At 34.2% G+C, this 57,671-nt stretch carries 52 protein-coding genes, 3 tRNA genes and 3 pseudogenes (1 of these 58 running past the window's edge); 31 read left to right on the forward strand and 27 right to left on the reverse strand.

From position 1 onward, the window contains the following. Window positions 1-464 precede the first annotated feature (464 nt). The 12 genes and pseudogenes from rplQ to ychF form a co-directional block, all read right to left on the reverse strand. A pseudogene (gene rplQ, locus HMPREF1514_RS09270) lies at window positions 465-632 on the reverse strand (50S ribosomal protein L17); the annotation flags it as partial. Beyond that, window positions 629-796, reverse strand: a pseudogene (locus HMPREF1514_RS09495) (IS200/IS605 family transposase); the annotation flags it as partial. The pseudogenes HMPREF1514_RS09495 and rplQ, both read right to left, overlap by 4 nt. A 224-nt stretch (window positions 797-1,020) precedes the next feature. After that, window positions 1,021-2,991 carry an ATP-dependent zinc metalloprotease FtsH gene (ftsH, locus tag HMPREF1514_RS06760; RefSeq protein ID WP_003071681.1) on the reverse strand — a complete coding sequence of 657 codons (1,971 nt, stop codon included), beginning with the start codon at window positions 2,989-2,991 and terminating at the stop codon, window positions 1,021-1,023. Between the two features lie 20 nt (window positions 2,992-3,011). Then, window positions 3,012-3,554: a hypoxanthine phosphoribosyltransferase gene (hpt, locus tag HMPREF1514_RS06765; protein WP_020997510.1), complete on the reverse strand. Its 543-nt coding sequence runs from the start codon at window positions 3,552-3,554 to the stop codon at window positions 3,012-3,014. A 5-nt stretch (window positions 3,555-3,559) separates the two neighbouring features. After that, on the reverse strand, window positions 3,560-4,837 hold the full coding sequence (gene tilS, locus HMPREF1514_RS06770; RefSeq protein ID WP_037598226.1) for a tRNA lysidine(34) synthetase TilS: 1,278 nt from the start codon (window positions 4,835-4,837) through the stop codon (window positions 3,560-3,562). Further along, window positions 4,834-6,114: a serine hydrolase gene (locus HMPREF1514_RS06775; RefSeq protein WP_037598228.1), complete on the reverse strand. Its 1,281-nt coding sequence runs from the start codon at window positions 6,112-6,114 to the stop codon at window positions 4,834-4,836. Before HMPREF1514_RS06775 ends, tilS begins: the two co-directional genes overlap by 4 nt. Beyond that, window positions 6,107-6,235, reverse strand: coding sequence for an SP_0009 family protein (locus HMPREF1514_RS09770; protein WP_006268873.1), 129 nt, complete (start codon window positions 6,233-6,235; stop codon window positions 6,107-6,109). Before HMPREF1514_RS09770 ends, HMPREF1514_RS06775 begins: the two co-directional genes overlap by 8 nt. Window positions 6,236-6,237: 2 nt before the next feature. Beyond that, window positions 6,238-6,606 carry a septum formation initiator family protein gene (locus HMPREF1514_RS06780; protein WP_003071674.1) on the reverse strand — a complete coding sequence of 123 codons (369 nt, stop codon included), beginning with the start codon at window positions 6,604-6,606 and terminating at the stop codon, window positions 6,238-6,240. Continuing rightward, on the reverse strand, window positions 6,599-6,865 hold the full coding sequence (locus HMPREF1514_RS06785) for an RNA-binding S4 domain-containing protein (protein WP_020997508.1): 267 nt from the start codon (window positions 6,863-6,865) through the stop codon (window positions 6,599-6,601). Before HMPREF1514_RS06785 ends, HMPREF1514_RS06780 begins: the two co-directional genes overlap by 8 nt. 79 nt (window positions 6,866-6,944) lie before the next feature. Continuing rightward, window positions 6,945-10,439, reverse strand: coding sequence for a transcription-repair coupling factor (gene mfd, locus HMPREF1514_RS06790; protein WP_037598229.1), 3,495 nt, complete (start codon window positions 10,437-10,439; stop codon window positions 6,945-6,947). Between the two features lie 3 nt (window positions 10,440-10,442). Continuing rightward, complete coding sequence (gene pth / locus HMPREF1514_RS06795; RefSeq protein ID WP_037598233.1) at window positions 10,443-11,012, reverse strand: aminoacyl-tRNA hydrolase; 570 nt, start codon at window positions 11,010-11,012, stop codon at window positions 10,443-10,445. Window positions 11,013-11,084: 72 nt separating this feature from the next. Next, the gene (gene ychF, locus HMPREF1514_RS06800) at window positions 11,085-12,200 is read right to left on the reverse strand and encodes a redox-regulated ATPase YchF (RefSeq protein WP_006270350.1); all 1,116 of its coding nucleotides are present in this window, start codon (window positions 12,198-12,200) and stop codon (window positions 11,085-11,087) included. A gap of 146 nt (window positions 12,201-12,346) precedes the next feature. Between ychF and HMPREF1514_RS06805 the strand changes: the two genes are divergently transcribed. Next, complete coding sequence (locus HMPREF1514_RS06805; RefSeq protein ID WP_006268820.1) at window positions 12,347-12,847, forward strand: YehR family lipoprotein; 501 nt, start codon at window positions 12,347-12,349, stop codon at window positions 12,845-12,847. A gap of 86 nt (window positions 12,848-12,933) precedes the next feature. Here the strand turns inward: HMPREF1514_RS06805 and HMPREF1514_RS06810 are convergent, their stop codons facing one another. The 5 genes from HMPREF1514_RS06810 to HMPREF1514_RS06830 all read right to left on the reverse strand — a co-directional run bounded on the left by HMPREF1514_RS06810 (window position 12,934) and on the right by HMPREF1514_RS06830 (window position 18,008). Then, on the reverse strand, window positions 12,934-13,131 hold the full coding sequence (locus HMPREF1514_RS06810; protein WP_003071662.1) for a DUF951 domain-containing protein: 198 nt from the start codon (window positions 13,129-13,131) through the stop codon (window positions 12,934-12,936). Then, window positions 13,131-14,267: a DNA polymerase III subunit beta gene (gene dnaN, locus HMPREF1514_RS06815; protein WP_037598235.1), complete on the reverse strand. Its 1,137-nt coding sequence runs from the start codon at window positions 14,265-14,267 to the stop codon at window positions 13,131-13,133. The genes HMPREF1514_RS06810 and dnaN overlap by 1 nt, the downstream gene beginning before the upstream one ends. A gap of 156 nt (window positions 14,268-14,423) precedes the next feature. After that, window positions 14,424-15,767 (reverse strand): chromosomal replication initiator protein DnaA, encoded by a 1,344-nt coding sequence (gene dnaA, locus HMPREF1514_RS06820; RefSeq protein ID WP_037598237.1) that lies wholly within the window; start codon window positions 15,765-15,767, stop codon window positions 14,424-14,426. A gap of 228 nt (window positions 15,768-15,995) precedes the next feature. Beyond that, window positions 15,996-16,763 (reverse strand): ParB/RepB/Spo0J family partition protein, encoded by a 768-nt coding sequence (locus HMPREF1514_RS06825; protein WP_037598239.1) that lies wholly within the window; start codon window positions 16,761-16,763, stop codon window positions 15,996-15,998. 54 nt (window positions 16,764-16,817) lie between these two features. Beyond that, window positions 16,818-18,008 carry a S1C family serine protease gene (locus tag HMPREF1514_RS06830; protein WP_006270334.1) on the reverse strand — a complete coding sequence of 397 codons (1,191 nt, stop codon included), beginning with the start codon at window positions 18,006-18,008 and terminating at the stop codon, window positions 16,818-16,820. Window positions 18,009-18,212: 204 nt separating this feature from the next. Here HMPREF1514_RS06830 and rlmH point away from each other — a divergent pair, with 204 nt between their 5' ends. From rlmH to HMPREF1514_RS06865, 7 genes are all read left to right on the forward strand, one after another. Beyond that, a complete protein-coding gene (gene rlmH, locus HMPREF1514_RS06835) occupies window positions 18,213-18,692 on the forward strand; it encodes a 23S rRNA (pseudouridine(1915)-N(3))-methyltransferase RlmH (RefSeq protein ID WP_037598240.1) in 480 nt (159 codons plus the stop codon). Between the two features lie 42 nt (window positions 18,693-18,734). After that, a tRNA-Arg gene (locus tag HMPREF1514_RS06840) sits at window positions 18,735-18,808 on the forward strand. A 166-nt stretch (window positions 18,809-18,974) separates the two neighbouring features. After that, window positions 18,975-19,121: a ComC/BlpC family leader-containing pheromone/bacteriocin gene (locus HMPREF1514_RS09275; RefSeq protein WP_037598243.1), complete on the forward strand. Its 147-nt coding sequence runs from the start codon at window positions 18,975-18,977 to the stop codon at window positions 19,119-19,121. A 19-nt stretch (window positions 19,122-19,140) separates the two neighbouring features. Then, entirely contained in the window at window positions 19,141-20,463 is a 1,323-nt protein-coding gene (locus HMPREF1514_RS06850) for a GHKL domain-containing protein (protein ID WP_232216484.1), read from the forward strand. Continuing rightward, the gene (comE, locus tag HMPREF1514_RS06855) at window positions 20,463-21,212 is read left to right on the forward strand and encodes a competence system response regulator transcription factor ComE (protein WP_003071650.1); all 750 of its coding nucleotides are present in this window, start codon (window positions 20,463-20,465) and stop codon (window positions 21,210-21,212) included. The genes HMPREF1514_RS06850 and comE overlap by 1 nt, the downstream gene beginning before the upstream one ends. 85 nt (window positions 21,213-21,297) lie before the next feature. Next, window positions 21,298-21,369 (forward strand) — tRNA-Glu (locus HMPREF1514_RS06860). Between the two features lie 5 nt (window positions 21,370-21,374). Then, window positions 21,375-21,448 (forward strand) — tRNA-Asn (locus HMPREF1514_RS06865). Window positions 21,449-21,531: 83 nt separating this feature from the next. Here HMPREF1514_RS06865 and HMPREF1514_RS06870 read toward each other — a convergent pair. Both HMPREF1514_RS06870 and HMPREF1514_RS06875 read right to left on the reverse strand, forming a co-directional pair. After that, the gene (locus HMPREF1514_RS06870; RefSeq protein WP_037598246.1) at window positions 21,532-24,111 is read right to left on the reverse strand and encodes a YfhO family protein; all 2,580 of its coding nucleotides are present in this window, start codon (window positions 24,109-24,111) and stop codon (window positions 21,532-21,534) included. A gap of 73 nt (window positions 24,112-24,184) precedes the next feature. After that, the gene (locus tag HMPREF1514_RS06875) at window positions 24,185-25,807 is read right to left on the reverse strand and encodes an ATP-binding cassette domain-containing protein (RefSeq protein WP_003071648.1); all 1,623 of its coding nucleotides are present in this window, start codon (window positions 25,805-25,807) and stop codon (window positions 24,185-24,187) included. 154 nt (window positions 25,808-25,961) lie between these two features. Here HMPREF1514_RS06875 and HMPREF1514_RS06880 point away from each other — a divergent pair. The 5 genes and pseudogenes from HMPREF1514_RS06880 (at window position 25,962) to guaB (ending at window position 30,956) form a co-directional block, all read left to right on the forward strand. Beyond that, window positions 25,962-26,500, forward strand: a pseudogene (locus HMPREF1514_RS06880) (NAD(P)H-dependent oxidoreductase). 23 nt (window positions 26,501-26,523) lie between these two features. Next, on the forward strand, window positions 26,524-27,213 hold the full coding sequence (locus HMPREF1514_RS06885) for a triose-phosphate isomerase (RefSeq protein WP_037598249.1): 690 nt from the start codon (window positions 26,524-26,526) through the stop codon (window positions 27,211-27,213). Window positions 27,214-27,233: 20 nt separating this feature from the next. Further along, the gene (gene galE / locus HMPREF1514_RS06890) at window positions 27,234-28,229 is read left to right on the forward strand and encodes a UDP-glucose 4-epimerase GalE (protein WP_037598251.1); all 996 of its coding nucleotides are present in this window, start codon (window positions 27,234-27,236) and stop codon (window positions 28,227-28,229) included. An 81-nt stretch (window positions 28,230-28,310) separates the two neighbouring features. Continuing rightward, a complete protein-coding gene (gene trpS / locus HMPREF1514_RS06895; protein ID WP_037598254.1) occupies window positions 28,311-29,336 on the forward strand; it encodes a tryptophan--tRNA ligase in 1,026 nt (341 codons plus the stop codon). A 138-nt stretch (window positions 29,337-29,474) separates the two neighbouring features. After that, window positions 29,475-30,956, forward strand: a complete 1,482-nt coding sequence (guaB, locus tag HMPREF1514_RS06900) for an IMP dehydrogenase (RefSeq protein WP_037598256.1) — start codon at window positions 29,475-29,477, stop codon at window positions 30,954-30,956. Between the two features lie 84 nt (window positions 30,957-31,040). Here the strand turns inward: guaB and recF are convergent, their stop codons facing one another. Next, on the reverse strand, window positions 31,041-32,138 hold the full coding sequence (gene recF, locus HMPREF1514_RS06905; RefSeq protein WP_037598258.1) for a DNA replication/repair protein RecF: 1,098 nt from the start codon (window positions 32,136-32,138) through the stop codon (window positions 31,041-31,043). Between the two features lie 2 nt (window positions 32,139-32,140). Then, window positions 32,141-32,521, reverse strand: a complete 381-nt coding sequence (gene yaaA / locus HMPREF1514_RS06910) for a S4 domain-containing protein YaaA (RefSeq protein WP_037598259.1) — start codon at window positions 32,519-32,521, stop codon at window positions 32,141-32,143. 175 nt (window positions 32,522-32,696) lie between these two features. On the opposite strand from yaaA, the gene yfmF reads away from it, so the two are divergent. The 8 genes from yfmF to HMPREF1514_RS06950 all read left to right on the forward strand — a co-directional run bounded on the left by yfmF (window position 32,697) and on the right by HMPREF1514_RS06950 (window position 39,880). Then, window positions 32,697-33,944 carry an EF-P 5-aminopentanol modification-associated protein YfmF gene (yfmF, locus tag HMPREF1514_RS06915; RefSeq protein WP_037598261.1) on the forward strand — a complete coding sequence of 416 codons (1,248 nt, stop codon included), beginning with the start codon at window positions 32,697-32,699 and terminating at the stop codon, window positions 33,942-33,944. Then, window positions 33,944-35,239, forward strand: coding sequence for an EF-P 5-aminopentanol modification-associated protein YfmH (yfmH, locus tag HMPREF1514_RS06920; RefSeq protein ID WP_037598262.1), 1,296 nt, complete (start codon window positions 33,944-33,946; stop codon window positions 35,237-35,239). The genes yfmF and yfmH overlap by 1 nt, the downstream gene beginning before the upstream one ends. Before the next feature lie 58 nt (window positions 35,240-35,297). After that, window positions 35,298-36,119, forward strand: a complete 822-nt coding sequence (rodZ, locus tag HMPREF1514_RS06925; protein ID WP_037598264.1) for a cytoskeleton protein RodZ — start codon at window positions 35,298-35,300, stop codon at window positions 36,117-36,119. Between the two features lie 10 nt (window positions 36,120-36,129). Next, window positions 36,130-36,669 carry a CDP-diacylglycerol--glycerol-3-phosphate 3-phosphatidyltransferase gene (pgsA, locus tag HMPREF1514_RS06930; RefSeq protein ID WP_037598265.1) on the forward strand — a complete coding sequence of 180 codons (540 nt, stop codon included), beginning with the start codon at window positions 36,130-36,132 and terminating at the stop codon, window positions 36,667-36,669. A gap of 1 nt (window position 36,670) precedes the next feature. Further along, window positions 36,671-37,498 (forward strand): energy-coupling factor ABC transporter ATP-binding protein, encoded by an 828-nt coding sequence (locus HMPREF1514_RS06935; protein WP_037598268.1) that lies wholly within the window; start codon window positions 36,671-36,673, stop codon window positions 37,496-37,498. Further along, entirely contained in the window at window positions 37,483-38,322 is an 840-nt protein-coding gene (locus HMPREF1514_RS06940; protein ID WP_037598270.1) for an energy-coupling factor ABC transporter ATP-binding protein, read from the forward strand. The genes HMPREF1514_RS06935 and HMPREF1514_RS06940 overlap by 16 nt, the downstream gene beginning before the upstream one ends. Further along, complete coding sequence (locus HMPREF1514_RS06945; RefSeq protein ID WP_037598273.1) at window positions 38,315-39,109, forward strand: energy-coupling factor transporter transmembrane component T family protein; 795 nt, start codon at window positions 38,315-38,317, stop codon at window positions 39,107-39,109. The genes HMPREF1514_RS06940 and HMPREF1514_RS06945 overlap by 8 nt, the downstream gene beginning before the upstream one ends. 150 nt (window positions 39,110-39,259) lie before the next feature. Next, the gene (locus tag HMPREF1514_RS06950) at window positions 39,260-39,880 is read left to right on the forward strand and encodes a LysM peptidoglycan-binding domain-containing protein (protein ID WP_162837492.1); all 621 of its coding nucleotides are present in this window, start codon (window positions 39,260-39,262) and stop codon (window positions 39,878-39,880) included. A gap of 84 nt (window positions 39,881-39,964) precedes the next feature. On the opposite strand, the gene HMPREF1514_RS06955 is transcribed toward HMPREF1514_RS06950, so the two are convergent. From HMPREF1514_RS06955 to sdaAB, 3 genes are all read right to left on the reverse strand, one after another. After that, entirely contained in the window at window positions 39,965-40,621 is a 657-nt protein-coding gene (locus HMPREF1514_RS06955; protein ID WP_006268882.1) for an HAD hydrolase-like protein, read from the reverse strand. 240 nt (window positions 40,622-40,861) lie between these two features. Further along, window positions 40,862-41,734: an L-serine ammonia-lyase, iron-sulfur-dependent, subunit alpha gene (sdaAA, locus tag HMPREF1514_RS06960; RefSeq protein WP_037598276.1), complete on the reverse strand. Its 873-nt coding sequence runs from the start codon at window positions 41,732-41,734 to the stop codon at window positions 40,862-40,864. Window positions 41,735-41,742: 8 nt separating this feature from the next. Beyond that, window positions 41,743-42,414, reverse strand: coding sequence for an L-serine ammonia-lyase, iron-sulfur-dependent subunit beta (gene sdaAB / locus HMPREF1514_RS06965; RefSeq protein ID WP_037598277.1), 672 nt, complete (start codon window positions 42,412-42,414; stop codon window positions 41,743-41,745). 258 nt (window positions 42,415-42,672) lie between these two features. On the opposite strand from sdaAB, the gene HMPREF1514_RS06970 reads away from it, so the two are divergent. The 9 genes from HMPREF1514_RS06970 to rpsD all read left to right on the forward strand — a co-directional run bounded on the left by HMPREF1514_RS06970 (window position 42,673) and on the right by rpsD (window position 52,496). Continuing rightward, complete coding sequence (locus HMPREF1514_RS06970) at window positions 42,673-43,194, forward strand: LysM peptidoglycan-binding domain-containing protein (protein ID WP_037598280.1); 522 nt, start codon at window positions 42,673-42,675, stop codon at window positions 43,192-43,194. Between the two features lie 309 nt (window positions 43,195-43,503). Continuing rightward, window positions 43,504-44,625 (forward strand): tRNA 2-thiouridine(34) synthase MnmA, encoded by a 1,122-nt coding sequence (mnmA, locus tag HMPREF1514_RS06975; RefSeq protein ID WP_037598282.1) that lies wholly within the window; start codon window positions 43,504-43,506, stop codon window positions 44,623-44,625. A gap of 135 nt (window positions 44,626-44,760) precedes the next feature. Further along, complete coding sequence (gene mnmG / locus HMPREF1514_RS06980) at window positions 44,761-46,677, forward strand: tRNA uridine-5-carboxymethylaminomethyl(34) synthesis enzyme MnmG (RefSeq protein ID WP_037598285.1); 1,917 nt, start codon at window positions 44,761-44,763, stop codon at window positions 46,675-46,677. Between the two features lie 241 nt (window positions 46,678-46,918). Continuing rightward, a complete protein-coding gene (locus tag HMPREF1514_RS06985) occupies window positions 46,919-48,895 on the forward strand; it encodes a DHH family phosphoesterase (protein WP_037598287.1) in 1,977 nt (658 codons plus the stop codon). Beyond that, the gene (gene rplI, locus HMPREF1514_RS06990; protein ID WP_037598290.1) at window positions 48,892-49,344 is read left to right on the forward strand and encodes a 50S ribosomal protein L9; all 453 of its coding nucleotides are present in this window, start codon (window positions 48,892-48,894) and stop codon (window positions 49,342-49,344) included. Before HMPREF1514_RS06985 ends, rplI begins: the two co-directional genes overlap by 4 nt. Window positions 49,345-49,377: 33 nt before the next feature. Further along, window positions 49,378-50,730 (forward strand): replicative DNA helicase, encoded by a 1,353-nt coding sequence (dnaB, locus tag HMPREF1514_RS06995; RefSeq protein ID WP_003071605.1) that lies wholly within the window; start codon window positions 49,378-49,380, stop codon window positions 50,728-50,730. Window positions 50,731-50,733: 3 nt separating this feature from the next. Then, the gene (locus HMPREF1514_RS07000; RefSeq protein ID WP_003071603.1) at window positions 50,734-51,006 is read left to right on the forward strand and encodes a Veg family protein; all 273 of its coding nucleotides are present in this window, start codon (window positions 50,734-50,736) and stop codon (window positions 51,004-51,006) included. A gap of 40 nt (window positions 51,007-51,046) precedes the next feature. After that, the gene (locus tag HMPREF1514_RS07005; protein WP_037598292.1) at window positions 51,047-51,679 is read left to right on the forward strand and encodes an HAD family hydrolase; all 633 of its coding nucleotides are present in this window, start codon (window positions 51,047-51,049) and stop codon (window positions 51,677-51,679) included. 205 nt (window positions 51,680-51,884) lie between these two features. Further along, on the forward strand, window positions 51,885-52,496 hold the full coding sequence (gene rpsD / locus HMPREF1514_RS07010; protein ID WP_003071599.1) for a 30S ribosomal protein S4: 612 nt from the start codon (window positions 51,885-51,887) through the stop codon (window positions 52,494-52,496). 257 nt (window positions 52,497-52,753) lie between these two features. Here the strand turns inward: rpsD and HMPREF1514_RS07015 are convergent, their stop codons facing one another. Next, a complete protein-coding gene (locus HMPREF1514_RS07015; protein WP_006270363.1) occupies window positions 52,754-53,287 on the reverse strand; it encodes a TetR/AcrR family transcriptional regulator in 534 nt (177 codons plus the stop codon). A 173-nt stretch (window positions 53,288-53,460) separates the two neighbouring features. Between HMPREF1514_RS07015 and HMPREF1514_RS07020 the strand changes: the two genes are divergently transcribed. Then, entirely contained in the window at window positions 53,461-56,133 is a 2,673-nt protein-coding gene (locus tag HMPREF1514_RS07020; protein ID WP_037598294.1) for a YhgE/Pip domain-containing protein, read from the forward strand. A 38-nt stretch (window positions 56,134-56,171) separates the two neighbouring features. On the opposite strand, the gene HMPREF1514_RS07025 is transcribed toward HMPREF1514_RS07020, so the two are convergent. Further along, window positions 56,172-56,945 carry a Cof-type HAD-IIB family hydrolase gene (locus HMPREF1514_RS07025; RefSeq protein WP_037598298.1) on the reverse strand — a complete coding sequence of 258 codons (774 nt, stop codon included), beginning with the start codon at window positions 56,943-56,945 and terminating at the stop codon, window positions 56,172-56,174. A 17-nt stretch (window positions 56,946-56,962) separates the two neighbouring features. Further along, window positions 56,963-57,671 carry the 3' portion of a helix-turn-helix domain-containing protein gene (locus HMPREF1514_RS07030; protein ID WP_037598301.1) on the reverse strand. Its footprint extends 176 nt past the window's final position, so 709 of the gene's 885 nt are visible here — the last part of the coding sequence; the start codon falls outside the window, past its right edge — the gene reads right to left on this strand; the stop codon is at window positions 56,963-56,965.

Here is a 57,671-nt window from a genome sequence, read left to right on the forward strand (position 1 = left end):
TCTCACTTTGTCATACAACTCCTTGAAGTCCATTTCATAACCCTCCTTTTTTCTTTAGTATAACAAGGAGAGGAACATTTGACTTCCTTCTTTTCTCTTCCGACTTCTATTTGTTCCTTTCTGACAACCTTAGCCCAAGCAATTACACTTCTGGGATAAATTGTGAACGTTGAGAGAGAAGAGGTTATCTCTATATCGAAAAATTGTATTCATTCTCTCCATTTAAATTTATACAGTCCTCTATACGAATTTGTTTCTGCCGAAGAAACCTCACAGAGATTACGAAATTTAAATAACGCCTGCTTACGAAATTGCTTTTATAGGAAAAGCAATTTCGTAAACAAGCGTCTACGGTGATTATCATAAGATGAGTGTTCCCGCTAGGAAAATCCTAGCGGTAGACCAGAGCTAGACTAAGAGTAACTTGACTCCATCATCATAACACTCAACAAAATTGATAAAAATTATACTAATTCAATGATAGCCATTGGCGCTGCATCACCACGACGTGGTTCAGTTTTAAGGATACGAGTATATCCTCCTTTACGTTCTGCATAACGAGGTGCTAAATCAGAGAATAGTTTTTGAAGGGCAGTAGTTGAAGTATATTTTGCTGTTTCTTCATCGTGGCTTCATAGATGGTCACGCTTTTTCGCTCACATAAGTCCCGTATGATTCTTCCGATACTTGCTTTGTATCTACCGTAAATGAGCTGACGACGATACTTGGAGGACGAAAACAATATGATATTACAATTCCACTTGGTATGTGATAAGTTTTCATTAGCCTCTCTCATGGACTACCTCTTTTGTGATAGTTAGTAGTGGCAGGGAAACCACTTCTATCTTAGCATTTTAGGAGGTTCTTTTCTTACCACGATAAAAGCTATCCGGAACTATTAGCACAGCTAGTGGTTTGCAAGAGACAATAATGCAAGAGAGGACGAAGTTCGTCCTCTCTTGATGTTAACTGATATCAAACTTACTACAGTTGACAATGAGCCTTTTTTGTATTTTAAACTTATTCTGGCTTTTGCTCTTCCATTTGGGATTTCACTTCATCATAACTCAAAGCATGCGAAGAACTTACACTTGGTTCATCAGGCATTTCGCCAGTTTCATACAATGATTTAATTTGATGACTATCAAGTGTTTCGTATTTAAGAAGAGCTTCTGCAATCAATTTATGCTTTTCACGATTGGATTGGATAATTTCTGCTGCTTTGTTGCGCGCTTCATTAAGCAAATTACGTACTTCCTCATCAATTTCATATGCAGTCTGCTCGGAAATTGATTTTTGTGGACTTGCAGCACCAAACATTGCATGGTTTCCTTCATATTGAACTGGACCGAGTTTTTCACTCATACCATACTCTGTTACCATGGCACGTGCCATTTGTGTAGCTTGCTCAAAGTCATTTGAAGCACCTGTAGTTTGGACATTGAAAATAATTTCTTCAGCAACACGTCCTCCCATCAATCCTGCAAGTTGTTCCTTCATATCTTCTTTAGATAAAAGAGTTTGATCTTCTTTCGGGAGAGCAATCATATATCCACCCGCACGACCACGAGGTACAATAGTTACCTTGTGAACAACACGTGCATTTGATAAAACAAGCCCAACAATTGTATGTCCTGCTTCATGATACGCAACAATTTGACGATCACGTTGTGAAACTGTCTTATCTTTTTTAGACGGTCCTGCGATAACTCGGTCCTCTGCTTCATCAATATCAGAAGCATCAATAACTTTTTTATTCCGACGTGCTGCAACAAGAGCCGCTTCATTTAAGACATTTTCCAAGTCAGCACCAACAAAACCAGGCGTTTGTTGAGCAACTAGTTTTAAGTCAACATCTTCTGCAAGAGGTTTATTTCTAGCATGAACACGCAGAATAGCTTCACGACCTTTCACATCAGGCTGACCAACCAAAACTTTTCGATCAAAACGACCGGGACGAAGAAGAGCTGGGTCTAAAACATCACTTCGGTTAGTAGCAGCAATGACGATAATTCCTTCATTACCTTCAAAACCATCCATCTCAATCAAGAGTTGATTAAGGGTTTGTTCGCGCTCATCATTTCCTCCACCGAGACCGACACCACGTTGACGACCAACAGCATCAATTTCATCAATAAAGATAATCGCTGGAGCTGCCTTTTTTGCATCTTCAAAAAGAGAGCGAACACGACTAGCACCGACGCCAACAAACATTTCAACGAAATCTGAACCTGAAATACTAAAGAATGGAACACCTGCTTCTCCAGCAACAGCTTTAGCAAGAAGGGTTTTACCAGTTCCTGGAGGACCTTCAAGAAGAACACCAGCTGGTATACGAGCCCCTAGTTTTGTATAACGTTTAGGATCTTTTAAAAATTCAACAACTTCAACTAATTCTTGTTTTTCTTCTTCCGCACCTGCTACATCAGAAAAGCGCACCTTTATATCTTCTTTATTTGTCGCACGAGCTTTATTACGTCCAAAACTCATAGCTCCACGCGCTCCACCGCCTCCGCCTTGGTTCATCATAGAAAACAGGAAGAAAGCAAAGATAGCAAATGGCACCAGAGTAGTCAACACCTGAATCCACACACCACTTGAACTTTCACGTTTAATAGTGATTTCAGTTCCCTTAGCTGAAGCTAATTTTTGTAATTCAGATACTGTTAAATCTGAAGGCAAAATAACACTAGTAAAGCGACTTACAGATGTAGAAGAGGGAGTAAAAAACTGAATACCCGTGTTATCTTTTACTTTCTTTTCTTTCTTATAAGTACCTGCAACTTCAATCACACTACCATTTGGTTGATAGCTAATATCCTTTACATTTCCATTTTTAATTTCTTTAACTAGCTCAGTATAGTTAATTTGTTGACTACGACCTACAGAACTTCCAGCTGAAAAATACTGAAAACCTGTAATAACAACAACAATAATTAAAATATATAAGAAAGGATTTTTTATAAAACCATTATTTTGTTTATTTTTCATCTATCTATCAATATACCTTTTTATTTTGTATAAACTTCTTCTTTTAAAACACCTACATAGGGAAGATTCCGATAATTTTCATCAAAATCAAGACCATAGCCGACTACAAATTCATTTGGAATCGTAAAGCATGTATAATCTGCTTCAATATTAACTTTTCGCCCTTCAGGCTTATCCAAAAGTGTGGCAATTTTAACAGATGCAGCCTTTTTTTCTTTAAATAATTCACAAAGACTTTTCAATGTTTTTCCTGTATCGATAATATCCTCAACAAAAAGAATATGACGTCCAGTAACATCTTGATCAATGTCTTTTATGATATTAATCACACCACTACTAGCAGTTCCGCCATGATAGCTTGACACTAACATAAAATCCATTTCAATGTGGGTATCAACATGCTTTATCAGTTCTGCCATAAAAGGAATAGAGCCCTTGAGAATTCCTACAAAAATAGGATTTTGCCCCTCATAATCACTAGTTAATTGAGCCCCTAGTTTTTGGGCTGCTGTTACGATCTCATCATGTGAAACCAAAACTTTCTTAATGTTTTGTTCTAGCATCTCTTTTACCTATCTAAATTTTGTATATAAAGTTTGTTATACATTATATCATTTTTTTGACTCTTACTCAAATCACTTGTTACGATTCCAGCAATTGCTAAAATTTTTCCATTTTGCTCAATAATAATAGCATTTTTTCTTTGATCTATAGGGATTTTTTGATTAATAAAATAACGACGAAGCTTTTTATGGTGTTGGTTCAAAATAATTTCATCTTGTTCTTTTCTATGTCGAAGTAAAACTTCTGTTTCACGTGAAACAAACACTTCTTGGATTTCTTTGCCACGAAGTTCTTTTCCAAAAGAAAAGCGATAATGACCATATTCCACAATGTCGTTATATTTTAACAAAATTGAATCTTCTTTTAAATCAGACTGTGGACTGATTTTACGAATCTCAAAATAATCATAATTTTTATATAATTCATAATCTGATTTAATCAATTGAGAATAGTTAGATTTTTTATTCAAAATAGTTAAAAGATCAGCAAACTGTGCTTTGCTTACTTGTAAATCAGGAAATTTCTTTAAATAAGTCTGTAGCAAAAAACTTTGTACACAATAAGGTTGGTATTGGAATTCCTTTACATTTGTTAATTCAATATTTTTCGTTAAATATGCTAATGCATCTTGCATTTGAGAAATCTCTGTTCCCAATTCTATTAAATGTTTTTTTAGTTGTGGATTTTCTTTTTCCAAAATTGAGAAATAATCGTTTCGAATCCGATTGCGCAAGTAATGATTTTCTTGATTTGTCCAATCTTCAAAGTGAAAAATAGTAGGAAAATCTGATTTTTGAAAAGAAAGCAACGGTCGTATCAATTCTCCATTTGCAAATTTTTGTTTTTCTTTCATTCCTGAAATATGAAATAAACGACTGCCACGCAAAATTCTCATAAAAATTGTTTCTGCTTGGTCATCAGCATGATGTGCTGTTACTAATGCCGTACATTGTTCCTCTTTCATGATTTTTTTGAAAAAAGTATACCGAAAGTCACGTGCTTTTTGTTCTGAAAATGGACCAGAAAAACTCGATGTAAAAATCTTTACACCAAGTTTCTTTGCTATTTTTTTTAGTTCTTCTTCCTCAAAATCAGATTCTTTTCTCACTCCATGATTAATATGAGCAAGTAAAATTTCTACTTCTAATTTTTCACGATACTTATAAAGCCAGTCAAACAAGGTCATAGAGTCTAGTCCACCAGAAATAGCAAGTAAAATTCTTCTATGATATTTAAAATAGCCTTTTTTTTGCACCAATTGAAAAAATCGTTGTTCCATCATTTCAAAACCTCATAAATATCATCTGCTATTTGAGAAATGGTATCATAATCAGAATGATTTGTAAAAATAGACAGAACAAAAGGAGAGCTGGCATAAACAAGAGCAACATCATGCTTAAAATCATAAGCATCCCCAATTTTATGGGCAACTTTTACATTTATATTTTTAGAAATACGCTGCTCATCAAAATTTGTTTGCGATAATGCATTGATAATATCACCATTTTGTTCATAGATAGCTTCCATCACATTTCCTGCCATCTTTGCTGAAGCATTGCGTTTTTCCACATCCCATTTTTTCCCAGCAATTTGCTTAATTGTTGTTTGATAAGTACTGTCTGATTGATTAGTAATATAATATCCTAAAATATTTGTAGCTGCATTATCTGATTCTTTTGCAATATGGTTCATCAAATCTTGAATGCTGTAGTCCTTATTATCTGATTTTTTAGAAATGCTTCCACTACCTTCGGTATCATAAGCACCTGAATAGTCATTTACAGCAGGGATATATTTTAAACCAGAGGATAGCCTATATTTTCCTTCATTTAATTGCTTCTGAGCATAATAAAGAATAAGAAGTTTTGCTACACTAGCAGAATACATTTCCACGTCTGGGTTAATACCAGCAGTTTTTCCAGAATTTAGTTGTTTTACATAGATAGAATAGTCTGTTTTATTGTACTTACTTCTTAAAATTTCTTGAACTTTATCCATACGATTGTCTGTATCAGACAGATATTTCATATCAATCCAACCTTTGCCTTCAACATAAGCATACTTTCCCGATGCTGTCTCAGCCAGTTGAGTAATTTTCACTGAATGATAAGGTAGCAGATTTGTCTTAACTTCTTTTGTTCCGTTTACAAAAGCTTGATTATAAACTACAAATGACGGCTTGAGCCACATTGTTTGAGAAACAGCTATGCTTGATTGAACAACATCATCATAAATCATTCGTTTATCAGCAGGAACGAATTTTCCATCAGCGAGTTTAAATACTGGAATACCTTGTTCATTGACCTGTAATTCAGAAAGTTTAATTGATGTATTCGGAGTTAAATTCCCAGCTACTTTTTCCAATTTTAATGATGTATAAGTTGGGATTTGCTCATAAATATTTGGATTTGTTGGAAGATCAGTATAATAGTTACTGTATATCGTACTAGTGATTTTATACTGTTGCTTTGCAGTCAGTTCTACATCTTGTTCTGTACTTACTACTATGTTTGCAGTGAAGAATGTCGGCAACAATAATAGAAATAATAACTTACGCATAATCTCCCCTTTCCTTTTTGAACTCTTCTAATTTCAAAGCTTGATTCTTTTTGGACAACTCTTCTAATTTTTCATCTGAAAACTCCAAAAATTGTTCAACTGTTTGTAATAAATTTTCCATTTTTACTGTGGCAACAATCCTGGGATTGTATAAACACGTTCTCCTTGCTTAGAATAATAATATTTGGCGCGTGCATACTTAGCAGCATATTCTTCATCTTTTAATTTATTAGCAAAAGCTTTTTGAGATTCTTTTTCGTTACTTATTTCTTCATATTTCTTTTGCAAATGTGTCAATTGTGATCGACGTTCTAGTAAATTTTGATAACTTTGAATCAAATTAAATGTCGGTAAAATAAACAATAAGATGACTAAAATCAATACCCAACCCATAAAGCGATTCTGTTTTCTTCTTTCCTGCTCTAAATAACGGCGATGTTGATTTTCATCTCGTATATAGCGATTATTTAATTGAATAATATTTCTAGCCATCTACTTCTACCTTTGTTTCTTTTATAATGTCATACATTTTAGCGGCGTCTTCTTTTTTCGTGCTATCTTTCATTTCCAGAACACGGACTAATAAAATTTTATTTCCAAAACGAATCTCTATTTCATCATTGATTTTTAAATCTGCTGAACTTTTAGCTAAAATTCCATTTACTTTGATTCTTCCCTTATCAGCTACTTCTTTAGCGACAGGACGACGTTTTATAATACGGGATACTTTCAAATATTTATCTAATCTCATAAAGTTACCTCAATTTATTATTTTACCATTTTTTAAAAAAATATTATAGATGAAAGTGAAACTTTACAGAATTGTAAAGTTAGCAATCTTTCTTTTGATTTTTAATTTCTACTAATTTTTCAGAAAATTGCAGAAGTTCTTCTAAAATTTTATAATCTTTTTTATTTTTTACATTAAATATAACTTCAATCAATCCTTTATTTTCTGAAATTCTTGCTTGTAAATCTGTTACGGAAAGAGCTTCAAAATAATCTTGAGTTAAGAAAAAACGTTGAGAAACTTTTTCAAACCGAACCACTACAGATTGTTGTTTTCTCTCAATGAGTTGCACAAAAACTTGATCTAAATAAAATTTTATAAGACCAATTTCCAATAGAAAGGCAACAACATCTGGATATTCTCCGAAACGATCAATCAACTCATTCTGTAATTCTTCATAATTTACACGACTGTCAATCTCATGAATCCGTTTGTAAATTTCAATTTTTTGCCTTTCATCAGCAATATAATCACTAGGAAGATAGGCATCAATTTGTAAATTAATTTCAGCATTTCCTTTTTTCCTTTTTGTCTCTTTTCCTTGTCTCTTAGCAATAGCTTCCTCCAGCAATTGAGAATACATTTCAAATCCAACAGAATCAATAAAGCCAGACTGTGAACTTCCTAAAATATTTCCTGCACCACGAATGGATAAATCACGCATAGCAATTTTAAAACCAGAACCCAATTCTGTAAAACCTTTTATAGTTTCTAAACGTTTTTCAGAAACTTCTGTTAAAGACTTGTCAGGATGATACATGAGATAAGCATATGCAATACGATTGCTACGACCAATACGCCCTCGCAATTGATATAAAGTTGATAATCCCATGTGATCTGCATTTTCAATAAAAAGAGTATTAACATTAGGAATATCAACACCAGTTTCAATAATCGTCGTTGTTACTAGAAGATCATATTCCCCATTGATAAAATCAAGTAAAGTACTTTCAAGAAGAATTTCACTCATTTGACCATGCACATATCCAATAGAAGCCTCTGGAATCAGTTCTTTCAATTCTGAAACTTTTTGCTCCATTGTGTCAACTTTATTGTAAAGATAGTAAATCTGCCCCCCTCGATCCATTTCTCTTAAAACTGCATCTCTAATGACTGTTACATTATTTTCTAAAACATAGGTTTGAACTGGATAGCGATTTGTTGGAGGAGTTTCAATAACTGATAAATCACGTATACCTAACATAGACATGTGAAGCGTACGAGGAATAGGGGTCGCCGTCAAGGTTAAAACATCAACTTTCGTTTTCAACTCTTTTAATTTTTCTTTATGTTTAACTCCAAAGCGTTGTTCCTCATCAATAACAATGAGTCCCAAATCAGCAAATACAATATCTTTTGACAGGAGGCGATGCGTTCCAATAATAATATCCACCTGCCCTTTTTTTAGTTTTTCTAAAATTATTGTTTGTTCTGATTTACTTTTAAAACGACTTAATACTTCAATATTAATAGGAAAATCATTGAAACGTTCCTTAAAATTCGTATAATGTTGTTGTGCTAAAACCGTAGTGGGAACTAAAATTGCCACTTGTTTATGATCGTTTACTGCTTTAAAAGCAGCTCTCATAGCTACTTCCGTCTTTCCAAAACCAACATCTCCCACTAAAAGACGATCCATAGGATGATCGCTTTCCATATCTTTTTTAACTTCTTTTATAGAACGCAGTTGATCTTCTGTTTCTACATAAGGAAAATCATTATCAAATTCTTGCTGATAAATATCATCACTAGAAAACGCAAATCCCTTTAGTTGACTTCTTTCTGCGTAAAGTTTGATTAAATCCTCAGCAATATTTTCGACCTGATGTTGCACTCTCTGTTTATTTTTTTGAAAACGCCCATCATTTAATTTATTAAGCTTAGGCGCTTTACCATCACTCGCAACATATTTAGATAATAAGTGAATCTGATCAACAGGAATAGAAATACGATCTGCATTTTGATATTGAATAGTAAGATAATCACGATGAATTCCTGAAATTTCAATCGTTTCAATTCCTAAATATCGACCGATTCCATGAACATTATGAACAACATAATCTCCTTTTTCCAGCTCATTATAATTTTTCAAACGTTCAGCATTAGAAATATTTTGCCTGCGAATTTTTCGTTTTACTTTTTTTTGCAGAATATCATATTCAGTGATCAAAACGATTTTTTCGTCTACAAAATCAAATCCTTGAATTAAATGTCCTTTTACTAACTGAACAGTATGTTTATGAATTTTGGCATCATTTACATAATCAAGTGGAATTTCATATTCTTGTAAAGTTTTATGTAAACTTTGTAAAGTCAATAAAGAATTTGATTGTATAATAACTGTATAGTTAGATTTTTTATATCGACTAATTTCCTCTTTCAAAAGCTGAAATTGACTAAAAAATTCCTGCATAGGATACTCATTAAACTGATAAAGAGAATCAAATTTTAAATTTCCTAATCCTTTATGAAAATTTGAAAAGAAGGTAGCTGGTTTATACTTTCTAAATATTGAATATGTATCTGCAAAATAAGATTGATTTGCAACAGCTTTGCTTTTTTGTAAACTTTCTGTCAATAAATTTGTTGCTTCTAATTGAAATTGAGCATTCTTATTCATGATCTTTTGAAAGTCATCAAAGAAAATTGGGCTATGTTTTGGAAGATAATCAAGAATTGTCCATTCATTTTGATAAAAATAAGACAATAATTTTCTAATATCAGCATGTTGAGTCTGTTCTTTTATACTAGTTAAAATTTCCTCTAAATAGGATTTCAACGTCAAATCTACAGTTTTTTCTATAAGATTTTCTATTTTTTTCTGTGCATTTCTATAATCTACTTCAGTAAATATGATATCTGTAGCAGGATGAATACGTACATGTTCTACATTTTGAATAGAAATTTGATTTTCAGGATTAAATAGACGAATACCATCAACTTCATCACCAAAAAATTCAATTCGAAAAGGCATTTGACTAGAGCGCTCAAAAATATCTAAAATATCACCTCGAAGACTGAACTCTCCTTGATTCAATACTTGTGATACTTGTTTATAACCTGAATTTGACAATTGATGAATCAAATCTTTTAATTCATATTCACTTCCTATTTTCAGATTAATATAAGCCGAATTAAAGTTAATGGGATTAGGTAAAAATAGTTGACTAGCAGCCACATTAACTATTAAAAATCCTGATTGTTGAGAATCTAATAAGAAATCTAGAGCTTCTAGACGAGCAAAAATCTTTTCTTTAGAAGAGAAGACAAACTCAGCTAATGGAGTATCATCTGCAAGAAATGTATATACTTTTTCCTCTCCCAACAATCCAATCAAATCACTAGAAAGTTTCTCCGCTTTACTATAACTAGACGTTAAAATCAGAATTTTATGATTCTCCTCTACACAAGAGGCCATGGTGATAGCCTTACTTGAAGATGACAATCCCATAAATAGTTGTCGAGTTGATTTATTTAGATTTTTTTGCCAATCAGCTATTTGTTTATTTTGATTAAAAAACTCAATAATATCCATTTTTTATCCATTGTATCGTTGCATTGTTTGTTCAAAATCATTAGACTGTAAATAATACTTTACAGCATCGTCGACCCTGTCAAGTGTATTTAAAATTATAGCATAATCTTCTTTTGCAAATTTTCCTAGCACATGGTGAATAATTGTCATATTATTTTTGGGACGACCAATACCAATTTTAATTCGTTTAAATTCTTGAGTTCCAATATGTTTAATAATTGATTTGATACCATTATGCCCACCAGCAGATCCTTTCGCCCTAAGTCGTATTTTTCCTACTTCCATATCTAAATCATCGTAGATAACTACTAAATCCTCAATATCTAATCCATAATAGGATAAAAGAGCATGAACAGCCTTCCCACTCTCATTCATAAAAGTTGTCGGTTTTACAAAATACACTTTCTCACCATTAAAAAAGGTAGAAGCTAGTTCTGCTTGAAAAATTTTATCAACTGTAAATGTTAATTGTTTTTCTTTACATAGTTTGTCAATCATCATAAATCCGATATTATGTTTTGTCTCAAAATATTTTTCTCCAGGATTTCCTAACCCTACAAACATCTTTACCATTTTTTACCTCCAAAAAGACCAAAAGGGCTGGAAAAGTTTTTCCAACCTTATTTATATTTAATTTACATTACTTTACACATTAAATCTAAATTCCATAATATCGCCATCTTGAACGATATATTCTTTTCCTTCTTCGCGTAGCCGTCCTGCTTCCTTGACTGCTTTTTCACTCCCATATTTTACTAAATCATCATAAGACATGGTTACAGCACGAATGAAGCCTTTCTCAAAGTCTGAGTGAATAATTCCAGCTGCTTGTGGTGCTTTTATGCCACGTTTAAATGTCCAAGCTCGAACTTCCTTTTCTCCTGCTGTAAAATAAGTTCCAAGTCCTAATAAATGATAAGCTGCTCTGGTTAATTTATCAACTCCAGATTCATCTAAGCCCATTGCTTCTAAAAATTCCACCCTATCTTCATCATCAAGTTCAGAAATTTCTTCTTCAGCACGCGCAGATATGACAACTACCTCTGCATTTTCAGTTGCTGCAAATTCGCGAATTTGTTGAACATAATCAATATTATCAGGATCTGCTACCTCATCTTCACCAACATTAGCAACATAAAGCACTGGTTTTGTGGTCAATAAAAATAATTTTTTGACAATCTTTTGTTCTTCCTCATCAAATTCAATGGTACGAGCTGATAAACCATTTTCCAAAACTGGCTTAATTTTTTGCAAAACATGAAACTCAGCTACTGAATCTTTATCTTTTTGGGTTCGAGCAACTTTTTCCACACGTGCATAGCGTTTGTTGATACTTTCCAAATCTGCTAAAATCAACTCAAGATTAATTGTTTCAATATCAGCCATTGGGTCAACAAAACTCGACTCACGTCCTTGCTCACGCATAACATTTTCATCATCAAAAGCCCGCACTACATGAACGATAGCATCTACTTCACGAATATTAGCTAAAAATTTATTACCAAGGCCTTCACCCTTCGACGCTCCCTTGACAATACCTGCAATATCTGTAAACTCAAACGTTGTTGGTACAGTCTTTTTAGGAACAATAAGTTCTGTCAACTTCTGTAAACGGACATCTGGTACTTCAACCATACCAACATTAGGGTCTATCGTCGCAAAGGGATAGTTAGCTGCTTCTGCTCCCGCTTTTGTAATTGCATTAAATAAAGTGGATTTTCCAACATTAGGCAATCCCACAATTCCTGCTGTTAAAGCCATTTTGCGCTTCCTTTCATCTTTTCAATTCAATAAATCATTATACCATATTTACAGCCATTTGACTTACAACTTAATCATTTTAATAAAATATTGCATTTACCTCATAAAAATATTATAATTTTATTAAGCTATAGGAGGTAAATACCATGAAAAAAAGTTATTTTAAACAATTGTTACTTGGCTTTGTTACAATTGTTTCACTAATTATCCTTGGAGCATGTGGAGCCCAAGAAAAAACAATGTCATTCCAAAGAATTGATCAAAATTTACAATATGACTTACGATTAACTTATTATTATAAAGGAGATATTGTCACAAAACAAACTACTGATTCATTTTGGTCTTATAAAACATTAGGAGCTACTAAAAAAGAAGATGTTAAAGATAGAATTGATAAAGCTTCACAAATGTATCAAAATATTAAGGGGATTAAAGAAAAAGTTGTTTATGAAGATAAAGGAGTTAGAGAAAGTTTAGAAATTAACTTCAATAAAGTAGACTTTGATAAATTAGTAAACTTACCTGGAATGTACACAGATAAAAATACAAGAAAATCTAAAAAAGTTAGCATGAAAGCTAGTAAAAAACTCTTAACAAGTAAAGGTTTTAAAGAAGTTACAGATGGTAAATTTGAAAAATTAAAATAAAATCAAAACGGGTGGTTTATTTGTCTTGCACCTTACGGAGTGAGACAGACTGAAAGTCACATAATTATGAAAAAAGTTCTAGGAAATTAATTTCCTAGAACTTTTTTCAATTTTCGTCCAAAATCATATCGGCTCATCATCACAATATGTTGACAATTTGTACAGCGAATTTTAATATCTGCACCTACTCGAATAATTTCCCAACGATTTGCTTTTTTGCCTGTGGATTTAATGATACAAGCATGTGGTTTTTTCATTTCAACAAAATTTCCTACATTATACATTAATTTGTTCTCACTGGTGTAATCAATTGAATAAAGTTTTCTGTGTCATCATTTGGTACCAAAGTGAATGGGCGAACAGCTGAAATAAAGCTGATTATAACTTTTTCACTGTCAATAGCTTTTAAAGAATCGATTAAATAAGTTGGATTGAAACTAATGGTTAAATCTTGACCTGAAATACTTTCAGTATCAATTTCTTCATTCACACGTCCAACTTCAGGGGAGTTAACATGTGCACTAACTACACCATTTATAATTTCTAATTTTACTGTTCCATTTTGAGTCGCATTTGAAAGAAGACGTGCACGTTCCATTGCATAACGAAGATTGTTAGTATCAAAAGTAATTATGTTATTAAAATCAGTTGGAATTAAACGATCGGTATCAGGATAGTTTCCTTCAAGAAGCCGTGTATAAAAGCTAATATTTTCACTTCTAAAGAGCAATTGATTATTTGTGAAGTAAATTTCTACTGTTTCAATATCATCCGTAAAAACAGCTGAAAATTCGCGTAAAGAACGACTAGGAATAACAACATCAAAGTTATCTCCATTTTTTTCTAAAATAATTTGCTTTTGACTCATCCGATGAGAATCTGTTGCAACTGTCTTTAAATTTTTATTTTCTGTTAAGACAAAATGAACTCCTGTTAAAATCGGACGACTTTCTTGTGTACTAGCCGCAAAAGCTGTCTCATTAATGATATTTTTAAGAACACTTGTTTCAAGAACCAAGGGATTACTTGCTGAAATTTCTTGAATACGAGGATATTGATCTGCATCTTTTCCTTTTAAAGTGATTTCTGATTTTCCACTTGTTAGGACAATCTGCTTTTGATCAATTTCTTTAAAATCAAGTGTTATATCAGGAAGACTTGATACTACATTGATGAAAAAAGTTGCTTCAAGTAAAATAGAGCCCGAAGAAGTTACTAAAAGCCCTGCATTTTCGTTTTTAATTGAAATAAAATTTTCAATAGAGATTTGACCATTAGAGCCAATCAATGTAATCCCTTCATTTGTGACATCAATTTTTACTGTAGAAAGAATTGGTATAGCATTTTTGTGACTAATAGCCCGCTTGGTGGTATTTAAAGCTTGTAAAAATAAATTTTTATTGATTGAAAAGTTAATCATAGAAACTCCTTTTATTATTTTATGATTATTAAGTTAGTAGTAATAGTAGTTTGTGTGAAACTTGTGGAAAAGTTTTCAAATTAGTGTTCGAATGCAGAAATAAACTTGTTTATAAATTGTGAATAACTTTAACTCTTTTTCTACAGTTATACACAATTATTTGATTTTATTTTTTATATTTTCTATTTCTAAGCGAAGATTATCATCTGTTTCGAGCATTGTTTTAATTTTTCCATGAGCATGTATAACTGTTGTATGATCTTTGCCGCCAAATTCTCTTCCAATTTTTGGAAGGCTATTATCAGTTAACTCACGAGCAAGATACATAGCTACTTGTCTAGCAAGAACAATATTTTGAATACGACGACTTCCTTTCATTTCTTTAACGCTAACGCCATAGAAATTTCCAACTTCTGTTTGGATTTTATCAATTGGAATAACTAACATTTGACTTGCATCTTGTTTTCGAGCTCGAATAGCTTCAGCAGCAACATCAATTGTAATTTCTTTAAGATTTTTCACTCTGGCCATGAGAGAAATATCATTTAAGGCACCCTCTAAATCTCGAACATTTGAATCAAATTGACCTGCTAAGTATTCCAAAGTATCATTTGGAAAAATATAGTCTAAATCTTCTATTTTATTGCGTAAAATGGCAACTCTTGTTTCGAAATCTGGTGGGGTAATATTTTGAGTTAATCCCCATTTAAAGCGCGTGACTAAACGTTCTTCAAGATTGTCCAGATGATCAGGACTACGGTCACTTGTTAGTACAATTTGTTTATTATCTCCGTGCAAAGCATTAAAAGTATTGAAAAATTCTTCTTGAGTGGAAACTTTCTTTCCTCCCAAAGACTGAATATCATCAATCAATAAGAGATCAAGGCTTCGATAAGTTCTCTTAAAGCTTTCCATTTCACCTAATCGAAGGTGTTCTAAAAAGTCGTTGATAAAAGTCTCAGCAGGAATGTATTTTACTCTGGCATCTGGTATATTTTCTAAAATTTGATTTCCAATTGCGTTTAGTAAATGGGTTTTTCCTAAGCCTGGACCACCATAAATAAATAACGGATTATAAGTTGTTGCCAAATTTTCAGAAACAGCAAGTGCAGCTGATAGTGCCCAAACATTTCCATCACCTTGAACAAAATTATCAAATGTATATTTTGTTTTTAAACCAGTTTCAATAGGAGGAAGGCTTGGTGTAATTACTGAATGATTTGTATTTGTTGACTGATTAACCTCATCCTTCTCTTCTTGAAAGATATAATGCACTGTAATTTGATTATTGTACACTTCAAAACCTGCAGTAATGATAACATCTGCTAAATTTTGTTCCCAAAATAATTGTTTGACTGTACTATCGAGAAGTATAGTAGCTTGAAAATTTTCAACTTTAATTAATCGAGCTCCTGCAACGAAATAATCATACGTATTTTTTTTGATTTGTTTTTGAGCTAATTCTAAAACACGCGCCCAAAAACTAGTTTCTTGTGCCATAGAAAACCTTCTTTGCTAATTCAGTTTTTTTGTCTTCTTTTAATAATCTATAAAAAATATTTTACCATAAACTGTAAAAGTTTTCCACAATCTGTGGAAATAAATTCACATTGTTCTTTCGAGTTTTCCACAGATTGTGAATAAAACAATTTTCCTGTGATTTATCAAGATTTTCTTATAAAATAATAGTGGATAATCCTGTGAGTTTAAAAAATAAAATTAACAGCCTTATTTAAAGCTGTCAATAATTCTTTGATATTCTTCTTGACTTGAAAAGTGAATACAGATTTTTCCAGATTGCGATTGATTAGAAAATTGGAGTGAGATTTCTGTACCGAATATCTTTTTTAATCTGTTTTCTTCTTCTTTGAGAAAAAGTTGGTACTTGTTTTTTGCTGAAGTCTTTTTTTGATGTGGCTGCAATTGTTTTTCTAACTGTCGAACTGAAAGTTCTTGAGATAGGATTTTAGTGAACCACTGATTTTGCTCTTTTTCTGATAAGTTGATAAGTAAACGAGCATGTCCTTGAGAAATTCTTCCTTCTTTTATCGCTTCCATAATATTAAGAGGTAAGTTTAATAAACGGACAGAATTTGTAATATAAGGACGTGATTTTCCCATTGTTTGAGCGATTTCTTTGTGTGTCAACCCTTTGTCAATTAAATATTGATAAGATTGTGCTTCTTCTATAGGATTTAAGTCTTCTCGTTGTAAATTTTCAATAATGGCTTGCTTCATCATTTCATCATCTGTTACTTCTTTTATAATAGCTGGTATATTAGTTAAGCCTGCTAATTTAGCAGCTCTAAAACGCCTTTCACCAGCTAATAATTCATAACCAATTATTGGAGATTTTCGTACAATGATGGGCTGAATAATCCCATGTTCTTTTATAGAATTAGCAAGTTCAGCAATTTTTTCTTCTGAAAATTCTTTTCTTGGTTGATAAGGATTTGTTTGGATGTCATTGAGTGTAATATATTGATATTTTTCCATGTTTATATAGAATAACACACCTTTACAATTCTGTAAAGATGTGTTAATAAAGTGTCAATTATTTGAATCTAAATCTTTTGTAGATTTTGTCAGCTTAATAGTAGTTGTTGTTTCTTTTCCATTACGATAAAATGTAATTTTTATATCATCACCAATTGAATGTTTGTATAAAGCAGATTGTAAATCACTTACTGAGGAAATGTCTTTGCCATCTACTTTTGTAATAACATCATATTTTTGAAGCTTTCCTGCTGCAGGCATCCCAGCTTGAGCTGAACGTACAACAACCCCACTAGTTACTTTGGATGGGAGTTTTAAGCGTGATAAATCTGAATTAGACAGATTAGTGATGTCGATCATTTGGATTCCTAGAGCTGGTCGTGTAACAGTTCCGTTTGCTTCTAATTGATTGATAATATTAATAACATCATTAGATGGAATGGCAAAACCTAATCCCTCAACAGAAGTTCCACCGTTGCTAGCAATTTTACTTGAAGTAATACCAATTACTTGTCCTTGGATATTTACAAGTGGACCACCAGAATTCCCTGGATTGATAGCTGTATCAGTTTGGATAGCTTGTGTTGAAATAGTTTGACCGCTTTCAGATTTTAAAGACACATTACGATTTAAGCTAGAAATAATTCCTTGTGTCACAGTATTAGCATAATTTGATCCGAGTGGACTTCCAATCGCAATAGCTGTTTCACCAACAGTTAATTTACTAGAATCTCCAAATTCAGCAACTGTTTTTACTTTATCAGCACTAATACGAACAACGGAGATATCAGAATAAGTATCTGAACCTATAATTTCTCCAGGAACTTTATTCCCATCAGCCAAACGAATATCAACTTTTTTAGCACCATTAATAACATGGGTATTGGTCACTAAGTAGGCGTATTTTCCGTCTTTTTTATAAATAACCCCAGATCCTTCACTAGCCACTTGTTGAGAATTATCGTTATTAGTATTTGAATCATCATTTCCAAAAACACTATTTTGAGAATTATTATTAGCATAGGTAATAACAGATACAACTGCATCCTTTACTTTGCTTACAGCTTGTGTTGTAGAATTTGTATTTTTATAAGCAGTAGTAACTTTGTTAACCTTAGTTGTTGTAGAACTATTTGTTGATAATTTTGATGAGGTTAAGTTTCCAAATAAACCACCAATAAAACCTATAGCTAAGACCATGAAAAGCCATAATAATTTTTTTGTAAAATTTGAAGAATTTTTCATATCTTCCTCCTAGTTATTTCAATTACTGAAAGTATAAATAATTTATCTTAATTATAACTTAAATGTTTAACCTTATCCACAAATTGTGGATAACTTTCAAAATCTGTGACTTTCTTAATAATTTATAAGGTTTTTGAAAGAAAATTTAAAGTTTTATCTTGTGAATAAGATGTGAAATAACTGTGGATATGATAGAATAGAAATATGAAAATAAAACTTGTAACTGTTGGAAAATTAAAAGAAAAATATCTTAAAGATGGGATTGCAGAGTATGCAAAACGTTTAAAACATTTTACTAAATTTGAGTTGATTGAACTTTTAGATGAAAAAACACCTGATAAAGCAAGTCACTTAGAAAATCAACAAATTCTGGAGAAAGAAGGGAATCGTATTTTATCGAAAATAACTGATAAGGAATTTGTGATTGCTTTAGCTATTGAAGGCCAACAATTTCCGTCAGAAGAGTTTAGTAAGATATTGAGTGATATAACCATTCGTGGAATTTCAAATATTACTTTTGTGATTGGAGGAAGCCTTGGCTTATCTAATACTGTTAAAAAAAGAGCTAATTTATTGATGAGTTTTGGGAAATTGACTCTTCCTCATCAATTGATGCGATTAGTTTTAGTAGAACAAATTTATCGAGCATTTATGATTCAACAAGGAAGTCCTTATCATAAGTAATCTTGACGTTGTGGACTTTTTTTGTTAAAATGATAAAGCATTGGTCTCATAGCTCAGCTGGATAGAGCATTCGCCTTCTAAGCGAACGGTCGCAGGTTCGAATCCTGCTGGGATCATATAAGTTTAAAGGCACGAGAGAAGCGTGCCTTTTTCTATATCTGTGTAAAAAGTCTTTTGAGATGTAAAAATGTGTTTTTTGGAGATTTTTTCAATTTGGTTTTAAAAATTTTGTATAATTACTTTGTAAGATTTCTTACAAAAAACAAACATTAAGGAGAATTTATGAAAAAATTTTTTAGCAAAAAGGAAATAACTAAAGTGGAAGTTGAATCATTTAAAGAACTTACTGATGAACAGTTAAATAAAATTGTTGGTGGAGATAGTCGAATAAGAATGGGATTTGATTTTTCTAAACTTTTTGGTAAATAAATATTTAGGAGTAAGTATAGTGAAAATAGAATTTATACACTGGATTATATTCTCAATTATAGAAGCTGTTTCTGTTGTATATTGTTATAAGAAGATAAGTAGAGTGAATAAAGTGAATATTCACTTTACTTTATTATGTTTAGGAATTGTATTTTTGACTGATTTTACTACAATAATACATTATTCGGTTAGATATATAATGTTTTTTATTCAACCATTATTTTTTTATTTATACTTTGTTAAAGTAAAAAAAGTTAAAAAACATTCGTCTTTATTTTTAGCACTATTTTTATCTTTAGCTGTATCAGGTTCTGAAACCTTCTTTTCAGTCATTATTTCTTCTGTCACAGGTGATGAGTTTGTTGATAGATACTGGGGATTGTTCTATATTTTTATCAATATTATTTCTTTAATTTTTATTTTAAAAACTATTGATTATTTTAAGTTTAATTTTAAATATTTTAAAAAGGTTGATTTCAAAGATAAGATTGTACAGTTAAATTTTTATCTATTATTCATTCATTTTTTATTAAATGTATCGCATTGGCTTAGCAATATGAAAAGTTTAAATAGTTTTTCTAGTATGATTGCGACGATTTGCTTTTTGATGTTTATGTCAATTTTATTCTACTTACAATCTATTCGTGAAAAATATGAAAAAGAGGAGCAAATTAAACAAAAAGAACGAGAACAGCTACAACTACAAAAGTATACAGATGAAATTGTGAGTCTTTACAATGAAATTCGAGGTTTTCGTCACGATTATGGTGGGATGTTGGCAAGTTTCCAATCTGCCATTCATACAGGTAATATAAGAGAAGTAGAACGAATTTATCAGGAAGTACTAGTAAATGCTAATTTACAACTTCGTTCAGATAAATATACTTATTTTGATTTAAATAACATTGGGGATTCAGCGCTTAGAAGCGTTATGATACAAACCTTGTTTAAGGCACGTGATTATAATATAGAATTAACATTTGAAGTAAAAGATTTTGTTAAACCTTTGCCAATTAAATTGTTAGATTTGGTTAGAATGACAAGTGTCCTTTTAAATAATGCAATAGAGGGAGCGGCAGAAAGTTATCAAAAAACAATGAATGTTTCTTTGGTAGATTTGGATACAGAAACTATCTTAGTCATTCAAAATTCACGTAAGAAAAGACAACTAGACTTAGAAATGATTTATCAAACCGATTTTTCAACAAAGGGCGAGGGACGAGGTTTAGGTTTAAGCAATATCAAAGAAATTATTAATAACTATGAAGGAATTATTCTTGATACAAACATTGAGGATGAATATTTTACACAAGTAATGAGAGTAAGGAAAGAAGGTTTATAATGAAAGTACTAATATTAGAAGATGAAATTACACATCAAGTTAGAATGGAAACAACATTGGCAGAAATAGCTAAGGAAATGGGGATTCCGATAAAAGTTAAAATAACTGGAAAAGTAAGAGAATTTAAAGAATATATTGAAAACGATGAAGTAAATCAATTATATTTTTTAGATATTGATATTAAAGGTGAAGAAACAAAAGGGTTAGAAATAGCCAAATTTATACGGCATCACAATCCTTATGCCATTATTGTTTTTGTTACAACAAAATCAGAATTTGCTACTATGACGTTTAAATATAAAGTATCTGCATTGGATTTTGTTGATAAAAATTTGAATGATGCTGCTTTTAAAAAACATATAAAAGACAGTATTGAATATACAAAAGCAACGTTGATTGAAAATAAAGATATGGTTGATTATTTTGAATATAGTTTCCGTGGTGGCGAAGTTAGAATGCCTTTTAATGATATTTTATATATTGAAACGACAGGTTCTTCTCATAAGTTAAGAATTGTTGGTAAAAACTTTTTTAAAGAATTTTATGGTACCATTGCAGATATTCAGGAAAAAGACGAGAAAACACAGCGCTTCTTTTCACCTCATAAATCTTATCTAGTTAATATTGGGAATATTAAAGGTTATGACAAAAAAACGAGAGAAATTATTTTTTATGAAGATCACCGTTGTCCGATTACTCGAATGAAAATTGGAAAGTTGAAATCTATTTTAGAGGAGTCAAAAGGATGAATAAAAACTAAATTTTTAAATAAAAACTATTGACAAAGTTTTCCAAACTGGTATAATAGTATATGTTCTGTTAAAGAACATATATGGTCCGTTGGTCAAGGGGTTAAGACACCGCCTTTTCACGGCGGTAACACGGGTTCGAATCCCGTACGGACTATATTATCCGGCATAGCTCAGTTGGTAGTAGCGCATGACTGTTAATCATGATGTCGTAGGTTCGAGTCCTACTGCCGGAGCTACTAAGCATTCATAAAGGGTGCTTTTTTATATTATCAAGATATAATAAAACCCAAACTGAGCAAAAAGACAGTTTGGGTTTTTAATTATAACAATTTTTCTTTCGTATCTTATTATAAATAATAAAGAACGAGATTCCAGATAAAAATGCTATACTACCTTCTTTTAGGCCATTCGGGATAAATGTCAATTTAATTTTTCCCTCTCCTTTTTTTACATTAACCTTCATAAAGCCATTTTGTGCTCTTGAAATTTTGATTGTTTTCCCATTTTGCGTTGCAGACCAACCTTTATCATAAGGAATGGTGAAGAATAAAGAACTATTTCGTTGAGCTTGATAATATGCTGTTATTGTATTATATTTTGTTGTTACTGATACTTTTTGTTGTTGAATCTTGTTTATTGCTTGTTGAAAACGATTTGTATCAAGAGTATAAAATTCAGGACTATCAAACGAAACTTTTGAATTATCTGGAAAAGTTACTTTTACAGTTATGGTTTGCTTTTTATTAAAGTATCCAAGATTAAAAAAAGGAAAGACATTATTAGTACCATAATGCATTTTTTGATTGTTGTTTACAGTTATGTCAACTGATTTTTGGTTGTCATTTGAGAAAGTTAAGTTTGGTAAAGTTAAATAAACTTGACTATTTGCTGGAACTTCTAAAGTATAAGTAACACTGGCAAAAGAATCATGACCATTTTTATCTACTTCTGCAACTATTCTATTTCCAACCTGTTTAACATTATGATTACTTGTAGGAGTTAATCGGTGATAGTATTTTAAATTTAATCCAGAAAGTTGATTGAGAAAACGAGTTTGATTATCTAACGTTAAATGATTAAACTTTACATCTTTGTAAATTGAATTTGTTAGAAATGCTAGTGAATTAGCATTTCTATTTTCATAGAGTGTTAAATTATCTTTAGTCTTAATAGACGAAAAACCATATTTCTGAGGATTATTTGTTGAAATATTATATTTTACTCCTAATAAGCTATCCATAATAATACTATTATTTTGATAACGTAAATTTAAATTCGTTCCAGATGATTTGAAACCGAGTTTATCAAGAATAGAACTAGCTGCGGTATTACGAACAGAAGAAAATTGAGAGATACCATTATAATTGTACTTCATGCTGTCATTTCCAGTTTGAATAGACAATTTTTCGGTTCTAAAGAAATTTAAGTTTTTCTTTTTACTATATTTAACGAGTGAATCAATAGATGTTAAATCTTGTTCATAAGCATTCCTACTTGCAAAGATCCATTCCTTTGCAATTCCTTCCATTTGATAAAAGCTATTTAAACTAAGTTCAAAACAAACAAATAATAAAGTAGAAACTGTAAATATTTTAGAAGGGATATATTTTTTTGTATAAGCCCAAAAAATTAAAAGATAGGCGACTAAAAACTCTAATGTTAAGATAAAATTAACGGAACCTAAAAATTTGTAATGTTTCTTAAAAATAAAAGTAGAAATAAACCCAAATCCTAAGATAGAAAAACTAACTAGAATATTTGTTAGTTTAAATTCCTTTAGACGTTCTAAACTTTCTGCAGCTAAGAAGATAATGACAATGGAAAATGTCCAAGAATAACGATGTAGAAACATATTTGGCGCATGCATACCTTGCCAAAATAAATCTAACGGTTGTAAAGAAAAGCTAGCTACTAAAATTGTAATTAAAAGAAAATAAGCAAGTTTCACGTGAAACTTAATAGATCGTAATGTAAAAAATAGAACTGCTAACAATAATGGAATGAGACCAACATAAATCATAGGAATAGAGCCATATTTAGTTGTGTCAAAAGCTCCAATGAAGTTTTTGGCAAAAATATCTAAATACCAACTTTTTTCAGTCAGTAAGGTTGTCACTTTTGTTAATTTTTCACCATGAGTTTTTAAGTCTAGAAAAGTTGGTAAAATCATGATAAGACTCGTTATCCCAGCTAAAATTGATACAATTGTAAAGTCCAGGAAAGATTTAATCCTAGTTTTAAAATCCCATGAAATTTGAACAATATACCATAGAATAAGAAAGAGAACCATCATGTATCCAAAATAATAATTTTGAATGAAAAGAATTGACAGAGATGTAAAGTAAAGAACATAACCTTTTTGGAGTATCAAATAATGTAAACCGAGTAAAATAAGCGGAATAATGATGAAAACATCTAACCAAGTTTTTATTTCAAGTTGACTAACTGCAAAACTCATTAAAGAATAGGATGTTGACAGTATTAAAATATAATAAGGACAAATTTTTTTGAATATATTTTTAATGCTTATGAAACAAGTCAATCCCATCGAACCAAACTTTATCAGAGTAAATAAATATACTGCATCTGGCATATTTTTTAAATTGAAAAAGTAAACTAAAGGTGATAAAAAACTTCCAAGATAATAGCTAGATAAAGCATAAAAATTTAATCCAAGTCCACTTGTAAACGTGTAAAAAATACTGTCTGTACCATGCAAAATATTTCTTAAAGTAACATCGAAAATGACATACTGATGAAAACCATCTCCCAAAAGTGGAGAAGTGTCACTTTTCCAATAAATTCCATTTATAAAATAAGTTAAAAACAGGATAAAAAATGGGATAAAAAATGCAAATAGATAATAAAGTTTAAGAAGTTTTTTGATTTTTTTCATAGGTTATTATAAATAATAAAATGCTAAAAATTAAGGAACTGAATCTTTTATCAGCTCCTACTGTCGAAAAGGTTTAATCTTTCCAAAGGTTCTTGACTTTTTCTTGTACTTCTTGATTTTCTAAAAATTCATCATAAGTTTCGTCAATACGATCAATGACACCATTTTTAGAAAGAACAATAATGTGATTAGCAAGTGTCTGGATAAATTCATGATCATGACTAGCAAAAATAATAGATTCTTTAAAGTTTTTCAGACCGTCATTTAGGCTAGAAATAGATTCTAAGTCTAAGTGGTTGGTTGGATCATCTAATATCAAAACGTTTGATTTGAGAAGCATGAGTTTTGACAGCATGACACGAACCTTTTCCCCACCTGACAAAACATTGACAGGTTTGTTAACTTCATCACCAGAGAAAAGCATACGCCCTAAGAACCCTCGAAGGAAAGTATTGTCATCTTCTTCTTTACTTGCAAATTGACGGAGCCAGTCAAGAATAGATTCCCCACTAGCAAAGTCTTTGCTGGTGTCTTTTGGTAGATAAGATTGACTAGTTGTAACGCCCCACTTTACAGTTCCTTCATAGTCAATATCTCCTATAATAGCTCGAATCAAAGCAGTTGTTTGAAGGTCGTTTTGTCCAATCAAGGCTGTCTTATCTCCAGGACGCAGAATGAAGCTGATATTATTAAGAATAATATCGCCGTCAATCTTGACAGAAAGATTTTCGACTGTCAAGAGGTCGTTTCCGATTTCACGTTCTGCTTTGAAGTTAATAAATGGATATTTACGGCTTGATGGGACAATTTCTTCCAATTCAATTTTGTCAAGCATTTTTTTACGAGAAGTTGCTTGCTTAGATTTTGAAGCATTAGCAGAGAAGCGAGCAACGAATTCTTGCAGTTGCTTGATTTTTTCCTCAGCTTTAGCATTGCGGTCTGCTAAGAGTTTAGCAGCTAATTCACTAGATTCTTTCCAGAAGTCATAATTACCAACATAAAGTTTGATTTTACCGAAGTCTAAATCAGCCATATGGGTACATACTTTATTAAGGAAGTGACGATCGTGAGATACAACAATAACGGTGTTTTCAAAATCAATCAAAAAATCTTCTAGCCAAGAGATGGATTGGATATCAAGACCGTTTGTTGGTTCATCTAGTAACAGAACGTCTGGTTTACCAAATAGAGCTTTAGCAAGAAGAACTTTTACTTTATCTCCATTTGATAATTCGTTCATATTTTGGTAGTGGAGGGTTTCAGGAATATGAAGATTTTGTAGCAATTGAGAAGCTTCGGTTTCGGCTTCCCAGCCACCTAATTCAGCAAATTCACCTTCTAATTCAGCTGCTCGGACACCATCTTCATCAGAAAAATCAGGTTTCATATAAATGGTATCTTTTTCTTTCATAATATTATAAAGATGCTCATTCCCCATGATAACTACGTCAATAACTCGATTTTCTTCATAGTCAAAATGATTTTGTCGAAGGACTGAGAGACGTTCATCTGGTCCGAGTGAGATATTTCCAGTAGTTGGTTCGATATCGCCAGCTAAGATTTTTAAAAAAGTTGATTTTCCTGCACCATTAGCGCCGATTAAACCATAAGTATTTCCTTTTGTAAATTTGATATTCACATCATCAAATAATTTTCGATCACTAAATCGTAGTGAGACATCCGATACTGTAAGCAATATTTTTCTCCTAACTCTGTAATTAGTTTCATTTTACTAGAAAATTTGACTTTTTTCAAATGATTCAGGGATAAAATATTACATTTTAGAATATAGAGAAGTAAGAAAAAATAAATAGATTTATAATAAATTTATAAATTTTTAGGAGGAAAAAATGAAAATTTTATTAATAAATGGTTATCAAAAGCATGATTTCTGTAAAGAGAATTAAATTTTAGTTTGTATAATGTTGTGTTGGAAAATTTACGACACAAACATGATATTCAGTTATCGTCAGTTGAGGACTACAACGAAATAAACGAAAGAAATAAATTTTTGTGGGCAGATTTGATTATTTTTCAATTTCCTATTTATTGGTTTAATGTGCCTGGAAAGTTAAAGCTGTATATGGATGAAGTTTTTGAATATGGTCAATTTTATTCGTTTGCAGATACTTATGGACAAGGTGGTTTAATGAAAAACAAGGAGTACATCTTATCCACAACTTGGAATGCACCAGAAGAAGCGTTTAATAATCTGACTACATTTTTTGATGGAAAAGATGTTGATGATATTTTGATTTCATTTCATAAGACCATGGAATTTTGTGGTTTAAAGAAAAGAAAAACACTATCTTTCCATAATGTTGTAAAAAATCCTCAATTTGAATCTTACAAACAAACAGTGGAAGATTATTTTTTAAAAGAATTGTAAATATGATGTAAAGGAATAGTAAAGTGTTAGTTGTTTTTAATTTTAAAAATCAGATGTCAATCAAGCAACAATTAGAATTGTTAGAGAAGTTCAATCAACCAATAAACAAGCAGCATCAATTGATTATAGCTCCTATTATACCAAATTATGATGAGTATCATTTTGACATCGCAGTTCAAAATTTGTCAATTAAAGGAAGAAATGTAGGTGATTTATCACCTCAACATTTAAAACATTACAATATAAACTATGCTTTTGTAGGCCATTTAGAAAGACAAAAGTGTTTAAATGAAACAACAAGAATTATTCGATCAAAGCTTGACAATGCTTTACAGAAAGATATTGTCCCTATTATTTGTGTAGGAAATCATGAAAATCCTATTTTTGAATGCACAACATATTTAGATGGTTTGAATCTTCAGGATAAACATATTATCATAGCTTATGAAATATTAAGTGCAACATTAAAAGGAAAAAAGGATTATTCATTTAAAAAAGTTGAAGAAAGTTTCCAAGATTTAAAAGATTATTTAGATAATTCAAGTGTAAAGCTTGGGTTTACATATCAGTTGATTTTTGGTGGGGGTGTAAACTGTAAAGATATTGAACAGATTTTAACCATTGGATTTGATGGTATTCTTATTGGAGATAGAATTGAAAGTTTGGTTGAAACCTACCAGTACTTACTAAAAGATACTCTTGTATTGATGTAGAAAGACAAGGAGAAGAAAAAATGAAATCAATTTTAGTAACAGGTGGAGCTGGATATATTGGCTCTCATACTGTAAAGGCACTTTTAGATGCTGATTATGATGTGCATGTTTTGGATAATCTAGCATCAGGTGTCAGGGATGCAGTGGATGTAAGAGCGCACTTTAAAGAACTGGATGTTTATGATGAGCTGGCATTAAAAGATTATTTACAGTCTCATAAAATTGATGCTGTATTGCACTGTGCAGGGGAAATCGTTGTTAGTGAAAGTATTGAAAATCCTAGTAAATATTTTGCGGCTAACGTAGCAGGCATGAACCATATTTTAAAAGTATTATCAGAAGTAGGCATCAATAAGATGATTTTTTCATCAACGGCTTCAGTTTATGGAAATAATTGTATGGATAAACCAGCAAATGAGGATACGCTATTAAATCCAGTAAATCCTTATGCAGAGACAAAACTGATGGGAGAACGTATGATTTATTGGATGGCCAATCGTTATAATTGGAAATATGTTATTTTTCGTTATTTTAATGTTGCTGGTGCTGCTATGGATGCTTCAAATGGTTTGAGAGTTAAAAATCCGACACATATCATCCCTAATATTAATAAAACAGCTCTGGGACAAAATGATGCTTTAAAAATTTTTGGCGATGATTATGAAACGAGAGATGGTTCATGCATCCGTGATTATATTCATGTTTTAGATTTAGCTCAGGCACATGTAAAGGGATTTGACTATTTGTTTACAGATTCGTCAACGTCACAGATTTTCAATCTAGGAACTGAACATGGTTACACTGTCAAGGAGATATACAATACTGCAGAGCAAATTTTACAGAAAAAAATTCCTCATGAAATTGTCGCACGTCGTGTCGGTGATCCAGCAAGTGTGTTAGCAGATACTGCTAAAGTAAGAGAATTTTTAAATTGGCAAGCCTATTATTCTTTGAAAGATATTATATTATCTGATTATAATTGGCGTGTGAAAGCTGGCAATTCCATTGTCGAATAATTTTTAGAAGTGTAGAAATAGTTTCTACACTTTTTTCTTGAAAATGGTATAATATTATCAAGAAAATTCAAGGAGAATGTGATGTCAAAACCTATTATTTTAACAGGAGATCGTCCAACAGGGAAGTTACATATTGGTCATTATGTAGGAAGTTTGCGAAATCGTGTTTTATTGCAAGATGAAGGGAAATATGAATTATTTGTATTTTTAGCTGATCAACAAGCTTTGACGGATCACGCTAAGGATCCTAAGACAATTGTGGAGTCAATCGGGAATGTGGCATTAGACTATTTAGCTGCTGGCTTAGATCCTGAAAAGACAACTATTTTTATTCAAAGTCAAATCCCAGAGTTGTCAGAACTGTCAATGTATTATATGAATCTGGTATCACTAGCTCGTTTAGAACGTAACCCAACTGTCAAGTCAGAGATTGCTCAAAAAAGATTTGGTGAAAGTATCCCGACTGGTTTTTTAGTTTATCCAATTGCACAAGCAGCAGATATCACTGCTTTTAAAGCGAATTATGTTCCAGTAGGTAATGATCAAAAACCAATGATTGAACAGACTCGTGAAATTGTACGTTCTTTTAATCATACTTATAGTTGTGATGTCTTGGTAGAGCCTGAAGGCATTTATCCTCAAAATGAAGCTGCAGGGCGTTTACCAGGGCTTGACGGGAATGCAAAAATGTCTAAATCTTTAAATAATGGTATTTATTTATCTGATGATATGGATACTCTACAAAAGAAAGTGATGAGCATGTATACGGATCCTGACCATATCAAGATTGAAGATCCTGGTAAAATTGACGGTAATATGGTTTTTCATTATTTAGATGTATTTGGTCGTCCAGAAGATATGCGAGAAATTACAATAATGAAAGAACACTATCAACAAGGTGGACTGGGAGACGTGAAAACAAAACGCTATTTATTAGAAATTTTAGAGCGTGAATTAGGTCCAATTCGTGAACGTCGTGTTGAATTTTCAAAAGATATGGGAGAAGTCTATACTATGTTACAAAAAGGTAGTGATAGAGCACGGCAAGTAGCTAGTCAAACACTTTTTGAGGTAAAGTCTGCTATGGGAATTAACTATTTTCAATAAAAATGAGCAAAACTATCACCTAACGTGATGGTTTTTACTTTTTACTAAAATAGAGATTGACAAATACAGATAGAATGGTATCATATTAACAATAAATACGAGCTATGCTCAATAAATAAAGAAAAGAGGAATTTGTGGATGTCTAACTGGGACGTTAAATTTTTGAAAAAAGGTTTTACTTTTGATGATGTATTACTCATTCCTGCTGAGAGTCATGTTTTGCCAAATGATGCTAATTTACAAACAAAATTGGCTCAAAATTTGACACTCAATATTCCAATTATCACTGCAGCAATGGATACTGTTACAGAAAGTAAAATGGCCATTGCTATTGCTCGTGCTGGAGGTCTTGGTGTTATTCACAAAAATATGTCTATTGAGCAACAAGCAGATGAAGTTCGGAAAGTTAAACGTTCGGAAAATGGAGTTATCATTGATCCATTCTTCTTGACTCCGACTCATACGGTATCAGATGCAGAAGAATTGATGGAGCGTTATCGTATCAGTGGAGTTCCTGTTGTTGAAACTCTTGAAAATAGGAAGCTAGTTGGGATTATTACAAATCGTGATATGAGATTTATTATGGATTATAATCAACCTATCTCTGCGCATATGACGAGTAGAAATCTTGTGACAGCTCCTGTTGGAACAGATCTTGAAACGGCAGAACGGATACTTCATGAACATCGCATTGAAAAATTGCCGTTGGTTGATGACTATGGTCGTTTGTCCGGTTTGATTACAATTAAAGATATTGAAAAAGTAATTGAATTTCCAAATGCAGCCAAAGATGAGTATGGTCGTCTTTTGGTTGCTGGTGCAGTAGGAGTTACTTCTGATACATTTGAGCGTGCAGAAGCTTTATTTGAAGCAGGGGCAGATGCCATTGTCATTGATACAGCACACGGACATTCAGCGGGAGTACTTCGGAAAATTGCTGAGATTCGTGCACATTTTCCAGAACGAACGTTGATTGCAGGAAATATTGCCACTGCAGAAGGTGCGCGTGCGTTATACGATGCTGGAGTTGATGTTGTGAAAGTTGGAATTGGTCCAGGTTCAATTTGTACCACTCGTGTCATTGCTGGAGTTGGTGTACCTCAAGTGACTGCGATTTATGATGCTGCACAAGTTGCCCGTGAATACGGGAAAACAATTATCGCAGACGGTGGCATCAAATATTCTGGAGATATTGTAAAAGCTCTGGCTGCGGGAGGTAATGCAGTCATGCTTGGTTCAATGTTTGCTGGCACAGACGAAGCACCAGGTGAAACGGAAATTTTCCAAGGTCGTAAGTTCAAAACTTATCGTGGAATGGGTTCCATTGCTGCTATGAAGAAAGGCTCAAGTGATCGTTATTTCCAAGGTTCTGTCAATGAGGCAAATAAGTTAGTTCCAGAAGGAATTGAAGGTCGTGTAGCTTATAAAGGCGCAGCAGCAGATATCGTTTTCCAAATGATTGGGGGGGTTCGTTCTGGTATGGGCTACTGTGGAGCAGCTAATCTTCAAGAACTACATGATAAAGCACAATTTATCGAAATGAGCGGAGCTGGTTTGAAAGAAAGTCACCCTCATGATGTTCAAATAACGAATGAAGCTCCAAACTATTCTGTTCAATAAAATTATAAAAGCTCTGCACTATATGATGTAGAGCTTTTATAATTAACTAAGTTGACATCGTTGTAAATTTTAATAACATACACTTTACATGTTTTTTTTTGTTAAATTTCCTTCGTGAATTGAGAAAATTTTAATATCAGAAGGCATGTTTTGTAAATGTTCTAGAGTTGTTGTGGTGATAAATGTTTGGATATTTTGGGAAATAGATTCAAGTAGATTAAGTTGACGGTTATTGTCAAGTTCACTCATGACATCGTCAAGTAGAAGAATTGGTTTTTCTTTAGTAACAGTTTCCATAAGCTCAATTTCTGCCAATTTGAGAGATAAGACTACGCTTCGATGTTGTCCTTGACTACCAAAATTAGCATTCATATCATTGATATAAAAAACAATATCATCTCGATGGGGACCAACTCCAGTAGTTTTTTTAAATAAATCTCTGCTACGACTTTGTTTTAATGCAATTCGAAAAGCTTCTTCTAGTTTATTGAAATCTGAAAGTCGAATAGAAGAGCAGTATTTAATAGTTAAATTTTCTAAATTATTTGAGAGTTCCAAATGTTTTTGCTGACCAAAGTATTCTAATTTTTTGAGAAATTCTATTCGATGCTGCATAATGCGGCAACCAAACTCTACTAACTGATCATCCAAGACAGTTAAAAAAGTCTCATCTATTGTTTTTGCTGTCTTTAAATAAGTATTTCTCTGTTTTAGAACATGATGATAATGTGATAAATCAGATAAATAAATTGGTTTAATTTGCCCCAACTCTATATCAACAAATTTGCGTCTAAGGGCTGGAGCTCCTTTAATCAATTGTAAATCTTCTGGAGCAAACAAAACAATATTCATATTTCCAATGTAATCTGATAATTTGCTTTGTTTTAGATGATTAACCTTTGTAATTCTTCCTTTTGGTGTCAAGTCAATCTCTAAAGAGATCTTTCCAGTTTGCTTGACAAGTTGTCCAGATACTTTTAAGCTGTCTTTAGAAAAATAAATTAAATCTTTATCTGAACGAGTTCGATGACTCCGTGTCAATGCAAGAAAATAGATAGCTTCTAAAATATTTGTTTTTCCTTGAGCATTTTGACCTAGAAAAATGTTGAGTCCAGGATGAAAGTCTATTTCAGTTAGCTTGTAATTGCGAAAATGTTGAATTTGTAAGTTTTTTAACCACATATTTAAATACCTGGGAAGCGGATAGGAGCTTTTTTATTAGATTTATTGGCTTTTTGATTTGCTGTTGCTGGTTTACTTTTTTTGATACTTTTGTTCATTTCTTTTACAAGAGCGCCGACTCGTCTTTTTTCTAAAAGCTCTTTTTCGTGCTCAATTCTTTCCTCCTCATTTGGTGCAGTCAATAGTATTTCTAATTTTTGATTTGGAAGAGTGATGATATCGCCAATACGAATTTTCTTTCCGCGACGAGTTTCGAGATCTCCATTAAAATAAACTTGATTTTCTTGAAGAAAACTTTTAATAGCACCACCACTTTGAATGATTCCAACTTCTTTTAATAATGCTTGTAAAGTAATATATTCATCAAATAATTTGTATTTCATAATTCACCTCAATCTTTGTCATTATATCATAATTGGGTGAAAAGATAATATTAAAATTATTCAAACGTATCATGAAGAAAACGTTTTAAGATGAAAGAATAATACTTGAATGAGAAATTAAGCACTGTTTCGTGATATAATAGAGGTCAATAAAAAAAAGAAGATGAGGGACGATATGGAGCTGGTTTCTGGAGTAGATCTCCATTTTATAACATCCAAAAAATTTAAAACCAATCGAATAAAAATAAGATTTTCAGCTCCAACGTCTATGGATACGATAGCGGGACGCGTACTGGCTGCAAATATGCTCGAAACAGCTAACGAAATTTATCCCACGTCACAGATCTTTCGTGAGCGATTAGCAAATCTTTATGGTGCGAACTTTTCAACAAGACTATCACGAAGAGGACTCATTCATTATGTAGATTTAGATATTTCCTTTGTTAGTGATGCATTTTTAAGTCGTAAAAATGCATTAACAGGAGAGATACTTAATTTTTTAAAAGATAGCTTGTTAAAACCTTTAGTAGATGGAAGGGCTTTTAATCGAACTGTTTTTGAAGTTGAAAAGAAGAATGTACTTAACGATTTAAAAGCTGAAATTGAGGATCACTTTTATCACGCTCATCAAGAACTGAATAAATTATTTTATACAAAGCAAGACATGCAAATTCCTCATTTTGCCACATTAGATTTGGTTGAAAAAGAAACTCCAGAAAGTAGCTTTGCAGTTTTTCAAGACATGCTTCAAAATGATAAGATTGACATATTTTTTATAGGTGATTTTAATGAGATTGAAGTCTATGAACATTTAAAGATGTTTGGTTTACACCCTCGTCAACCTGAGTTACACTTGCATTATCATCAAGAATTTTCGAATGTTTTAAAAGAGGGATTGAAACAAAATGATGCTCATCAATCCATTATTGAATTAGGATATCATTTTTCAGTTCAATATGGAGATAGGAATCATATCCCTCTTGTTGTATTGAATGGACTTTTAGGTGGTTTTGCTCATTCAAAATTATTTGTTAATATTCGTGAGAAAGAAAGTTTAGCTTACACGATTTCAAGTAGTATTGATATTTTTTCAGGTATGATGCGTATTTACGCTGGGATTGACAGGAAAAATAGGACTAAAACAGTCAGTTTAATTTATCGACAAATTGCAGATTTGAAAAAGGGACGTTTTACAGATGAAGACTTAAATCAGACTAAAAAAATGCTTCGAAATACGATGCTCCTTTCTTTAGATAGGCAAAATACATTGATAGAACGAGCTTATATGGCGTCTGTTTTGCAGAAAAGATTTATGTCAATTGATGTTTGGTTAAATGCTTTAGAAACAGTCACTAGAGAAGATATTATCGTCATTGCAAAACAACTCAGACTACAAGCAGTTTATTTCATGGAAGGAAAATAATGCAAATTTTAAAAATGGAGAGAAAGGATTATCCGGCAGTTGGGGAAGTAGTCTATCAAACTACTTTGCAAAATGGTTTAAGAGTGTTTCTTTTACCCAAACAAGACTTCAATGAAACTTATGGGATTATGACAGCAAATTTTGGGTCAATTGATACTTGTTTTATTCCGCGCGGTTCTAATCAAGTTGTTCAATATCCTGCAGGAGTTGCTCATTTTTTAGAACATAAATTATTTGAAGATGAAAATGGCCAGGATATTTTACAACAGTTTGTTAAGTTAGGAGCTGAGAGCAATGCCTTTACAAGTTTTACTAAGACCAGCTATCTTTTTTCAGCGACGGACAATATTTTAGAAAATGTGAGATTGTTGCAAAGTTTACTAGAAAATGCTTATTTTACCGAAGAGTCGGTTCAACGTGAACAGGGGATTATTCAACAAGAAATTAGCATGTATCAAGATAATCCAGATTATTGTTTGTTTTTTCATACTTTAGCAAATCTTTATCCAGACACTTCATTAGCAGAAGATATTGCAGGAAGCATTGAATCAGTTACGGAAATAACAGTTGAGGATTTGAATGAAAATTTTGAAACCTTTTATCATCCATCCAATATGAGCCTATTGTTGATTGGCAATTTTGACTTAGAAAAGACTATTACTGTTATTCAAGAGCAACAAGAACATCTGGATTCTTTTGCTAAACAAGGACTCATTCAACGCTCTTCTCTTACGTTAAATCCTATTATTGCTACTGGAAGTGTACGAATGGAAGTGGCAAGTTCTAAGCTAGCAATCGGGTTACGTGGAAATCAATCGTTAGCGGAAGTTGATTTATTTCGTTATAAAATTGGTTTAAAACTGCTATTTGCAATGATGTTTGGCTGGACATCTAAAAGATTTCAAGCGCTTTACGAAGTTGGAAAAATAGACAACTCTCTATCGTTAGAAGTTGAGGTAGAAAAAGATTTTCACTTTGTGATGTTGACAATGGATACTAGTGAACCAGTTACTCTATCTCACCAATTTCGTTCGGCAATTCGGGATTTTGAAAAAGATCCTGATGTGACAGAAGAACATCTTGATACTATAAAAAGTGAAATGTTTGGTGATTTTTTGCATGGGCTCAATTCGCTAGAGTATATTGCAACTCAATATAAAACCTTTTCAGAAGGTGAGAATCTATTTGATTTACCCAAAATATTGCAGACAATTAGTTTAGTTGATGTGATTGAGATAGGACATTATTTTATTGATTCTTGTGACATGATTGATTTTACTATTTTTCCAAAATGATTTCATGTTTTAGTGAAATTTGGTAAAATAGTGTTTAATAGAAAGAAGGCTGAGGCGTATGAGAAAAAAAACAATTGGTGAAGTCCTGAGATTGGCTCGTATCAATCAAGGGATGAGCTTAGAAGATTTACAAAAGAAAACAGATATTCAGTTGGAGTTACTAGAAGCTATGGAAGCTGATGATTTTGATCGTCTCCCTAGTCCTTTCTATGCTCGTTCTTTTCTAAGAAAATATGCTTGGGCTGTTGATTTAGATGAGCGAATTATTCTTGATGCTTATGAAGAAGGAAGCATGATTACTTATGATGAAGTGGACATTGATGAGGAAGAGAATTTTAGAAGCCGAAGAACGAAAAGGCAGCGAACTTCTTTTTTGCCATTATTCTACTTAACCATTCTAGCATTAGCTATTTTAGTCTTTGTTAGTTATTATGTTTGGACATATGTTCGTCATAATTCGTTAACCACAAATCCTTCATCAAGTTATAGTGTTGTAAATAAACAAACAACTACTTCATCTAGCTCAAATGATGAATCTACTTCTAGTGAATCTTCTAACAGTTCCAAAACAAATTTGACTGTATCGGGAAACGGCAGCAACTTGACAGCGATATTGACAGGAGCAGTCAAACCTGTCAATTTAAAACTATCTGTTAAAGATACAACTAGCTGGGTAAGTGTTACAGGTACAGACTTAGAAGGTGGTGCAACATTAAGCCCTGAAAATCAAAGTGTGTCAACCACTATTTCACCAGGAACTACATCAACAATTACTCTTGGTGTGGTTCAAGGTGTGACAATTACAATAGATAATCAGCAGATTGATACATCAGGCTTGACAAGTTTGACAGGTACAATTACACTTATAATAAATAATTAAGGAAATGAAAATGAAAAAAGAAAATATTCCTAATGCTTTAACTTTGTTACGGATTGCTTTAATTCCAATTTTTATTTTAGTTCTATCCTTAAGTTACTCTGTTGGAATGCATGTTTTTGCAGCGATTATTTTTGCAGTAGCTAGTATTACAGATTACTTGGATGGCTATTTAGCTCGTAAATGGAATGTTGTAACGAACTTCGGGAAATTTGCTGATCCGATGGCAGATAAGTTATTAGTAATGTCGGCTTTTATTATGTTGATTGAAATGAATATGGCACCTGCTTGGGTTGTTGCAGTTATCATTTGCCGAGAGTTAGCTGTTACAGGTTTGCGGTTATTGTTGGTTGAAACTGGGGGGACAGTCTTAGCTGCTGCTATGCCAGGAAAAATAAAAACATTTACGCAGATGTTTTCCATTATTTTTTTGTTATTGCACTGGACATTGCTAGGACAAATTTTGCTATATATTGCATTGATTTTTACGATTTATTCGGGTTATGACTATTTCAAAGGAAGTGCCTATCTCTTTAAAGATACATTTAGATAATATGAAAAATATCATTGACGTTCAGCATTTAAAGTATAAATATGATAATCATGTAGAGGACTATATTCTTAAAGATGTGACGTTTCACGTGAAACAAGGAGAGTGGTTGTCTATTGTAGGTCATAATGGCAGTGGCAAATCTACGACAATTCGTTTAATAGACGGTCTGTTAGAAGCAGAAAGTGGCGAGATTATCATTGATGGAGATGAATTAACTCTTGAAAATGTATGGGAAAAGCGCCGGCATATTGGGATGGTTTTTCAAAATCCAGACAATCAATTTGTGGGAGCAACCGTTGAGGATGATGTCGCTTTTGGTTTGGAAAACCAAGGGATGGATTACCAAACGATGTTTGACAGAGTTCAAGAAGCGTTAGATATTGTTGGGATGCAAGACTTTAAAGAACGTGAACCTGCAAGACTTTCTGGTGGGCAAAAGCAGCGTGTGGCTATTGCTGGTGTGGTTGCTTTGCGTCCTGATATCGTTATTTTAGATGAAGCAACTAGTATGTTGGATCCAGAAGGGCGTTTAGAGTTAATTCAGACAGTTAAAAAGATTAAAGATCAACATGGTATGACTGTTATTTCTATCACACATGATTTGGATGAAGTAGCTCTTAGTGATCGAGTTTTGGTGATGAAAGAAGGACAGGTAGAATCGACTAGTACACCAAGTGAGCTTTTCTCACGAGCGGATTTAGAGGATTTAGGTTTAGATGAACCTTTTACAAATCAAGTAAAAGCAACTTTGCTGAATTCAGGCTTTCAATTGCCAAAGCGCTATTTAACAGAAAAAGAATTGCAGGATTATTTATGGGAATTACTTTAGAAAATGTTAGTTATACTTATCAAGCAGGCACTCCCTTTGAGAGTCCTGCACTTTTTGAAGTCAATTTAGAAATAAAAAATGGATCATATATTGCTTTGGTTGGTCATACAGGTAGTGGAAAATCAACTATTTTACAATTACTGAATGGACTTTTAGTGCCAACTGAAGGAAGTGTTGTGATTAATGATGTCAAAATTACTTCGACATCTATAAACAAGGATATTAAACAAGTACGTAGAAAAGTGGGATTGGTTTTTCAATTTGCTGAAAGTCAGATTTTTGATGAGACAGTTTTAAAAGATGTTGCTTTTGGTCCACAAAATTTTGGAGTATCAAAAGAAGATGCTGAACGTTTAGCACGTGAAAAATTAACTCTTGTCGGAATTTCAGAAGAATTATTCGAACGTAGCCCATTTGAATTATCTGGAGGACAAATGCGTCGAGTAGCCATAGCTGGTATTTTAGCGATGGAGCCAGAAATTCTTGTCTTGGATGAGCCAACAGCCGGTTTAGATCCCGCTGGACGAAAAGAATTGATGAGCTTATTTAAGCGATTACATGAAGCAGGAATGACCATTGTTTTGGTAACACATTTGATGGATGATGTTGCTAATTTTGCGGATACTGTCTATGTGATGGAAAAAGGAAGACTAGTCAAAAGCGGAGAGCCTCGGCAAGTTTTCCAAGATGTAGCATTTATGGAAAGTATTCAACTAGGAGTTCCCAAAATTACAAAATTTGCACAAGAATTAAAAAATAGAGGGCTAACTTTTCCATATTTACCTATCACTATAGAAGAATTTAAGGAGGTATTCCATGGATAGTATGATTTTGGGGCGATATGTTTCTGGAAATTCAATCATTCATCGACTAGATCCTCGCAGCAAACTTTTGTCAATGTTTTTCTTTATTTTAATTATCTTTTTAGCAAATAATATTGTAACCAATGGACTATTGTTCATCTTTGCAATATTACTAGTTGGGCTTTCAAAGATTCCTTTAGTTTTTTTCCTTAAAGGATTAAGATCTATGGTCTTTTTGATTGCTTTTACTACTTTATTCCAACTATTTTTTACATCTGGTGGCTCGTTGTTATTTCAATTTGGCTTTATAAGAATCACAGAGGTAGGTTTAGCTCAGTCAGGCATCATTTTTAGTCGCTTTCTTTTAATTATTATTTTTTCTACTCTCCTGACTTTAACAACCATGCCACTTAGTTTGGCAGACGCAGTTGAATCATTATTGCGGCCTTTAGCAGTATTAAAGGTACCCGTTCATGAAATAGGGTTGATGTTGTCAATGAGTTTACGCTTCGTCCCTACTTTGATGGATGACACAACACGGATTATGAATGCTCAAAGGGCGCGTGGGGTTGATTTTGGTGAAGGAAGTGTTGTTCAAAAGGTAAAATCAATTATTCCTATTTTGATTCCGTTATTTGCTTCTAGCTTTAAACGTGCAGATGCTTTGGCAACTGCTATGGAAGCGAGAGGTTATCAAGGTGGTGTAGGAAGAAGCCGTTACCGTCAGTTGAGGTGGAAAAAAGAAGACACACTTTCTATTTTTACTATGTTTGTCTTAGGTTTGATGTTATTTTTCTTAAAAAGTTAAAAAACTTATATTATTGTTAGCAAAAAAACGCCTTTTAAAGCGTTTTTTGCGTATAAAATCAATATTTCTGTAATCTTTGTAATACAATTATAAGATTAGAGTAATATTTTATGTGTAATATAGTATTATACGAAAAAAGGAGAAATTGATATATACATGAAATCAATGAAATTAACGTTATCAGGACTTCTTACTGCAGTTGCTTTTTTTGCAACAGGAACTATTGCAAGTGCTGAATCTTATACTGTTAAATCAGGCGATACTTTATCAGAAATTGCTAAAGAAAAAAATACATCAGTTGAAAAGTTAGTTGAGCTCAATAAAATTAAAAATCCGGACTTGATTAAAGTTGGACAAATTTTAGAGCTTGATGAAGAGAATCTTTCAGCAGGTTCGACAGAGACTGCAACAGAAGAAGCTGTAACTTATGAAGATGTGACGTATAATGCACCTGCTGCTTCAACTACTTATTCGCAACCAGCTACAGCAAATCATTCTTCAAATGCTGTTCTTTCTAATGGTAATACAGCAGGAGCGACAGGTGCTTATGCAGCTGCTCGTATGGCAGAATTAACAGGTGTTCCAGCGTCAACTTGGGAACAGATTATTGCTCGTGAGTCAAACGGACAAGTGAATGCTTATAACCCATCAGGAGCTAGTGGTCTTTTTCAAACAATGCCAGGTTGGGGTTCAACAGCTACAGTAGATGATCAAATTCAGGCTGCTTATCGTGCATATAGTGCACAAGGGTTATCAGCTTGGAATTACTAAGTGGAATAACAAGAACGGATTAATTAAAAGATGAATAAATCAAGTAAAGATTTATTCATCTTTTTTGTATATCGTAAATATAGTTTACAACTTATGTAAAGTATTATTTATCAATGCTGTTAAAAGATTTTGTGGTGAATTTGAGATAAAATCTGCTCCATTGTTAATTAATTCATCTCGATATCCAAATCCCCACAAAACTCCTAGAGTGTTCATTCCAACGGATTTTCCACCTATCATATCAAATTTGGTATCTCCGACGATAACAGATTGGTTAAGGTTGGCATGAGAATAGTTTAAAGCGCGTGTTAAAACATCGGCTTTATGGTAAGAATTCGGAAGTGAGCCAAAGATGCCATTGAAATGCTTATCAATTTTTAGGTATTGTGCCATTTTATTAGCCATCACTTCATTTTTACTAGTGGTGATATAGATATGGTAATCTGAATTTTCTAATTCTAATAAAAGTTCCTTTACACCATGGTAAAGCTGAGTTTCAAACACACCTTTATTTTTATAATATTCTCTAAATAAAGCAATAGCATGATTGATATCAGCTTCTGGAACAACAGAAGCAAAGCTTACTTCTAAAGGTGGTCCAATGAAGGTATCTAACTCTTTGCTATCAGGGGTTTTGATATTTAACGAGGTGAATGCATAGTGGAAAGCATTTTTGATTCCTGCTGAACTATCAACAAGTGTTCCATCTAAATCGAAAAAAATATACTTAAAATTTTGCATAGTCTGTATTTTTATAAGGGAGACAGTCTGGAAGACTGTTGAGGTTGCGAATGAAGAAAAAGAAGGTTTTGTTAAAAGTACTCTTCTCAGCTTGAAAAGTGAACAGTGTTAAGATTTGTCTTGCAAATCTTATCAGCTTCAAAGCGCTACTTTGAGCAACAGTTATTGCAGCGTTGGTGTCTTATACGGTGTACTTTGAAGCTGGAGGTTGTTATCCCAGCTTTTTTGTATAAAAAGAGGTCAATCTCCAAAAATTTCTTTAGACAGTTTACGACCAGTAGGTGTAGTTGCTAAACCACCTTCAGCAGTTTCGCGAAAAGCAGTTGGCATGCTAACCCCGACTTGATACATAGCATCAATCACTTCATCAACGGGAATTTTAGATTCAATTCCTGCTAAAGCCATGTCGGCTGCAATGAAAGCATAACTAGCTCCCATAGCGTTTCGCTTGACACAGGGAACCTCTACCAAACCTGCAACGGGATCACAGATTAATCCAAGCATATTTTTAATGACAAAACAAATTGCTTGACTGGCTTGAAATGGTGTGCCCCCAGCTGCTAGAACAAGTGCTGCTGCACTCATGGCTGCTGCTGACCCGACTTCAGCTTGACAGCCTCCTTCGGCTCCTGAAATGGATGCATTATTAGCGATAACTAGACCAAAAGCTCCAGCAGTTAATAGAAAGTCTAGTTGTTGTGTTTCAGTAAGTTCTAATTTTTCAATAGCTGATGTGAGAACGGCAGGTAAACAACCAGCACTTCCAGCTGTTGGTGTTGCACAAACTAGCCCCATTTTAGCATTATATTCATTGACAGCAATAGCATTTTTTGCTGCCGTTAAGACAGTGTAATCTGAAAGTGCTTTTCCTGATTGAATATATTTGTGAAGTTTGGTTGCATCACCACCTGTTAAACCACTCCGAGATTTACTTTCATCTAATCCCATAATGACAGAGGCTTTCATAACTTCTAGATTTCTGGTCATCAACCGTAAAACTTCATCTCGTTCACGCCCTGTCAGTTCGTATTCAGTAGCAATCATAAGTTCGGCAACGCTGCCTTGAAAGTCTAAATCAGCTTGTTCTACTAATTCTTTGATTGAATAAAACATAAGTTCTCCTATTTGAAGAAATTGACATTGTGGAGATGAGGAATTTTGCGAATTTCTTCTATTGCTTCCTCGCAACTGCGACTGTCAACTTCGATAATCATAATTGCTTTTTCACCAGCTTTTTCTCTTGTGACATTCATTTGTGCAATATTGATGTTGTAACGAGAAAGTGCTTCAGTAACATGAGCAATCATTCCAGGTATATCTTGATGAACGATAATGATGGTCGGAGTGTTCATACTGAGCGAAACAGAGAAACCATTTAATTCAGTCACTTGGATATTTCCACCACCAATAGAAATACCAGTAACGCTAATCGTTTTCCGATCATTTTTAACGGTTATTTTAGTTGTATTTGGATGTGGAGCATTGCTATCTTTTTGAATCGTCCAGACAATTTTAATACCTCTTTTATGAGCAATCTCAAGGCTGTTTGGAATTTCAGGATTATCTGTGTCCATCCCAAGAATCCCAGCCACCAGAGCTAGGTCTGTACCATGTCCCCGATAAGTTTTTGCAAAAGAATTAAATAGTTGAAATTCAACTTCTGTTGGCTCGTCATCAAAAATTGATGAAACAATTTTTCCAATACGAACAGCACCTGCTGTATGACTGCTAGACGGACCAATCATAACAGGTCCAATAATATCAAAAACAGATTGAAATTTTAGTGAGTTCATCGTAACTCCTTATAAGTTCATTGTCTTCATTATATCAAAGTTCAGTATATTTTTCTGCCTTTTTAATTGATAAAATGGATGTGACCCAACTTCTAGACTTGCTTCAATGTAACTTTTCTTATAGTAACCTTAAAGCAAAGAAATATAGGGTGGATTTTAGTCTTTCTTCAATTTGTTTGTAATATTTTTAATGAAAGGAAAAACCAAGAGTAATAATTAAGGTATATGATAGTTCTATCATAGAAAAGGAGAATTTAAATGATGTTGAATTTAAATAGCACAAATAAAAAAACAAAAGTAGGTTTAATGAGTTTAACAGCAACAGCGCTGTTCTTTCTTCCTACATTTGCAAATGCAGATAGCTATACAGTAAAATCTGGAGATACTCTTTCAGCTATCGCTGCATCACATAATACAACAGTTGATCACATTGCTCAGAAAAATAAGATTAGCAATATTCATCTGATTAGTGTTGGGCAAGTATTGGAGTTAGATGATACCACTACAACTACTACGGCATCAAGCAATTCTACAACTACTACATCTGGTCTGAGTGCTGAAGATGCAGCAGCAAAAGAATGGATTGCACAAAAAGAATCAAGTGGTAGTTACACAGCACAAAATGGACAATATTATGGTCGTTACCAATTGAGTTTATCTTACTTAAATGGTGACTTATCAGCAGAAAATCAAGAAAAAGTAGCAGACGCTTATGTAGCAGGTCGTTATGGTTCTTGGTCAGCTGCTAAGGCTTTCTGGCTAGCAAATGGTTGGTATTGATGAATACGAGAAATAATTGAGGTTGGGACAAAATGTTCCAGCCTGTTTTTTACGATAGAAGTTGCAAAGTCATTCACTAGATTCCAAGAAACTATTTTGATGGAGTATCCATTGTTCAATCACTGTCTCAATAGTTGTTATCTACCACATTTTTAGTTTACAGCGGTGTAAAGGTAGAACTATTTGGCTGTTGAAATTTGTTCTTAAACTTATTTCATGTTATAATAAACCTTGCTCTAAGCGACCTTCAATCGTTGAAAGCACAGCACGACCTTCAATCGTGAAATAACGAAAAGATGGGAGAATACAATGAGTGATAACTCTAAAATTCGTGTCGTTGTTGGTATGAGCGGAGGTGTTGATTCATCAGTAACTGCTTTGCTCTTGAAAGAGCAAGGTTATGATGTGATTGGCATCTTCATGAAAAACTGGGACGATACAAATGAATTTGGTGTCTGCACAGCCACAGAAGACTACAAGGATGTAGCAGCTGTTGCAGATCAGATTGGTATTCCTTACTACTCTGTCAACTTTGAAAAGGAGTACTGGGATCGCGTTTTTGAATATTTCTTGGCGGAATACCGAGCTGGTAGGACTCCGAATCCAGATGTCATATGTAACAAGGAAATCAAGTTTAAAGCCTTCCTTGACTATGCTTTGACACTGGGAGCAGATTATGTTGCAACTGGTCATTATGCTCAGGTGAAGAGAGATGAAGATGGCCTAGTCCACATGCTGAGAGGTAAGGACAATAATAAGGATCAGACTTACTTCCTAAGTCAACTGTCTCAGGAACAACTTCGGAAGACCATGTTTCCTCTGGGGCATCTAGAAAAGCCAGAAGTTCGAGCAATTGCTGAAAAAGCTGGTTTGGCTACAGCTAAGAAAAAAGACTCGACGGGTATTTGCTTCATCGGCGAAAAGAATTTTAAAGAATTTCTGAGCCAATACTTACCTGCCCAACCTGGTCGCATGATGACCTTTGAAGGTCGAGATATGGGCCAGCATGCTGGGTTGATGTATTATACTATTGGCCAGCGAGGTGGTCTTGGAATTGGTGGTCAGCATGGTGGTGATAATGAACCTTGGTTCGTTGTTGGAAAAGATCTCAGTCAAAATATTCTTTATGTTGGTCAGGGCTTTTATCATGACAACTTAATGTCAACCAGCCTTGACGCTAGTCAGGTTCATTTCACAAAAGAAATGCCAGAAGAATTTACTATGGAATGTACTGCTAAGTTTCGCTATCGTCAGCCAGATTCTAAGGTGACAGTTACTGTAAAGGGTGACAAGGCAACTGTCAACTTTGCAGAACCTCAACGTGCTATTACACCTGGACAAGCTGTTGTTTTTTATGATGGAGAAGAATGTTTGGGTGGTGGTTTGATTGATAATGCCTATAAAAATGGAAAGCTTCAACAGTATATTTAGATTGACATATTTTAGCAATCTGCTAAAATAGATGTAGCAATAACTATGATGGTCAAAGCTCATGGATGTTGCAGGCTTTTTGTCCTGCACTTCTAGAGGTTTGACTTTTTTGGTGAAAAAATAAGGAAAGAAAAGATGACATACAATTTTACTGAAAGTTATGATATTGTCGTAATTGGAGCAGGGCATGCAGGTGTTGAGGCTTCACTAGCAGCCAGCCGGATGGGCTGTAAAGTTTTACTTGCGACAATCAATATTGAAATGTTAGCCTTTATGCCTTGTAATCCTTCTATTGGAGGTTCTGCTAAGGGAATTGTTGTACGGGAAGTGGATGCTCTAGGCGGAGAGATGGCTAAGAATATAGATAAAACTTATATTCAGATGAAGATGCTTAATACTGGGAAAGGACCTGCTGTTCGTGCTCTTCGTGCGCAAGCAGATAAAGAACTCTATTCCAGAGAAATGCGTAAGACGGTTCAACACCAAGAAAATCTGACTTTGCGTCAAACTGTTATAGATGAGATTCTAGTTGAGAATGGGAAAGTTATTGGTGTGAAAACAGCTACGCATCAAGAGTTTGCTGCAAAGGCAGTTGTTGTAACGACCGGTACAGCCCTGCGTGGAGAAATTATTATTGGGGATTTGAAGTATTCTTCTGGTCCTAATCATAGTTTAGCTGCAATTAACTTAGCAGATAATTTACGTGACTTAGGGTTTGAAATTGGACGTTTTAAAACAGGAACGCCACCACGTGTAAAGGCGGCGTCAATTGATTATGATAAAACAGAAATTCAGCCAGGAGATGAGAGGGCAAACCATTTCTCTTACACTTCTAGAGATGAAGATTATATTAAGGATCAGATTCCTTGTTGGTTGACTTATACTAATGCAGGGAGTCATGAAATTATTCAAAACAATCTTTATCGTGCACCAATGTTTTCAGGAATGGTGAAGGGTGTTGGTCCACGTTACTGCCCGTCAATTGAGGACAAAATTGTTCGTTTTGCAGATAAAGAACGCCACCAACTTTTTTTGGAACCAGAAGGACGAGATACAGAAGAGGTTTATATTCAGGGGCTTTCAACGAGTTTGCCAGAAGATGTTCAAAAAGACTTAGTGCATTCTATTAAGGGACTTGAAAATGCTGAATTGATGCGAACTGGCTATGCGATTGAATATGATATGATTATGCCACATCAGCTTCGTGCTACTCTAGAAACTAAGAAAATCTCAGGTTTGTTTACAGCTGGGCAAACGAATGGGACGTCTGGTTATGAAGAAGCAGCGGGACAAGGCATTGTTGCAGGAATCAATGCAGCTCTAAAAGTTCAAGGAAAACCGGAACTGATTTTGAAACGCAGTGATGGTTATATTGGGGTCATGATTGATGACTTGGTCACTAAGGGAACGGTAGAGCCGTATCGTCTTTTGACTAGTCGAGCCGAATATCGTCTCATTTTACGTCATGACAATGCGGATATGCGATTGACTGAAATTGGACGTAAAGTAGGATTGGTTGATGATGAGCGCTGGCTGCGTTTTGAAATTAAGAAACATCAATATGAAACTGAAATGAAGCGTTTGAATTCTATTAAATTAAAGCCAATTAAAGAAACGAATGAAATGGTTGAAAAATTAGGCTTTAAACCATTGACAGACGCAGTTACAGCGAAAGAATTTTTGCGTCGTCCAGAAGTTTCGTATGAAGATGTTATCAATTTTATTGGTCCAGCAGCTGAAGTTTTAGATGAAAAGATTATTGAATTGATTGAAACTGAAGTTAAATATGAAGGCTATATTTCTAAAGCGCTGGATCAGGTTGAGAAGATGAAGCGCATGGAAGAAAAACGTATTCCGGCAACTATAGATTGGGATGATATTGATTCCATTGCGACAGAAGCTCGTCAGAAGTTTAAGAAAATTAATCCAGAAACTATTGGTCAGGCTAGTCGGATTTCTGGTGTCAATCCTGCAGATATTTCTATTTTGATGGTTTATTTGGAAGGTAAATCACGAAGTATTTCGAAAAACCAGGAAAAAACAAAAAAATAATGATGAAGATACTTGTTCAATAGTATGAGCAAGTATCTTTTTCGTGAAAAATGTTTGACAAGTTTGTAAACTATTGAGTTAGTAAAGTTGAGAAAACAGTGACAGAACTTGTTTTTCCTTGTAAAGTAGACCAAGTAGTAATAGAAAGATTGATGTCTAACAAGATATTTGGCTTGCTTTATACAGGGAAAGCTCGCTTTTTTAGAGCTTTTATGGTAAAATGGCGGTTAAGAGGTTTATGATGGAAAAATTTCGTTTTACTCCAATCCATTTTGTAATCATGGGTGTTATTTCCTTTGGAATTTTAGCTATTTTATTAAGAGTTCTTGGTAGCGGCATTTTGATGTTAGTTGTGCTTTTTTTGGTGCTGGCTATTTTGATTTTTCTATTGATTTTCCAACAAAAAAGTTATGAACTTAATGAAGTAGAACAAATCCAGTATGTAAACAATCAAGCAGAAAACAGTTTGGCGTCATTACTTGAAAGGATGCCAGTTGGTGTTGTGAAAGTAGACCAAGCATCTGGAAATGTTGAATGGTTTAATCCCTATGCAGAGTTGGTTCTCACCAATGAAGATGGTGAGTTTGATATGGATTTACTGCAAAAAATCACTAAAATACCATTTGAAAATACAGGATCGTATGCAACGATTGGTGATACCAAATATTCAGTGTATCTGGATCAGGCTTCAAGTGTGTTTTACTTTTTTGATGCGTCTAGCGAATATGAAGCAACTACAGAACTCGTGACGACAAGACCAGTTATCGGCATTGTTTCAGTTGATAATTATGATGATCTGGAGGATGTTGTTTCAGATTCAGATATTAGTCATATTAATAGTTTCATCGCAAAGTTTGTTGCTGAATTTGCCGAAAAATACGCCATGTTTTCTCGTCGTGTGGGGATGGATCGTTTTTATATTTTTACAGATTACACAGTTTTGGATCAGTTAATGCAAGATAAGTTCACAGTGATTGATCAGTTTAGGGAAGAGGCGAAAAAGCGGGAAATTCCTCTTACTTTGAGTATGGGATTTTCGTATGGAGATAGCAATCATGAACAGATTGGTAAAGTAGCTCTGTTAAACTTGAACCTTGCTGAAGTTCGTGGTGGTGATCAGGCTGTTGTAAAAGAAAATGATGAGTCAAAGAATCCAGTTTATTTTGGTGGTGGATCAGCTGCATCTGTGAAACGGACGCGTACTCGCACGCGCGCTATGATGACTGCTATTTCAGATAAGATTAAAAGTGTGGACCAAGTTTTTGTGGTTGGGCATAGAAACTTGGATATGGATGCACTGGGCTCTGCTGTTGGAATGCAAGTATTTGCTAGCAATATTATTGATCAGACCTATGCTGTCTATGATCCTCATCAAATGGCTGCTGATATTGAGCGAGCAGTTCATAGATTGCAAGATGAAGGAGAGACCAATCTTCTTTCGGTCGCTGATGCGATGACAATGGTAACGAATCGCTCTTTACTAATCATGGTGGATCATTCAAAAACAGCTCTGACCCTATCAAAGGAATTTTATGATTTATTTCATCAAATTATCGTCATTGACCACCATAGAAGAGACCAGGATTTTCCAGAAAATGCCATTATTAGCTACATTGAAAGTGGAGCAAGCAGTGCTTGTGAATTAGTGACAGAATTGATTCAATTCCAAAATTCTAAGCATCGACGTTTGAGTAAAATGCAAGCTAGTGTATTGATGGCTGGAATTATGCTGGATACGAAGAAATTTTCTTCGCGTGTCACTAGTCGAACATTTGATGTAGCAAGTTATTTGCGCACGCGTGGAAGTGACAGTGTAGCTATTCAGGATATTTCTGCCACAGACTTTGATGAGTACCGTGAGGTGAATGAGCTAATTTTAAATGGTAAGAAAATCTTGCCAAATGTACTTGTAGCCACTGGAGCAGAAGAAAAATGCTATGATACAGTTGTTATTAGTAAAGCTGCAGATGCTATGCTAGCTATGTCGGGAATTGAAGCGAGTTTTGTTGTCAGCAAAAATAAACAAAATAGTATATCGATATCTGCTCGTAGTCGTAGTAAAATCAATGTACAGCGGATTATGGAAGAGCTTGGCGGAGGCGGTCATTTTAATTTGGCAGCAGCGCAAATTTCTGACCAGACAATCGCACAAATCATCCAACGGTTGAACGAAATTATTGTTCATGAAGTACTAAAAGATAAGGAGTTAAAGAAATGAAAGTAATTTTTTTAGCAGATGTTAAAGGAAAAGGGAAAAAAGGCGAGATTAAAGAGGTGCCAACTGGTTATGCACAGAACTTTTTGATTAAAAAAAATCTTGCAAAGGAAGCAACTGCTGCAGCTATTGGTGAACTTCGTGGTAAACAAAAATCAGAAGAAAAAGCGCATGCAGAAATGTTAGCTGAAGCACAAGCCATTAAGGAAAAGCTGGAAGAAGAAAATACAATTGTTGAATTTACTGAAAAAGTAGGACCAGATGGACGTACTTTTGGTTCTATTACCAATAAAAAAATTGCTGAAGAATTGCAAAAGCAATTTGGAATTAGGATTGATAAACGATTGATTCAAGTCAAGAATCCTATTCGTTCTGTTGGCTTGATTGATGTGCCAGTGAAAATTTATCAAGATGTGACTAGCGTTATCAATTTACGTGTAAAAGAAGGTTAATAAAGAAGATTATTTTTTGAGAGAGGAGGTCTTATGGCAGATATTGATGAATTGCGAGTACAGCCGCAAGACATTTTGGCAGAACAATCTGTTTTAGGTGCGATTTTTATTGATGAGAGTAAGCTAGTTTTTGTTCGTGAATATATCGAGCCAAACGACTTCTTTAAATATGCCAATCGCTTAATTTTTAAAGCGATGATTGATTTGGCAGATCGAGGTGATGCCATTGATGCAACGACTGTTCGTAATATTTTAGACAGTCAGGGTGATTTGCAAAACATTGGTGGTTTGTCTTACTTGGTTGAAGTTGTAAATTCAGTGCCGACTTCTGCCAATGCTGAATATTATGCTAAAATTGTAGCAGAGAAGGCTGTTCTGCGGCGGTTAATTTCACGTTTGACAGACTCTATCAACCTAGCTTATGATGGTGCTAGTCCTGCAGATGAAATCATTGCTGGAGCGGAAAAAGCGTTAATTGATGTTAGTGAAAATGCTAGTCGAAGTGGTTTTAAAAATATCAAAGAGATTTTGAATCTTAATTTCGGTAGTTTGGAAACACGCTCCCAACAAACTTCTGATATTACAGGGATTGCGACAGGTTATCAAGATTTAGATCATATGACGACTGGTCTCCATGAAGAAGAGCTCATCATTGTGGCAGCTCGTCCTGCTGTTGGTAAGACTGCTTTTGCCCTCAATATTGCACAAAATATTGGAACCAAGCTAGATAAAACAGTTGCTATTTTTTCTCTGGAAATGGGTGCCGAGAGCTTAGTAGACCGGATGTTGGCGGCTGAGGGTTTGATTGAATCGCATTCAATCCGAACGGGACAATTGACAGATGAAGAATGGAGCAAGTATGCGATTGCACAAGGAAATTTAGCAGAAGCTAGCATTTACATTGACGATACACCAGGAATTCGGATTACAGAGATTCGTTCACGTGCTCGAAAATTAGCGCAAGAAACAGGAAATCTTGGCTTGATTTTAATTGATTACTTGCAATTAATTACAGGGACTGGTCGAGAAAATCGTCAACAGGAAGTTTCTGAAATTTCTCGTCAATTAAAGATTTTAGCAAAAGAGTTGAAAGTGCCTGTTATTGCGCTGAGCCAGCTTTCGCGTAGTGTGGAGCAACGTCAGGATAAGAGACCAGTTTTGTCAGATATTCGTGAGTCTGGTTCAATTGAGCAGGATGCAGATATTGTAGCTTTTCTTTACCGCGATGACTATTATGAACGGGGCGGTGAAGAAACTGAAGGGATTCCAAACAACAAAGTCGAAGTGATTATCGAAAAGAACCGTAGCGGTGCACGTGGTACGGTGGAATTGATTTTTCAAAAAGAATACAATAAGTTTTCAAGTATTTCTAAGAGAGAGGAATAGATAATGAGTGATGCATTTACAGATGTTGCAAAAATGAGAAAAATTAAAGAAGAAATCAAGGCTCATGAAGGAAAAATGGTGGAAATGACTCTTGAAAACGGTCGTAAACGTCAAAAAAATAAGCAAGGTCGTTTAATTGAAGTCTATCCTTCTTTGTTTATTGTTGAATATACCAACAATAGTAGTAATCCAGGTGAGATTGAAAATACTTACGTCGAATCCTATACTTATTCGGATATTTTAACAGAGAAAAACTTGATTCGGTATTTAGATTAAGATAAATTTATTTTAATGTAATGCGGGGCTGGAGTAAGAAATGATTAAAAATCTAATTTTTGATTTTGGCAATGTTTTAATTGAATGGAACCCTGCTAAGATTTTAGCTGCTTTCGTAGATGATGAAGAAGATCGTAAGCGTGTCAAAACGGCTGTTTTTGACTCGGGAATTTGGGCTCAGACGGATATTGGAGAATTAAGCTTGAAACAAGCCATTCGGAAAGCTCAAAAATTGCTAGACGGTTCGTATGCTCCTACTGTTGAAGCTGTTTTTACTCGTTGGTATGAGGTAATAGATAGCTATTATCAGCTACAAGAGAAAATTTTTGAATGGGTTCAGATGGGGTATAGTATTTATATTTTATCTACTACCAGTGAGATCTTTTATATGGTTGAAAATGCCGGTTTATTACCAATGACAAAAGTATTGACGGGGAAAATCCTTTCTTACGAAGTAGGATGTGCAAAACCAGATAAAAGTATCTATCAAAAATTACTGACCAAGTATACATTGCAAGCTAGCCAATGTGTGTTTATAGATGATCTACAGGTTAATCTAGATACTGCTAAAAGTTTGGGGTTTGAAACTATTTTAGCAACATCTGAACAGCAAAATATAATTGCGATAGAGGAATTATTGACAAAGAAAGGTTCTTTCCATAGAAAGAAATAATCTGATAAAATCCATCTTTACAGATAGGATTTTTTTTGATATAATGGCTTTTGTGTGAAATAGCAGCAGGAGAGCATGAAGCTCGTCAACAGAACATTAGCTATAAAAAGTAACCTTGGCTGTTTAGGCGAAAATGTTCTGCACGAATCAGGGCTTTCTAAGTGACTATTTCCTCAAATTATTATTTTTACAGGAGGACATATTTATGTCACGTTATACAGGACCTTCTTGGAAACAAGCTCGTCGTTTGGGTCTTTCTCTTACTGGTACAGGTAAAGAATTGGCACGTCGTAACTACGTACCAGGACAACACGGACCAAACAACCGTTCTAAATTGTCAGAATACGGTTTGCAATTGGCTGAAAAACAAAAACTTCGTTTCACTTACGGTGTAGGTGAAAAACAATTCCGTAACTTGTTCGTACAAGCTACTAAAATCAAAGAAGGAATCCTTGGTTTCAACTTCATGCTTCTTCTTGAGCGTCGTTTGGACAACGTTGTTTACCGTCTTGGTCTTGCGACTACTCGTCGTCAAGCTCGTCAATTCGTAAACCACGGTCACATCCTTGTTGACGGCAAACGTGTTGATATCCCATCATACCGCGTAACTCCAGGTCAAGTGATCTCAGTTCGTGAAAAATCATTGAAAGTTCCAGCTATCCTTGAAGCAGTTGAAGCAACTCTTGGACGTCCAGCATTCGTATCATTCGACGCTGAAAAATTGGAAGGTTCATTGACTCGCTTGCCAGAACGCGATGAAATCAATCCAGAAATCAACGAAGCGCTTGTCGTTGAATACTACAACAAACAACTTTAAGCTAAGACTTATCCGAAGTTGGGAATCTTCCCAGCTTCTTTTTTATGACTCATTGAAAAGATCAAAAAAAGAGAAAACGAATTTTGAACTGCACCCCAAAAGTTAGACAGAAAAAGGGGGTCAGTACAGTTGTTTTCTCTTTTCTAGTTTTAAAAGTGATGAGCATTTTTGTCTTGAAGTTTTTCACATTTTAACACTAAATGGCTTTATTCGTTAATATTTGAATAATCTTGGTAGTAGCAAAATAGAATTATCTTCTAATCCAACATTTTTAAAAGAAAATCTGCCATTTGTTCAGGGCTCTCTTTTTTCCCTCTAGCAATCCACATTTGACAAACCCCAAAAAAGGCGTTTGTCAGGTAAACATAGCTATATTCTTTCTCCACTTGGCTTAGTAGTTTACTACTAAAGCGCTCTTGTAGGTCTTCAGCCAGCATAATTTGAAATTTATGACGTAAAAATGTTTGGATTTCTTTTGTTCCGTTTTCTGTTAACAAAGCAGAAAGGAGGGATTCGCGTGTAAGGAAATCAAAAACTTCTATAATCGCGCTACGCTTGTCTTGAGCATACTTCTCAAAAATGTATTCTAACTTATGGAAAAGTTTCTGTTGATAATGCTCAATCATATCATATTTATCTTTATAGTGTGTATAAAAACTGCTGCGACTGATACCGGCCGTTTTTGTCAACTTGACAGTGCTAATCTGATCGAATGATTCGTGTTTAAGCAGATCGACCATTGCATTTTCAATAATCATTTTCGTTTTTTGACGTTTGTTACTTTCTACCATATGCCTTTCCTCTTTTGAACAATTTTATACAACATGTATAAAAATGAATTTTTTCTCTTGTGAAAAATTTCAGAAACTGTATAATCTATTATATCAAATATTTAGACAATGTGTATAAAAATATTTCAAAAATTAAAATTTTTATACAGAGTGTCTAAGATAGAGGAGAAAAAATGTTCAACGAATGGAAAGCAATTTTTAAAAAACCACTCTTCATTATTGTCATGATTGGTGTTTCCTTGATTCCGGCTCTTTATAATGTTATTTTTTTGAGCTCAATGTGGAATCCTTATGGAAAAGTATCGGAATTGCCAGTAGCAGTGGTGAATAAGGATCAACATGCAAGATTTAACAGTAACACGTTGTCTGTTGGGGATGATATGGTGAAAAGCCTTAAAAAGAATGATGCTTTAGATTTTCATTTTGTATCTGAAGCAAAGGCAAAGAAAGGTTTGGAGAAGGGTGATTATTATATGATTATCACGCTTCCAAGTGATTTATCCCAAAAGGCAGCTAGTATTCTGGATAATAAGCCACAAAAAATGCAGATTGATTATCAAACGTCTAGTGGACATAGCTTTATTGCTAGTAAGATGAGTGATTCGGCTATGACGCGACTTCAACAAACTGTCGCAAACAATGTGACCAATACGTATATGACTTCTCTTTTTAAGAGTATGAATAAATTGAGAAAAGGTATGACAACAGCTGCTTCTGGTAGTGGTCAACTCGCTTCTGGTGGTCAACAATTGAAAGAGGGTAGTCAAACCTTGACAGATAATTTACAGACTTTATCTAGTTCTAGTATGACGTTTGCGGATGGTGCTAATACATTAACGACAGGTTTGGGAACGTATACTCTTGGTGTGCGTCAGTTGTCAGACGAGATTGGTACCTTGTCAACACGCCTTTCAGCTTATACATCAGGTGTCGGTCAATTAGCTTCTGGCTCAACAACATTATCAAAAGGGTTGACAGACTATACAAATGCTGTTGGTCAGTTAGCGGACGGTTCAGAACAATTTTCAGATGGCTTAAGCGACTATACTAATGGCGTGGCAAATCTTGCAGGTGGTGCCAATCAATTAAATGATCAATCAAAAAATTTATTGGCAGGAGTCAATCAATTAACTGCTTCTAATGAGGAAATTCAAAAATTATCAAGCGGTGCGCATCAACTAGCTACGGGTCTGAACACTTTGATGGCGACTGTTAAACAATCTGGTATGACAGCTGAGCAAGTTCAAAAACTACAAGCTTTGCAAACAGGTTTAACTGCTGTTCAAACTGCTTTGTCAACAGGTTCAGACTTGTCAGCTGCTAAAGCGAGCATGACAACTGTTTTGAATGATATGGAAACAACTGCAAATATGCTTGTCAATAGTGTTGCGACAGATAAGGCTACGATTACAAATAACGTAGCTGCTACAGCTGCTTATCAAAAATTAAGTGCTAGTGAACAAGCAGAAATCAATACCGCTATTTCACAAGCTCCAAGCCAAACTTCTACAGCCGTGACAAAGATGTTGACAACGATTCAAGCGCTCAAGGCGCAAGTGGAAAATTTGCCAGATCAATCTTCTAACCAACAAAGCATCGCTGTCATCGAACAAGCCAAAGGTGCTCTTTCAAGTCTCCAAACGAGTGCACAACAATCTCAAGAAAGCATTCTTGCGGCATTACAACAATCGACTACGGGTGCTAGTCAAGTGGCAGCAGGAGTTGACCAATTGCAAACGAGCTTGGCAACGGGTGCTGGTCGATTGGTGAAAGGTGTGACAGACTATACAAATGGAGTGGCTCAAATTATGGCAGGAGCTAACACCTTATCTAGTCATAACGAGCAACTAACATCTAGCATGGCGAAAATTAGTTCAGGTTCTAAGGTTTTAGCTAGTAAAAACAGTCAATTGACATCTGGAATGGCAAAGGTTGCTTCTGGAGCCAATCAATTAGCTGGTAATAATGGTCAAATTGACGCAGGCTTGGCAAAATTGGCAGACGGAGCCAATCAATTAGTTAGCAATTCTGCGGCACTAGTGTCAGGAGTAGGTAAGTTGTCTGATGGTGCTGGTAAAATAGCAGATGGTTCTACGAAGCTGGCGGATGGTAGTTCAATGATGACGTCTAATTTGGGAAGGCTTGTGTCGGGTGTGGACACCTTGACAGCAGGTTTGACAGATGCCAAAAATCAATTATCTATGGTGACAACCAATAAAGCCAATGCTAAAGCTCTCGCAAATCCATTGACAACGAAGAAAATAGATAAAGACCATGTTGGTAAAAATGGTATTGGTATGGCTCCATATATGATTTCTGTGGCACTTTTTGTAGCAGCGATTTCAACCAATATCATTTTTAACACGTTGCCTTCTGGTAAGAAACCTGAGACACGTATGGAATGGCTGAAAGCACGTATTCAGGTCAATGGCGTTATTTCTCTCTTGGCAGGTTTATTGGTGTATGGTGCAGTGCACATGATTGGCTTGACTGCCAATCATGAATGGGCGACGCTTGGAATCATTCTTTTAACGAGCATGTGCTTCATGGCGGTGGTGACGGCTCTGGTAACGTGGGACACTAAGCTTGGTGCTTTCACTTCCTTGATTTTGTTATTGTTGCAACTAGCCTCTAGTGCAGGGACTTACCCACTTCCATTGACGGATAAGATTTTCCAAAATATCAATCCTTGGTTGCCAATGAGTTACTCTGTTTCGGCTTTGCGTCAAACAATTTCGATAACAGGGCAAGTCGGTGGACAAGTTGCCTTCATGACAGTTGTTCTGCTGCTCTTTGTCGGTCTTGGTTTCTTGGTCTACAATCCGAATAAAAAAGAATTAGTCTAATCTAAAAGCTCTTGTATCTCGAATACAGGAGCTTCTTTTTAAATTAAACCAAAGTGAGCAAGGGCGTGTGGAATGCCATTTTCCTCATTAGAGCGCGTGATGAAAGTGGCTGCTTCCTTGACGGTTGCTTGGCTATTGCCCATTGCAATTGAATAATCCACTCTTTCAAACATTGATAGGTCATTGAGCCCGTCTCCGAATGCGTAAGTCGGTGCTTCGTCTGCCAGCAAGGTCAGCAGGTGCTGAATCCCAGAGCCTTTGTTACAACCGTGCGGCGTGATGTCTATCGAGTAGGGGCTGTTACGGAAAAAGTGCAGTTCAGGGATTTTTGTCTGATACTGGGTGTCTTTTTCGGGCTCCTCACTAAAAATGAGCAACATCTGACAAGGCTGATTTTGATAAATGGTCGGACCGACTTGGGGCAGGTCTTGATGAAAATAGCGGAAATTCCGCTGAACGGTCAGACTGAGCGCCGTCACACGCATTTCTCCTTGCGAATAAAAACCGAGGTCATGCTCATTTTTTTTTGCCAGTTGCAGGAGCTTGAGAATGCTGTTTTGTGCAATTCGTCCTTCAAACAGGAATTGCTTTTCATGGAGGATTTCCATGCCATTTAGCAAGATAGCGGAATGAATCCCAGCGTCTTCCAGAACTGTCCCCATTTCTCCGCGACCGCGTCCCGTACAGATAATAGGCAGAAAGCCATTGGCTCGTAGTTGAGCAATGGCTGTTTTGTTGTCTGTTGGGACTTTTCCTTGGCTATCAACCAAGGTACCGTCAATATCAAAAAATACAAATCCGTTGTAAGTCATTTGCTTCTCTGTCTCCTTTAAGGTGCTGAAGTTCCACGTGAAACATGAGAGAAATGGGAAGTACGATGCTGTTTGACTTCTTCTTGTAAATCTTCTAACAATTTTGTTTCTTCGGTTAATTCCAACAGACTAAGCCCTTTCCGTATTAGTTCATCATTTGCTTGACAGATTCCAAGACGGACTTGAGCAAAGCCGAGAAAATCATAGCGCTTGAGTTGTTTGGCTAAGTCTAAGGCGATAGCGGAGATGTGTTCGCAGTCATCTAATAATTGATTACAGAGATAGATAGTAGAAAGGTTGAGCAGCAAGGAAACTTGGGCATTTTTGATGCTTTTGTAATCCTTGTATTTTTCAAGGTTAATTAAGATTTTTTCTGTAATATCCTGAAGCGTCTCAATAGGAAAAATAAAGAGAATCACATCTAGCATATTAAAGTCGTTTTTGTACCAAATATCACGCCTTTTAAGATCAGACCACATGGCTTCAGCCAATTCTCTAGAGTGGTCACTAAAACTATTTTTTCGGATTTCTATGATAATATTTAAGGTCTCTAGTATGTGCTGGATAGGAAGATCATGTTCAACTTTTTTTAAGTGTTCTTTACAAAGCTGAGCAATTTTAATCAATTCTGTACTATCTGAAGTAGATAAATGATTGGACATTTGATTGATAATCATTTGTCTTGTCTGAGGTTTGTAGTGATTGCAAATATACTCAAACTCGCCA

This window comes from Streptococcus sp. AS20 (assembly GCF_000524255.1).
GTDB classification, from domain to species: domain Bacteria; phylum Bacillota; class Bacilli; order Lactobacillales; family Streptococcaceae; genus Streptococcus; species Streptococcus constellatus.

Excerpts from the sequence above, each read along its gene's own strand:
- ftsH (WP_003071681.1), bottom strand. The coding sequence starts at position 2,991 with ATGAAAAATAAACAAAATAATGGTTTTATAAAAAATCCTTTCTTATAT.
- hpt (WP_020997510.1), bottom strand. The coding sequence starts at position 3,554 with ATGCTAGAACAAAACATTAAGAAAGTTTTGGTTTCACATGATGAGATC.
- tilS (WP_037598226.1), bottom strand. The coding sequence starts at position 4,837 with ATGATGGAACAACGATTTTTTCAATTGGTGCAAAAAAAAGGCTATTTT.
- HMPREF1514_RS06775 (WP_037598228.1), bottom strand. The coding sequence starts at position 6,114 with ATGCGTAAGTTATTATTTCTATTATTGTTGCCGACATTCTTCACTGCA.
- HMPREF1514_RS09770 (WP_006268873.1), bottom strand. The coding sequence starts at position 6,235 with ATGGAAAATTTATTACAAACAGTTGAACAATTTTTGGAGTTTTCAGAT.
- HMPREF1514_RS06780 (WP_003071674.1), bottom strand. The coding sequence starts at position 6,606 with ATGGCTAGAAATATTATTCAATTAAATAATCGCTATATACGAGATGAA.
- HMPREF1514_RS06785 (WP_020997508.1), bottom strand. The coding sequence starts at position 6,865 with ATGAGATTAGATAAATATTTGAAAGTATCCCGTATTATAAAACGTCGT.
- mfd (WP_037598229.1), bottom strand. The coding sequence starts at position 10,439 with ATGGATATTATTGAGTTTTTTAATCAAAATAAACAAATAGCTGATTGG.
- pth (WP_037598233.1), bottom strand. The coding sequence starts at position 11,012 with ATGGTAAAGATGTTTGTAGGGTTAGGAAATCCTGGAGAAAAATATTTT.
- ychF (WP_006270350.1), bottom strand. The coding sequence starts at position 12,200 with ATGGCTTTAACAGCAGGAATTGTGGGATTGCCTAATGTTGGAAAATCC.
- HMPREF1514_RS06805 (WP_006268820.1), top strand. The coding sequence starts at position 12,347 with ATGAAAAAAAGTTATTTTAAACAATTGTTACTTGGCTTTGTTACAATT.
- HMPREF1514_RS06810 (WP_003071662.1), bottom strand. The coding sequence starts at position 13,131 with ATGTATAATGTAGGAAATTTTGTTGAAATGAAAAAACCACATGCTTGT.
- dnaN (WP_037598235.1), bottom strand. The coding sequence starts at position 14,267 with ATGATTAACTTTTCAATCAATAAAAATTTATTTTTACAAGCTTTAAAT.
- dnaA (WP_037598237.1), bottom strand. The coding sequence starts at position 15,767 with ATGGCACAAGAAACTAGTTTTTGGGCGCGTGTTTTAGAATTAGCTCAA.
- HMPREF1514_RS06825 (WP_037598239.1), bottom strand. The coding sequence starts at position 16,763 with ATGGAAAAATATCAATATATTACACTCAATGACATCCAAACAAATCCT.
- HMPREF1514_RS06830 (WP_006270334.1), bottom strand. The coding sequence starts at position 18,008 with ATGAAAAATTCTTCAAATTTTACAAAAAAATTATTATGGCTTTTCATG.
- rlmH (WP_037598240.1), top strand. The coding sequence starts at position 18,213 with ATGAAAATAAAACTTGTAACTGTTGGAAAATTAAAAGAAAAATATCTT.
- HMPREF1514_RS09275 (WP_037598243.1), top strand. The coding sequence starts at position 18,975 with ATGAAAAAATTTTTTAGCAAAAAGGAAATAACTAAAGTGGAAGTTGAA.
- comE (WP_003071650.1), top strand. The coding sequence starts at position 20,463 with ATGAAAGTACTAATATTAGAAGATGAAATTACACATCAAGTTAGAATG.
- HMPREF1514_RS06870 (WP_037598246.1), bottom strand. The coding sequence starts at position 24,111 with ATGAAAAAAATCAAAAAACTTCTTAAACTTTATTATCTATTTGCATTT.
- galE (WP_037598251.1), top strand. The coding sequence starts at position 27,234 with ATGAAATCAATTTTAGTAACAGGTGGAGCTGGATATATTGGCTCTCAT.
- trpS (WP_037598254.1), top strand. The coding sequence starts at position 28,311 with ATGTCAAAACCTATTATTTTAACAGGAGATCGTCCAACAGGGAAGTTA.
- guaB (WP_037598256.1), top strand. The coding sequence starts at position 29,475 with ATGTCTAACTGGGACGTTAAATTTTTGAAAAAAGGTTTTACTTTTGAT.
- recF (WP_037598258.1), bottom strand. The coding sequence starts at position 32,138 with ATGTGGTTAAAAAACTTACAAATTCAACATTTTCGCAATTACAAGCTA.
- yaaA (WP_037598259.1), bottom strand. The coding sequence starts at position 32,521 with ATGAAATACAAATTATTTGATGAATATATTACTTTACAAGCATTATTA.
- yfmF (WP_037598261.1), top strand. The coding sequence starts at position 32,697 with ATGGAGCTGGTTTCTGGAGTAGATCTCCATTTTATAACATCCAAAAAA.
- yfmH (WP_037598262.1), top strand. The coding sequence starts at position 33,944 with ATGCAAATTTTAAAAATGGAGAGAAAGGATTATCCGGCAGTTGGGGAA.
- rodZ (WP_037598264.1), top strand. The coding sequence starts at position 35,298 with ATGAGAAAAAAAACAATTGGTGAAGTCCTGAGATTGGCTCGTATCAAT.
- pgsA (WP_037598265.1), top strand. The coding sequence starts at position 36,130 with ATGAAAAAAGAAAATATTCCTAATGCTTTAACTTTGTTACGGATTGCT.
- HMPREF1514_RS06935 (WP_037598268.1), top strand. The coding sequence starts at position 36,671 with ATGAAAAATATCATTGACGTTCAGCATTTAAAGTATAAATATGATAAT.
- HMPREF1514_RS06940 (WP_037598270.1), top strand. The coding sequence starts at position 37,483 with ATGGGAATTACTTTAGAAAATGTTAGTTATACTTATCAAGCAGGCACT.
- HMPREF1514_RS06945 (WP_037598273.1), top strand. The coding sequence starts at position 38,315 with ATGGATAGTATGATTTTGGGGCGATATGTTTCTGGAAATTCAATCATT.
- HMPREF1514_RS06955 (WP_006268882.1), bottom strand. The coding sequence starts at position 40,621 with ATGCAAAATTTTAAGTATATTTTTTTCGATTTAGATGGAACACTTGTT.
- sdaAA (WP_037598276.1), bottom strand. The coding sequence starts at position 41,734 with ATGTTTTATTCAATCAAAGAATTAGTAGAACAAGCTGATTTAGACTTT.
- sdaAB (WP_037598277.1), bottom strand. The coding sequence starts at position 42,414 with ATGAACTCACTAAAATTTCAATCTGTTTTTGATATTATTGGACCTGTT.
- HMPREF1514_RS06970 (WP_037598280.1), top strand. The coding sequence starts at position 42,673 with ATGATGTTGAATTTAAATAGCACAAATAAAAAAACAAAAGTAGGTTTA.
- mnmA (WP_037598282.1), top strand. The coding sequence starts at position 43,504 with ATGAGTGATAACTCTAAAATTCGTGTCGTTGTTGGTATGAGCGGAGGT.
- mnmG (WP_037598285.1), top strand. The coding sequence starts at position 44,761 with ATGACATACAATTTTACTGAAAGTTATGATATTGTCGTAATTGGAGCA.
- HMPREF1514_RS06985 (WP_037598287.1), top strand. The coding sequence starts at position 46,919 with ATGGAAAAATTTCGTTTTACTCCAATCCATTTTGTAATCATGGGTGTT.
- rplI (WP_037598290.1), top strand. The coding sequence starts at position 48,892 with ATGAAAGTAATTTTTTTAGCAGATGTTAAAGGAAAAGGGAAAAAAGGC.
- dnaB (WP_003071605.1), top strand. The coding sequence starts at position 49,378 with ATGGCAGATATTGATGAATTGCGAGTACAGCCGCAAGACATTTTGGCA.
- HMPREF1514_RS07000 (WP_003071603.1), top strand. The coding sequence starts at position 50,734 with ATGAGTGATGCATTTACAGATGTTGCAAAAATGAGAAAAATTAAAGAA.
- HMPREF1514_RS07005 (WP_037598292.1), top strand. The coding sequence starts at position 51,047 with ATGATTAAAAATCTAATTTTTGATTTTGGCAATGTTTTAATTGAATGG.
- rpsD (WP_003071599.1), top strand. The coding sequence starts at position 51,885 with ATGTCACGTTATACAGGACCTTCTTGGAAACAAGCTCGTCGTTTGGGT.
- HMPREF1514_RS07015 (WP_006270363.1), bottom strand. The coding sequence starts at position 53,287 with ATGGTAGAAAGTAACAAACGTCAAAAAACGAAAATGATTATTGAAAAT.
- HMPREF1514_RS07020 (WP_037598294.1), top strand. The coding sequence starts at position 53,461 with ATGTTCAACGAATGGAAAGCAATTTTTAAAAAACCACTCTTCATTATT.
- HMPREF1514_RS07025 (WP_037598298.1), bottom strand. The coding sequence starts at position 56,945 with ATGACTTACAACGGATTTGTATTTTTTGATATTGACGGTACCTTGGTT.